Raw genomic sequence first — 48,003 nt, 5'->3', positions numbered from 1 at the left:
TTCAGAAGATTTTGCGCCTTGGACAGCAGTTAGTGCAGGAATGAATGTAAATACAGATAATGATCTATTAACCTTGAATTATTCAAGCGGATTTGCGTTCCCAATGGCAGCAATTACAGGGTTAAATATTAATTCTGATTTATATGATAATTTACAGTTAGTTGTTAAAAATAGCACAGAAGATATGTTTCTTCAAATGGCAGCAAATATTCCAGGTACAGAATTTGCAACAGGAAGGAAAAAAATTACCATCCCTAATGATAATCAATGGCATACCATAGATGTAGATTTAACAAACTGGTCGCATTGGGAAGGTATTATTAATGAATTTAAGGTATACGAAAGTGTAAATACAGGTAGTATTGTGTTTGATAGAATAGAGTTTATGCCTATTAATAATGAGATTTTTGATGTAACAATCGCTAAAGAGGGTAATGGTTTATTAAATTATCAAAGCGGAACGTCTTTAGGCGGGCAGCAATTTGATTTAAATGCTATTGCAGATCAAGGTTGGGAGTTTCAAGGCTGGTCTGGTGATATTGTGAGTACTGAAAATCCGTTAACAATAACCGTAACATCAGATTTAAATATCACAGCCACATTTGTGCAAGAGGGATTGTCTATAGATGAAAATAATTTAGACAATGCTTTTACTGTCTTTCCAAACCCAAGTTATAATGGTGTGTTTACATTAAAAAGTAATACAACAGAGCATTGGGAAGTGTATAGCCTAACAGGAGTTAAAGTTCTGTCTGGAAAAGGAAAGACAATCGATATCTCTAATGTTTCACATGGAATGTATATTGTAAAAATCAATAATGCCTACAAAAAAATAGTGTTTCACTAAGAGCGTTTCACAACTAGAATATTGGTTAATATGAAGATGTTTTCAAAGATTTCAATAGTTGTTTTTTTAGCAATTCATTTCATAAGTTGCAATACATCATCTTCACAAAAACAAAAGAATGATGATCAAAAACCAAATATCATCTTCTATCTGGCAGACGACCAAGACGTGTACGATTATGGTTGCTACGGTAACGAAAAAGTAAATACAGCAGCAGTAGATCGATTGGCAAAAGAAGGCATACTGTTTACCAATGCGTTTACAGCACAGGCGATATGTGCGCCCAGTAGATCACAACTTTTTACAGGGCAATATCCGCTTAAAAATGGCTGTTTTGCAAATCATACGGCTACTAAACCAGACATTAAAAGTGTGACTGCACACATGAAAAAATTAGGCTATGAAGTCGTTTTAGCTGGAAAAAGCCACGTAAAACCAAACAGTGTTTATCAATGGGACAAGGAATGGGAACCTGTGCCAAAAGAAAACGTGCCAAGAGACTATATTCCGTTGGATAGTATAGAAGATTATTTCAAAACAGCTAAAAAACCGTTTTGCATGTTCATTACGTCAAAATATCCGCACGGTAAATATTTTGACGTCAAAAACCCAAATGCTGAAGACCTTAAATTTTATCCTTTTAATGCACATAAAAAAAGCGATAAAGCTTATGTTAAAAGTAGGGCAGGCTATTATAGAAGCATCGAGGAAGACAACACGCAATTGGAAAGCGTCTTAAATTTTGTCGACACCCATTTAGACAAAAACACTCTGTTTATATACAGCGCAGACCATGGTGTTTCAGGTAAGTTTACCGTAAAGGATATTGGTTTAAGAGTACCCTTTGTGGCGCGTTGGCCAGAAGTTATAAAAGCAGGTTCAACATCAAATCAATTAATTCATTATACAGATGTTTTACCAACTTTTTTGGATGTTGCAGGCGGTGAGTCAACTGAAGATATGGATGGTAAAAGCTTCTTGTCATTGCTAAAAGGAGAAGATAATGACATCAACACGTATGTTTATGGCGTAAGAACCAATCAAAACATTTTAAATTCTGAAATTTTCCCTTCTCGAATGATTCGAGATAAGCGATATAAATACATTAGGAATTTCAATGCATTGGAAGTCGTAGAACAAAATTTAACAGGAAAACCTAATTTGGATTACTTTATCAAAAGAGGTGCTAATGCATTTAAGAACGAACCATTCGAGGAATTATATGATTTAGAAAATGACCCTTTTGAGCAACAGAATTTGGCTAATAATTCAGAATTAAAAACCGTAAAAGATAGATTGGTCAAAGATTTGTTTGTTTGGATGAAAGCCCAAGGCGATATTTTAGACGATTCCGTTGGAAATATGCCAATTATTACACCTAAAGGAAAAAAAGGATTTAAACTAGACCAAGACACACCAAGACGAAAAATAGCAGATTCCATAAAAAATACACTCACAAAAGACGATTATATTGTTATTGAACACTGGTAAAACATAGTTTAAGATGAATAGATATCTCACATATACTTTAGGTTTAGCATTACTTCTTATGTCATGTAAAAATGAAAAAGAGACCACCATAGCCACTAAAGAACAACAACCAATGAACATTTTGTTTATTGCTGTTGATGACTTACGCCCCGAACTTAATTTTTATGGCGCTAATCATATTCAATCCCCAAATCTCGATAAGTTAGCTGATGAAAGTTTAGTCTTTGAGCGCGCCTATTGTAACATTCCTGTTTGCGGTGCTTCAAGAGCGAGTTTGCTTACAGGTTTGCGTCCAACACGGCAACGCTTTATAAATTACAGTACAAGGGCAGATACAGATGCACCTCAGGCAGTTTCATTGCCTAATTTTTTCAAGAAAAATGGATACACTACAATTTCTAACGGAAAGATATATCACAAAATAAATGATGATAGTTTGGCTTGGGATAATCTATGGTTTCCCAAAGGAAATATTCGCGACTATCAATTAGAAAAAAACAGAATTGAAAATGGAGATGCAAACCTAGCTGTTGCAGGTGCTGCTGCTTTTGAAATGGCAGAAGTTGATGATACTGCCTATTTTGATGGTGAAATAGCCCAAAAAGGAATAGCAGATTTAAAAATGTTGAAAAACAAGAACGCGCCTTTCTTTTTAGCTTTAGGTTTTATGAAACCGCACTTACCATTTAATGCGCCAAAGAAATATTGGGATATGTACGACAGGTCAAAAATTGAATTACCCGAAAGTTATGTACAGCCCAAAAGTACACCTAAACAAGCCTTTCACAATTTTGGTGAGTTACGCAATTATGGTAATATTCCTAAGAAAGGAGACCTTTCAGAAGATTTATCTAAAGAATTGATTCATGGTTATTATGCTTGTGTCAGTTATGTAGATGCACAAATTGGGTTGGTGTTGGACGAATTAAAACGTTTAGAGTTAGACGATGATACCATAGTTGTTTTATGGGGAGACCATGGTTGGAATTTAGGAGACCATAAACTATGGTCTAAACATTCTACATTCGAGACCGCTTTAAAAACACCTTTAATCATCAAAGTGCCAGGTAAAACAAGTGGCCAGAAAACCGATGCCATAACTGAATACGTTGATATCTATCCAAGTTTAGCTGAACTTGCTGGTTTGAATGTACCAAATAACCTTGAAGGGCAAAGCTTTGTACCAATTTTAAATGGGGAAACACCAGAAAAAGACTGGGCAGTCAGTAAATTCAAGGATGCTGTAATCTTGATTAAAGGTGATTTATTTTATACTGAATGGACTAAGGACGATGGCATAGCCTATGCGCGCATGTTGTTTGACCACAACACCGACCCATTAGAACTCGACAATTTGGCCGAAAAACCAGAGTATAAAGACACGGTTAATCAATTGGCTAAATCGTTGCGAGAAAAATGGGGTAAGGATTTTTTAAAATAGAAAGTTGAATCATGAAAAGCGTATCAAATTATATAGGTATTCTATTCCTTTTCTTAGGAATAATGAGTTGTAAAAACGAAGAAAAGAAGACAACAACTAAAAAAGAAGCACGACCGAATATCATATATGTATATGTAGACCAAATGAGCGCTAATATGATGAGTAATGCAGGTAATACCTATTTAAAAACACCAGCATTAGATTATATTGCCGATAACGGTATCCGTTTTACAAGAGCCTATACGACCAATCCTGTGTGTTCACCAGCAAGAGTGAGTTTAATGACAGGTCACTTTCCAAGTTATTTTGAAGATGATAAAGGGAATGAGGTTAGAGAAAATAGAGGGTCCATGAAGATTCCGACGGTTACTGATGAAGTGAAACATACAACCATTGCGTCGTACCTTAAAAAGGCGAATTATGACTTGTATTTTGGAGGAAAAGAACATTTGCCTGAGTCCTTAACGCCAGCAGCACTTGGTTTTAATAAATTTAGTGATGATGAAAGGGGTGAGTTGGTTAACAAAGCAGCAGATATTATTGAAGAAAAACATAAAAATCCATATTTCATGGTGGTGTCTTTAATAAACCCACATGACATTTGCTACATGGCTCTACGAGAAAAGGCGACCAGTAAAAATGATGCCATACTCTTAAAACGTGCTAAAGTTGAATTGGCTACTTTAGATGAAGCCATGAAAATTCCAGAAAGCGTCAGCAAAGAAGAATTTTATGCCAGTTATTGTCCACCCTTACCAAAAAATTACGAGCCTCAAATCGATGAACCTAGGGCGGTTAAGCGTTTAATTAATAACAGGCCGTTTCGTAAAAATGCCAGAGAACATTTTACAGAAAACGATTGGAAACATCACAGGTATGCTTACCATCGCCTAACAGAGGTTGTGGATAAAGAAGTACAAGTACTTTTAGAGGCTATAAAAAATAGCGGACAAGAGGAGAATACACTTATCATTTTTTCAAGTGACCATGGTGATATGAGCGCGAGCCATCGTATGGAACACAAATCTACATTATATGAGGAATCTGCAAACATTCCATTTATGGCGATGTGGAAAGGTCATATCCCTAAAGGTCAGATTAACGATATGGATTTAGTTTCAAATGGATTAGATTTACTTCCAACATTATGCGATTATGCCAATATAGAAGGAGTTTCTGATACTAGAGGTAAAAGCCTAAGGCCTCTTTTTGAAGGTGAAGAAATTGCATGGCGTGAAACGCTTGGTGTAGAAAGCGAAATAGGTAAAATGGTAGTTGATAAAAACGGTTTAAAGTATATACGCTATGATGTTGATGGCATTGAAGAACAGTTATTAAACTTAAAGAAAGACCCTTTTGAAACCACACACTTTACCAATGACGGAAACTTTAAAGAGGATTTAGAACGATTAAGGAAGATATACCATACGGAATGGTTTCAGTAGCTAGACGTGTTACCCCAAGCTTATGCAACGAAATGAAATATTGAAATGCTTATCGCTAATCTTAGTCGCGTTAGTGCTTTTTGGTTGTCAGTCAAAAAAGGAAACCACCTTACTTTTCGTAGGTAGCTTTACGGATAAAAAACTGGGAGAAGGCATCCATGTATACGAGTTTAATACTGAGACAGGTGAAGCTACTTTGAAATTTGCGCTAGATAGTGTTACCAATACATCCTTTTTAAAATTATCTAACAATGGGAAGTATCTGTATTCGGTGATGGACAGCCAAATGCCGTATCACGGGAAAATAGGAGCGTTTGCTATAGATTCCATTCACGGCAAAATAGACCTCATAAATACACAAGATTGTGGTGGCTTAAATCCTGCGCACATAGAAATAGATAAAACAGGAGAATTTCTAACAAGCTCACAATATTCTGATGGCAGTTTGAGTCTATTCAAAATTAATAAAGAAGGCAGTCTAAATTCATACAGCCAAGTTTTAAGATTTAGGGATAGTAGTGTCATTAAAGGTCGACAGGAAGCATCGCATATACATTCTTCAAATTTTTCACCTGATAATAATTTTTTATTTGCGCAAGACCTTGGTGCCGATAAAATAAGAGGCTTTAGTTTTAATAGTAATGCAAAGGATTCCATGCTTCAAAATGAAATTCAAATTAAGTTGAAATCAGGAAGTGGGCCACGGCATTTCACCTTTCATCCTAATGGAAAATTTGGCTATAGTATTGCTGAGTTGAGTGGGAAAATAACAGCTTTTAAATACAAAGAAAGGCAACTAGATTTCATTGAAGATTATAATTCTTATCAGGGAACTCAAGATATCTACCGAGCTGCGGATATACATATTTCACCCGATGGTCAATTTTTATACGCCTCTAATCGTGGGCCAGCGGAAGATAGCATTTCAATATTTTCAATTGATACGGCAACAGGGAAACTAACCTTAGTAGGTCATGAACCTACTTATGGTGAACGCCCAAGAAATTTTGCCATATCGCCCAGTGGTAATTTTTTATTGGTAGCTAATCTGGTTTCAGGTAATATCATTGTGTTTAGACGGAATGCTAAAACAGGAAAACTTACCAAACTGCCTCATGCGATAGAGGTTAAAAATCCGTCGAGTCTGCAGATGCGAGCCTATGATTTAGATTTACAATAGCAAATGGAATTTTAAGATTAAAGCGAATCTCTTTCAATGAGGTTAAAAGGTACTTTAACACTGCCTTTTTTATGATTTAAAATCATGTCTGCGGTAGTTTCGCCCATAATTTTAAAATCCGTAGAAAGAACCGTAATACCCAATAAATCTTTTAATGGTGTGTCGTTATACGATATGATGCCGATATCTTTACCTAATTCGAATTCATCTTCCTTAGCCTGTTTCACTAAATTTACCAAATCCGATTCCTCTATGGTTATAAATAAATCTCCACGTTTTATAATCATATCATCAATAACCTCCTCAAGAATTTCAAAATCTAATTTAAATTCTACACAAAATTTTCTAAACCCATGTAAAATTCGTCTCGGATAAGGATAAACCGCTTTTTCTGGATAAAATAAGATTAATTTTTCGTAAGTCTTAATTTTATCAATGCCAGATTTTAATGCACTATATATATCATTTTCAAAATCTTGATAAACTTCAGCATGATTACCTTTCATTACAGCTTTTATATTATCTAAAATAACGAGCTTTTCTTGTGGTAATTTTTTAAGTGCTTTAATGGCCTTATCGGTAAAACTGGTATGCTTTAAATCTTCCGTTTTAAAGTGAGGCATTATAACATAATAGTCGTAGGACGACTTGTGTTTGTCTAGTAGATTGATAAACAGGGATTCGTCACAATGATAAATCATAAGGTCGGTATGCGAATTTGGACCTATACTATTAATAAATGAATTATAAATTCTTAGTTTATAAGAACTCAATTTATTCACCAAAAATAAAATATTAGTTTTTGAGATTAATTTGGTTCTGTTAATATAATAACCTTTACCACGTATGGCATTAATAATATTGCGCTCTTTTAAAATACTGTATGCTTTTTCTACAGTATCTCTAGATAAATAAAACTCTTCGCTAAATCGGTTTATTGAAGGAATTTTTTGACCCATTGTCAAATTCTCTTCAGAAATATTATGAATAATAGAATCTATAATCTGTTGGTATTTAGGTACCCTAGATTCTTCATCGATATTTATAAATTTAATCAGATCCAATTCTTATTGATTTTTAAAGCCAAACATTTAATCAATTATAAACAAATATATTAAGTTAATTGAGTTTTACGTCGTAAAAATTCTTTGAGGCTTACGGATTAATAGATAGTGTGTAACTGTATTACTCAGGTCTTATAAGTAATTTTCCACAAAAAAACTTCATGTAATATTCAATAAACTAGGTGTCATTAGATGATGAGATTAGTGTAAGCTTAAAACGAATTATTTAATGAAAAGCGGTTCTTAATTTAGTGAAAAATGAATCTGTATTAAAAATTACATCATTTTAAAATTAATCGTTTACAATACGGTACAGTACAGGATACAAAAGTTTTTAATCACATCTATATTTGATTAAGAATTTATTTTAACACTATTTATGAAGACAATAACAAAGGAATTTAAATACGTAGATTATTTGTGGGATGATGAAAAAGCAGCTGCACTTGGCGATAACCAAGTTGAGTTATTTTTATACCGCTCTAATATATTAGGTGCAGATCTAAGAATAACAAACTACGGCGGAGGAAATACAAGCTGCAGGACTATAGAAAAAGATCCTTTAACTAACGAGGATGTCGAAGTAATGTGGATAAAAGGTTCTGGTGGAGATATAGGAACTTTAAACCGAAGTGGAATAGCAGGAATCTATACTAAACGACTACGTGATTTAAAAAAGGTTTATGGAGGTTTAGAGGATGAAGATCGTATGGTTGGTTTATTTAACCACTGTATATTTGATTTAAATAGTAAAGCACCATCAATTGATACACCGTTACATGGCTTATTGCCATTTGCACACATAGATCATTTACATCCAGATGCTTTAATTGCAGTTGCAGCGGCTAAGGATAGTGAACAAGTAACCAAAGAAATTTGGGGAGACACAATGGGTTGGGTGCCATGGCAACGTCCTGGTTTTGATTTAGGTCTTCAGATTGAAAAATGTTTAGCAGATAATCCAGGTATTAGAGGTATCGTTTTAGGATCTCATGGTTTATTTACTTGGGGAGATACTTCTTATGAGTGCTATATGAATAGTTTAGAAGTTATTGAAATGGCTTCTGAATTTATTGAGAAAAAGATAAAAGAAAAAGGTAGTGTATTTGGTGGGCAAAAAATCGAAAGTTTACCAAAGGCTGAACGTCGAGAAAAAGCAGCACAAATTATGCCTTTATTAAGAGGACTCTGTTCTTCTGAAAATAGAATGATTGGTCACTTCTCTGATACAGATGTGGTCATGGAATATATTAATAGCAATGATCTGGAAAGATTAGCACCTATGGGTACGTCTTGCCCAGATCATTTTTTAAGAACTAAAATTCAACCTTTAGTATTAACATTAGATAAAAATGAAGATCTGTCAGATGCAGATGCTATTTTTAAGAAGCTAGAGCCAGCTTTCGAGGCTTACAGGCAAGAATATGCAGATTACTATAATACCTGTAAAAAGGATAATAGTCCTGCGATGCGTGATGCAAACCCAGTTATTATAATTTATCCAGGTGTTGGGATGTTTAGTTTTGCTAAAAACAAACAAACAACGCGAGTAGCAAACGAGTTTTATATCAATGCTATTAATGTAATGCGAGGCGCAGAAGCTATAACCGAATATACATCATTACCAAGACAAGAAGCTTTTGATATTGAATATTGGTTATTAGAAGAAGCAAAATTACAACGTATGCCAAAAGAGCAACCACTATCTAGAAAGGTAGCGTTTGTTACTGGTGCTGGTGGTGGTATCGGAAAAGCAATTGCAGATAAATTAGCTGCCGAAGGTGCCAATGTTGTTTTAACAGATATTAATGAAGAAAGTCTTATCACAGCAAATGCAACCTATAAAAGAGATGTATCGACCTATGCCGTTTGCGATGTCACTAGCACAGAGTCCATAGCCAATGCTTATAAAAAAGCGTGTGTAGAATTTGGAGGTGTAGATATTGTGGTACATAGTGCAGGACTAGCAATATCAAAACCATTATTAGAAACAACAGATAAGGATTGGAACATCTTACAAAGTATACTCGTTAAAGGGCAGTTTGACTTAGCTAAACAATTCTCTGCCATTACACGCAAGCAAGGTCTTGGAGGAGATTACATTGCTATTGCAAGTAAAAATGGCTTAGTTGCTGGTCCTAATAACGTTGCTTATGGCACTGCAAAAGCAGCACAGCAACACATGGTACGTTTATTGGCAGCAGAGGTAGCAAAAGATAAAGTTAGAGTAAATACAGTAAACCCGGATGGTGTTATTGTTGGAAGTAAAATATGGGAAGGCGCTTGGGCCGAAGGACGTGCTAAGGCTAATGGAATTACAGTTGATGAGTTACCAGCATTTTATGCAAAGCGTAATTTATTAAATGAGATTATTACGCCAAACGATATAGCTAACGGAGTATTCTCATTCGTAGGATTACTCGATAAATCTACAGGAAACATTTTGAATGTTGATGGCGGAATGGCCAATGCCTTTGTAAGATAAATAAATATTTTTTTTAGTTTAGTTAGAGAAAGCCTACTCCCATAAACGCTTTAAAAGTTTATGGGAGTAACTTTCTAATTTAGTAAAAATACACACATGACAATAAATAAAGACCACATTCAAGATTCAAATAAAAGTAAGAATCAAGAACATTCAGAAAACTTTGATTTTTTAGCAAATAAATTAACAAAACAGGGTAAAGATGTATCCGATATTGTTTCAAAGTTATCTCAATTTCAGGTTGCTATCCCAAGTTGGGCATTAGGAGCAGGTGGTACACGTTTTGGTCGTTTTTCGTTTTACGGAGAACCATCAAACCTTGAGCAAAAGATAGAAGATGTGGGTATATTACATAGTCTAACGCAAACAGCAGGAGCCGTTTCACTGCATATTCCTTGGGATATCCCTTCAGATTATAAAGCCATCAAAGAAAAAGCAGATGCTTTACATATAAAATTCGATGCTGTAAATTCGAATACATTTCAAGATCAAAAGGACGCTACCGAAAGTTATAAGTACGGCTCATTAAGTAATACGAGTAAAGCCGTAAGAGATCAAGCGATACAGCATAATCTCGATGTTATTAAAATTGGAGATAAATTAGGGTCTAAAGCCTTAACCGTTTGGTTGGCAGATGGCTCGAGTTTTCCAGGACAGAATAACTTTCAAACCGCGTTTCAAAATACACAAGACAGTTTAATAGATATTTATAAAGGCTTACCAGAAGATTGGAAACTCTTAGTAGAGTACAAACCTTACGAGCCTAATTTTTACAGTACTGTAATCCAAGATTGGGGAGCATCCTTAATGTTAGCTAATGGTTGTGGTGATAAAGCATATACGCTAGTAGATTTAGGACATCATTTACCCAATAGTAACATAGAGCAAATTGTTTCTATTTTACAGTTAAAAGGTAAATTAGGAGGATTCCATTTTAATGACAGTAAATATGGAGACGACGATTTAACTGTTGGTAGCATAAAACCATATGCCTTATTCTTAATTTTTAATGAACTGGTTTATGGGATGCAAAACAATCCTCAAAATCCAGACTTAGCTTGGATGATTGATGCGAGTCATAACATAAAAGATCCATTAGAAGATTTAATACAGTCCTTAGAAGCCATACAAGAAGCCTATGCTAAGGCCTTATTAATAGACCAAACCGCCTTAAGAACTGCTCAATTAGAAAATGATGTAGTAAAGTGCCAAGAAATTCTTCAAGGAGCTTACAGAACAGATGTAAGATCATTATTAGAGAAAGCACGTTTAAAAACAGGTGGAGCCATAAGTCCTATAGATGCTTACAGAAGCCTAGGATTAAGAGCGCAACTTATTAAAGAAAGAGGTAAAAATACGGTAGCTACAGGACTATAAACTATTTAAATGATGCAAAAAGTTACTGCCGTTTTTGATATTGGTAAAACCAATAAAAAGTTTTTTCTGTTTGATAAAGACTTTAAAGAAGTTCATAAAGAATACATCACATTTAACGAAATTGTTGATGAAGACGGTCATCCTACGGAGAATCTTCCAGCATTGCAAAAGTGGTTAAAAAGTGTTTTTGATCGTATTTTAAAGGCTAAAGAGTTTCATGTAAAAGCAATTAATTTTTCAACTTACGGAGCAAGTTTAGTGCACTTAGATGAAAATGGGGAACCATTAACACCACTTTATAACTACACAAAGCCCTTACCAGGTGAGATAGTAACATCTTTTTTTGAAACTTATGGTCCAAAAGAAGAATTTCTAAAAACAACAGGTTGTGGAGACTTAAGTATGTTAAATTCTGGCTTGCAACTCTATTGGTTAAAAAAAGATAAGCCAGAACTATTTAAAAAAATTAAATATGCCTTGCACCTACCGCAATACCTAAGTTATGTTTTTACAGGTATTCCTTTAAGCGAATATACAAGTATAGGGTGCCACACCGCACTATGGGATTATAGCAAAAAAGATTATCACTCTTGGGTGTATAAAGAAGGTTTTGATCGTATTTTGCCACCAATAGTATCAACAGAAACAAGTATTAATATGAATTACAACGGTAATCGTATTAAAATTGGTGTTGGTATACACGATAGTTCTGCGGCATTATTACCTTATGTAAGAAGTATTAAAAAGAAATTCGTTTTAGTATCTACTGGGACGTGGAGTATTGTATTTAATCCTTTTACAGACCAGGCTACAGCGACTACAGATACAGGAGATAGCTTAAATTATATGCGTATTAATGGTAAACCTGTTAAAGCCACACGCATGTTTTTGGGTAACGAATATAAACTGCAAGTGGCTAAATTAGATGCGCTTTTTGGTGTTGAAGACGATTATCACCGAAAGGTTAAATTTGATTATGATACTTATTTCGAAATTATGCAAGACTTTCAGCACTGTTTTAAGTGGGAAAGTATAGTCGATAAGGATATGCCAAGTAAAACACGCATGTCTTACGATAAGTACGAGCATGCTTACCATCATTTAATGATAGAGCTTGTATTGCTTCAAATAAAAACAATAAGAGACGCTCTAGGTACAGACGATATTGCTAAAATATATGTAGATGGTGGTTTTAGTAACAACGATATTTATATTAAGTTGCTATCACATCATTTTAGAGATAAAAAGTTAAGTACTACAGATGCCTCATTAGGTTCTGCTTTGGGTGCTGCAATATCAATTTCAGATAATAAGCTTAACTCCAAGTTTTTAAAGAAGAATTATGCCTTAAAAAAGCATGTGCCTTTTATAGTAAGTTAGTGATTTAAAAATAATAATTTGCAAACACTCAATAGCGAAGTTTAAGAAAATAAAATTAAAAGCATTATGGCTTTAAAGTTTGATACAAGATACCCATCAATAGATGATTTACGTAAGAGAGCACAACAGAAGATACCGAAATTTGCTTTTGAATATCTAGATGGAGGCTGTAATGAAGACGTAAATTTAATTAGAAATACGGCCGAAATCAGAGATGTACAACTTAAGCCTAATTACCTAAGAAAACATCACGGGTCGTCATTAAAAACTAAACTTTTTGGTATTGAATATGATGCGCCTTTTGGTATATCGCCAGTTGGACTTCAAGGTCTTATGTGGCCAAATTCGCCAGAAATTTTGGCTAAGGCCGCTTTTAAACACAACATTCCGTTTATACTCAGTACAGTAACAACAACAAGTATTGAACGTGCCAGTGAGTTAACTGAGGGTAAAGCTTGGTTTCAACTCTATCATCCAACAGAAAATAGCTTGCGAGATGATATAATAAAACGTGCCGAAGCTGCGGAATGTCCTGTTTTGGTTATTTTATGCGATGTACCAACATTCGGGTTTAGACCAAGAGATATAAGAAACGGTTTGGCAATGCCACCAAAAATGAATATATCTAATATTTTACAAGCGTTCGGAAGACCACATTGGAGTTTACAAACCTTAAAACACGGTATTCCAAACTTTGAAGTTTTAAAACCTTACATGCCAAAGGATTTAGATTTAAAGCAGTTAGGTAAATTTATGGACCAAACGTTTAGCGGACGTTTAGACGAAGAAAAAATTAAGCCTATCCGCGATATTTGGAAAGGCAAATTGGTATTAAAAGGTGTAGCTTCAGAGTATGATACCGAAGAAGCTATTAGATTAGGATTAGATGGTATTATCGTATCTAATCATGGTGGTCGTCAATTAGATGCAGGGCAATCTACAATTAAGCCATTGTCTACCATTGCAGAAAAATACGGAGACCAAATAGAGGTGATGATGGATAGTGGTATACGCTCTGGTCCAGATATAGCTAGGACTATGGCTAGTGGCGCTAAATTTACATTTATGGGACGTTCATTTATGTACGGAGTATCTGCTTTAGGTAATAAAGGTGGAGACCATACCATTTCATTACTAAAAACAGAATTACAGCAGGTGATGGAGCAATTATGTTGTGAGAAAACAACAGATTTTCCTGATCATTTAATTAAGTAATCTATATTTAACAAAAACTAACTAAACTAACTAAATATGAGTGATACATCAGTAGAAATAGAAGACGTTGGAAGTGGTGAATTTGAAAGAACACCAGTACCACATTCCAAACTTAAAGGATGGAAAAGCTTTTTAGGAATGTATGCTGGAGAGCATGCTGCTGGAACTGAATTTATGATTGGCCCACTCTTTTTAACCGCTGGTGTGAGTGCTTTTGATCTCATAATAGGTCTATTGTTAGGAAATTTATTAGCTGTTTTAAGTTGGAGATTTCTCACTGCTGAAATCGCTGTAAAAAATAGATTGACACTTTATTTTCAATTAGAAAAAATTTGTGGAAAGAAATTAGTAACTGGTTATAACCTTGCTAATGGTATCTTATTTTGCTTTTTAGCAGGTTCTATGATTACCGTTTCTGCTACAGCTGTTGGTATACCGTTTGATATGCCAATGCCAAAATTAACAGATACCATGCCCAATGGTTTAACTTGGGTTATAATTGTTATTTTAATTGGTGCGGTAATATCTATAATTGCAGCAAGAGGATACGATACAGTAACCAAAGCTGCCAACTGGATGTCACCAATTATAGTTATAGCTTTCCTAGCTTGTGGTATTGTGGCACTTAATCAATTAGGTGTTTCTAGTTTTTCTGATTTTTGGAATATTTGGGGTGAAGGTTCAGAGCCATTTCCTGGACAAATAAAATTTACTTTTTGGCATGTTGTTATATGGTCTTGGTTTGCTAATGGTGCTATGCATATTGGTATGTCAGACTTATCAGTATTTAGATTTGCTAAAAAAGCAAAAGCTGGTTGGACAACTGCTGCAGGTATGTATGTTGGCCATTATATGGCATGGATAGCTGCAGCATTATTATATGCAGTCTATTTAAAATCACCAGAAGCACAAGCCTTTTTAAGTAATGGAGATGCACCACCTGTAGCACCAGGTCCTTTAGCGAATAATGCTATAGGTATTTTTGGAATCATAGCAGTAGTCCTTGCAGGTTGGACAACAGCAAACCCAACAATATATAGAGCAGGATTAGCATTTCAAGCCATTTTACCAAAATTATCTACAGCAAAGGTTACTATTTTAGCTGGAGCAATTGCTACCATAGCAGGATTGTTTCCTGCCTTTGCAATGAAATTATTAGGTTTTGTTGCACTTTACGGTTTTATTTTAGCACCATTTGGAGCCGTAATCGTATTTGAACACTTTTTTCATAAAAAGGCAGGTCTTATAAAAAACTATGCAGATAGTGCCAATATCTCTTTTAACAAGGCTGTGTTCTTTGCTTGGGCTATTAGCTTTGGGCTGTTTTATTTTATTTCTGTTCAGTTTGATGTGTTTTTATCTTTTGTAACGCTCCCTGCATGGTTGTTATGTGGTATATTATTTTTGGTCTTCAGTAAATTTATACAGAAGAAGAATTCTTAAGGTTTTACCTTATAAGGCACAAATATTTTATACGATTTTCATAATTAAAAGTTGAAATATACTAGTTTTGATTGCTAATTAAGACTCTAGTTGAGATTACCAAGGATGAAAACTATTAAACACCTAATTGTAATTACTATTTGTGTACTTACCGCTTTTAGCTGTAAAGATGCAACTAAAAAGAATTCTAAAGGCCATATAGAGGAAGTAGGGCCTACAAATAATAAAACGGTAATACCAAAAAACGTACTCGATAGTCTCATTAATAATCCGCCTAAGGGTTTGGTGTGGATTCCTCAGGGAACATTTTTACAAGGTGCAGTGCCACAGGATAAAATGGCAATGCAGCACGAAAAACCTCAGCATAAGGTAACTGTTGATGGCTTTTTTATGGATATAACTGAAATCACCAATGCACAATTTTCAGAATTTGTAAACGAAACAGGCTATGTAACTGTTGCCGAACACAAAATAGATTGGGAAGAGATGAAAGTTCAATTACCAGAAGGTACTCCCAAACCTCACGATTCCATTATGCAACCTGGCTCACTTGTTTTTAAGAAATCAAAAACTTCGATTTCTAATCTTTATGATGTTTCACAATGGTGGAAATGGCAGATTGGAGCCAATTGGAAACATCCAAATGGACCAGAGTCTAGCATAGAAGGTAAAGATAATTACCCTGTAGTTCATATAACATATAAAGATGCTCAAGCCTATTGCAAATGGGCAAAAAAACGTTTACCAACTGAAGCGGAATGGGAGTATGCTGCTAGAGGCGGAAAGGCTAATACTATCTTTTATTGGGGAGATGCACCAGCTGTTTTATCTCAAAAAGCCAATAGTTGGGAAGGGGAATTTCCTGTAAAAAATACCTTAGAAGATGGGTTTGAAAGTACAGCACCTGTAAAATCGTATCCGCCAAACGGATTTGGTTTATTTGATATGGCAGGTAATGTTTGGGAATTAACAGCAGACCTGTACAATATAAATTATTACAATCACTTGGCAACTAAGGATAAGATCTCAATGAATCCTAAAGGCGCAAATAAAGCTTACAATCCCAACAATCCGTACATTAAAGAACGTGTAATAAAAGGCGGTTCTTTTTTATGTAGCGATTCCTATTGCGCCAGTTATAGAGCCTCAGCAAGGATGGGTAATACGACTGACTCCTCTGCCGAACATATTGGTTTTAGAACTGTAGTTACACCTAAAATGTTGTTGGGAGATTAATACTTATTTAATACGCTCGTCGTAAACCTTTGGTGTTATATGTTACCAACGTATAAATGCAAGGCCATGTTATGAATCATTGCTTTATATTTTTCTATTAAAATTTAACTCATTCTTTTCATTGAGATTACCATTAAATAACTGCAACTGTTAGCTACCTAACATTTTAATCATTGTAGGGTCTCTAAATGTGTTCTTAAAATATTATCTTAAATAATTAAAGATGATAAAAATAATAATTTTAGGGTATGATGGCAGTTAGTTTGTTTGCTGTTTCCTGCAGTAATGATGATGATGGCGTAGAGCTATCTATTGTTCCAAAAGCAGGTGAACTAACAGGTGGTCCGTTTACAATTTGTATTGATGGTACACCAGATATGGTTAGAGGAATCGTATTAAATAATCCGAATGTAATTGGTGCTAATCGTACATATGTAATTACTGATGATTTAGGGAATATTTTAGGTTTGCCACCAACATTAGATACCGATCAAGGAGTTAATTTTAGGGATGCATCATCTGGTGTATGTCTAATATGGTATTTACGGTATGAAAATGGCTTAGAAGGTTTAGAATTTGGATTAAATACTAATGATTTATCAGGAAATTGTGTTTTTTCTAATCCAGTAGCAGTAAATAGAAATCAACCAAAAGCAGGTGAGTTAACAGGAGGAGTATTTAATTTTACTATTGACGAACCCCAGATATGGTAAGCGGAATAGCTTTAAACAATCTTAACGCTTCAGGCACTAATAGAACTTACATTATTACAGATGATCAAGGTGGTATATTAGGCTTACCACCAACATTAGATGCTGTGCAAGGAGTTAATTTTGAAGATGCAAGACCTGGTGTATGTCTAATATGGTACTTACGATATGAAGATAGTTTACAAGGTTTAGAGATGGGTACGACCATGGATAATCTAGATGATTGTTTCGGTTTTTCTAACGCTATAAAAGTGACTAAAACTAAAAATAATTATTAAAGCAAATTTACCGCTATAAATGCGATAGATTAAATTGAGTTTTTAAGGCTACCGAATAGGTAGCCTTTTTTAATTTTTTAATGCAAAGCGAGCGTGGCTCTTTAATTATTTACCTGAAGAAATAAAATTAATTTAGAGTCTTATAAAACAGATATTGTTTTTAAAATAACAGAACCCTCTTTAACACTTTTTTCAGAAGATTGTCCGCCTCCAATAGATATTTTATAGTCGCCTGGTAGGATTACTTTTTTACCATTTTTATTTACAACGCTTAGTTGCTCGCTGTTAATTTCGAATTTTAAAGATTTCTTTTCTCCTTTTTTAAATGGTACACGGTCAAATGCAACAAGGGATTTGTGAGGGTTAAATTCATCAACATTGTCATTGTAAACATAAACCTGTACCACATCATCTCCATTATAGTCTCCTGTATTTTCTACATCTACTTCAATCAAAAATGTTTTATCTTTTACCGAAATATTTTTTGGTACTTTAAAGTTGGAATATTTAAATGAAGTAAAACTTAATCCGTATCCAAATTCGTATAATGGGTCTCCTTTAAAATAACGATAGGTTTTACCTTTCATACTGTAATCCTTAAACGGAGGTATATCATTAATATTTTTATAGAACGTAACAGGAAGTCTTCCTGCAGGATTATAATCACCAAAAATAACATCTGCAATAGCAGTGCCACCAGCTTGCCCAGGATACCAAGCCTCTAAAACAGCAGGTACGTTTTCGTTTTCCCAGTTAATGGATAATGCACTACCATTTAATAACACTAAAACAGTTGGTTTGCCTAATGCAGTAATTTTTTTAATTAAATCTGATTGTATTTTTGGTAACTTAGTATTTAAACGATCACCACCAGCAAAACCATCAACTTTAACCTTCATTTCTTCACCTTCAAGAAGCGGGCTAATACCCATACACATAATAACAACATCAGATTTTTTTGCAATAGCTAGTGCTTCTGCTTCTAGATTATTTGTTGGTCGTCCCCATAAAAGGCGCATGATTGAATGCTCTGTATTATCTTGGGTACATTCAAAACGGATTTTATATGTTTTTCCTGCAATTAGTTTTACGTCTTCATAGGTTTTATTAGGATGATGATCATCGGTTCTATCAATCAACAATTTGTCATTTAAATATAACTTTACAGAAGAGAAAGCTTCAGCTCCAAGTGCATAACTTCTGGTTTCATCAACAACGAGTGTTCCCGTCCAACGTACGGCATATTTATCATACGCTAAATCATCAAAAGGTGGATCGGTTCTCCACGTAAAATCTACAGTTTTATCAATTCTTGTATGCTTTGGTTGGCCTTTAAATTCTGTATTATCAAAATACTCCGCATTAAGCCCATTTACTGTTTTGCTATCATCTGTAAATAAGACTGAATTAGGTATTGCAGTAAAAATAGGTAATCGTTCTGCTAGACTGCTACCTATGGCATACTTTACCTCTTTATTTGGTAATTTTTGCCTAATCCCATCTAAGGGTGATACGGGTTCTGATGGATAACCATTATAATTACCTAAAAGCACTTCTAAATCATCAGCGTTAGAACCAATAACAGCAACTTTTTGTATGTTATCTTTATTTAATGGTAATGTGTTGTTGCTATTTTTTAATAACACCATTGATTTTCGAGCAGTTTCTAATGCTGCTAATTTGTGTTTTTCTGAATCAACAACATCGTATGGGATGTTTTCAAATTTAACATCACCTTCTGGTGCAAATAGACCTAATTTTAATCTCGCAACAATAAGTCGTTCTAAGGAAACATCTAGTTCTTTTTCAGTAATTAAACCATCGTTGACTGCTGCAACAAGAGCAGGGTAAGAGTCTCCACAGTTTAAATCTGTACCAGCCTTTACAGCCATTGCAGAGGCTTCTTTTGCATCTGCGCTAATCTCATGGGCACCTTCATCATAAAAATCTCTTATTGCCCAGCAATCGGAAACAATATACCCTTTAAAACCCCAATCATCTCTTAGTAAATTAGAGAGTTCAGAATTACCACAACATGGCTCACCATTATAACTGTTGTAAGCACACATTATAGAATATACATCTGCTTTTTTAACTACTTTTTCAAAATGAGGACTGTAGGTGTTTAAAAAGTCTTGCGTACTTGGCACGGCATTAAAACTATGGCGATCAATTTCTGGGCCACTATGTACAGCAAAATGCTTTGCTGTTGCTACTAATTTTAAATAATTAGGATCATCACCTTGTAAACCTTTAATAAATGGTACAGCTAACTCACCTGTGAGGAAAGGATCTTCTCCATAAGTTTCCATACCGCGTCCCCATCTAGGGTCTCTAAAAATATTAATATTTGGAGTCCAATAGGTTAGTCCCTGATAAATACCTCTTTTACCTCTTGATGCAAATTCGTGATGTTTTGCACGGGCTTCGTCAGATATGATGTTAGCAATCTTACCCATTTGCCCTTTGTCAAAAGTAGCAGCAAGACCAATGGCTTGAGGGAAAACAGTAGCTTTACCTGCTCTACCAACACCATGAAGACATTCATTCCACCAATTATATTCCGGAATATTTAATCGCTCTATAGCAGGCGATTCATAATTCATTTGAGACACTTTTTCTTCGAGTGTCATTTGTGCAACAAGAGCTTTTGCACTTGCTTCAAAATTAGGTGAAGCTTTTGCATTATCAGTAGTTGCTCTATCTGAAGATTTGTTGTTACAAGCCGTTAAAAGGCACAACAAAGCTATTGGCAAAAGCCAAGTACGTTTAAATAAAACCATTATTTATAGAGATTTAATAAAAATTATGGACAAACACCAACGTCATCTAAATAGAAAGTACCAGCCACATCGTCACCTGGGCTAATAAACATTTGGAATCTAATGTATTGTCCTGTCGGAACAAATGATGTGCCATCAGGAATACCTAATGCTGAGCTTCCCGTAAAACCTGCTATTGCGTTAGCAAAATCAAAACGCATTTCTTCCCAACCTGTGCCACCATGTTCAAGCGTTACTTCTGCTTCACGTTCAGTTTCGTTGTTTGGGTCTTGTTGTACAGTTAATCTTATTGGAAGTGGAACGTCAGACCAAAATTTAAGACGTACTACTTTATCTTCGGCTGCAAAATCTATAGGTGCAGTACATTGTACTCCAAAACCATCAAAATTACCGCCACCGTCTTGTGTAATTTCAAAAACGTTAGATACTTCAGGGTTTGCACCAGAGGGATCAGGATTTGCAACGACTTGAACGTCAACTCCATTAAAACCAAATGAAAATGCTGGATTATTTCCATTATCCCACGATACAGGTGCATTAAAAATAGGTTCGCAAGGGTCCGCTGGAGGAATAACTTCAAATTGTTCTTCGGTAACTTTACCGTTTGCAGCAATAGCTCTTATAGTGGCAAAAAAGTTTTCATCTGCCTCTGGATAAGTAAAATTTACTTCTTGTTGAATGCCCACTAAAATTGGGAGATCTCCTGGTATTCCAGAAAGCACTTCAAAGGCTGTGGCGCCAATTGCCGTGGGATTAAAATTTACTAAAAAAGGAGGTTCCATGTTATCGAACGTAATATTAGCCTGAACGTCCGTTGGTGCTGGGCCTTCTATTAACACAGCATCAAATTGTGATTCTCGATTACATGAAACAATAAAAATGAGCATTAGAGCTACTAAATAAGATCGCATATCAATATGATTTTTTTAAATTTACACAGCAATATAACTTTTTACTTGCTTCAATGCGATTAAGAGAGGATTTTATCTTGTTTTTTGCAACATTTGAGGTTTAAAATGCGACAAAATTTATTTTATTTACCCTAAAATGTTCTTTATTTAACCTCTATGCAACATTATATAACATCTTTTTTTCGCTTCAAGAAATTCACAGGCACCTTACTGCTTCTATACGCGCTTAGTTTGGGTAAATTGAGTGCTCAGACGCAGGTAGATTATACATCTTTAGAATTTAATTCTGTAGAGAATAATATTTTTCAGCGCCCAATTACCGCCTTAGTTTTAGATAAATACGGATTTATTTGGATTGGTACGGAGGGAGCAGGATTATACAGGTTTAATGGAAAGTCGTATTCTTACTACAGGCACGATCTTGAAAATTTAAATAGTATCAATAGTAATTCAATAAGTGCTTTGTTTTTAGATAAATCTGGGAAGCTTTGGGTGGGTACGGATGCAGGGTTGTGTTTTTATGACGAAAATCAAAATTCATTTAAAAGATTTGAAGCATATAATGGTGAAAATTTAAATAATAACTATGAAGGTGTATTATGTTTTTCCCAATATGAAGATGAGATACTTGTAGGGACTTATGATGGTATAAAAAAGTTGGATCTTGAGAATTGTAAGTTATTGGATTATGGATTTTCTGGTCAAACCATTTCTGATTTAAAATTTACAACCAAAGGTAATCTTTATGTAGCTACAACAGATGGTCTTAAATTAGAGCGCTATTATGAAAAAGGTCAAATTGAGCATATATCACTACAAAACAGTAACTCAGTTGAGCAAATAACACGTTTAGAATTAGATAAGCAAGAAAATTTATGGGTTGGTACGCTAAAGAGCGGAACATTTAAAGGTGATTTAAAAAATGCACGTACAAAATTTTCTAAATTAAATATTGGTGAAAGTGCTACAATGGCTATTATAAGCAACGTTAATAGCGTTTTTGTAGCTCTAGAAAATGAAGGTCTTTTTATTTTTAATGCGGCTGGTGAGCTTATACAGTATTATAGATATAATGCTAAAAACACCAAGGGTATAGGATCAGATTCTATATGGTCTATGTTGCTAGATGAAGAGGATCGGCTTTGGTTAGGTTATTATGAGAATGGATTGGGGTTTTTTGATCAAAATCATAGTAAATTTAAATCCATACAAAGAGAAGATTTTAAAAACAGTATTCTAACAAATGATATAAAAGCTTTTGCTAAAACTAATGACGAATTATGGATTGCCCAGATAAATGCTATTGACATTTTAGATACGAATACTCATAAGGTTACAAACGTATTTGGAGCATTAAATTCTAAATATAAAGGGCTTAATAAAGACTTATATATAGAAAACATATTTATTGACAGTAAAGGCAACACGTGGGTAGCAACCTGGGGACAGGGTATATTTTTGTTAAAAAAAGGAACAAAGACATTTTTAAATTTTAATAAAAATAATACCCAAGGCGTTCTTAAAACTAATAAAGTACAATGCTTTACAGAAGATCTTAACGGAAACGTATGGATAGGCTCTTTTTTAGAAGGTGTTTATTATTATGATAGCGCTGATGGTAAAATAAAAATACCAACGGATATACGTTATACAAATTCAGAAATTATAAATAAAGATGTTAAAGTTATTTATTATGACAGCTCTGGTTATTTGTGGGTTGGGACATCTTCTGGGCTATATCATATAGATAATCCTAAAGTTAATCAATTTAATGTTATAGCGCATAGTGAGGGGCTTTTATCTAAATTCTCCGATCATCCAAGTTCTAGTAGAATATTAGAAATATACGAAACTCAAGACGGAACCATTTGGTGTGGTACTAATGGTGGTGGTTTGTTTACTTACAAAAGAGGTGAAGAAAGCTTTGAGCGGTTTGAGTTAGCAGACTATGACTTATCTTTCGTTAATGCCATATTTGAACCTGTAAAGGATCAACTTTGGTTAAGTAGTAAGCAAGGTATTTTAAAAATTGATCGTAATTTAAAACAGGTAATTCAGTTTACTAAATACGACGGATTGTTAGAAAATTTCTTAATTGATCGTGCCATGATCAAAGACAATAATAACGTCCTTTACCTTGGTACTAAGAGTGGTGTAAATACAATTGAACCTCAAAATATTAAGTCTAATCCTTACTTAGCTAAGCCCTATCTTAAAGATGTAAGAATATTTAATAAAAAGTTAAATCATAAGGATAAAGACAGCCTTTTTAGTTATGACAGAGATTTGGGTGTTATTACACTGCAACACGATCAAACAGTGCTCACCATAGATTATGAAGCTATAAGCTACACACGACCAGAAAAGAATCAATACGCCTATTTTTTAGACGGATTTGATGAAAACTGGAACTATGTAGGCTCAAAAACAAGCGCTACATATACAAATTTAGAATCTGGTAATTACAGATTTAAGCTAAAAGTATCTAATAACGATAATTTATGGAATGAAGCCTCTACAATTTTGAAGATTAATGTTTTACCACCATGGTGGAAGACTATATGGGCCTATTTATTATATATGCTCTTATTAGTTTTAGCCATTTATGCCGTTATGTTCTATTATAAAAAGCGTATTAGTGAGAGAAACACTTACCGTTTAGAACGAGAACGGAGAAAACAAAAAGTCGAACTCCAGCAGCAAAAGCTTCAATTTTTTACAAATATTTCGCATGAGTTTCGGACTCCGCTGACGCTGATCATTAATCCCATAAAAGATTTAATAGAATTAGATGACGGTCGTTTTTCTAAATCAGTAAGCCAGAAATATCAAATTATTCATAAAAATGCAGAGCGTCTATCTCGATTGATTAACGAACTTATGGATTTTAGAAAATTACAATCTAATAAACTGCAACTTAAATTAAGTGAATTTAATGTAGTTAACAATGTTAAGAACATACTTAGTTTTTTTAATGAAGAATCAAATCGAAGATCTATACAATTAGACTTAAAATACGAAGATGTTAATCTAGAAATTTGGGCAGATAACGGTTTGTTAGGTAAAATTTTATTTAATCTCTTATCTAATGCTTTTAAAGTAACACCTAATAAAGGGCGTATACTTGTTAAAATTTATGCTAATAAAAGTAGAATACTGCCTCTAGTAGATAAGAACAATGCGGTACCTGTAATAGAAATAAGTGTAAAGGATAATGGTCCAGGTATAGATCAAAAAGATTATAAAAAAATATTTGAGCGGTTTTATCAAATCAGTGAACTAAATAAATCCTACTACGGGAGCACAGGTGTTGGTTTAGAGATGGTGCAAAGTTTTGTTAAACTCCATAAAGGTATAGTAGAGGTAGATAGTGAACTTGGTAAAGGGTCGGTATTTAAAATCTTTTTACCACGCGATAAAAAATATTTAGAGGATTTAGATTCTTCATTTAGTAAAAATAATGAAGAATTATTAAGTAAGTCGCAATTAGAAAATCAAATCAACCCATATAAAATAGAAGATTTACTATCAAAAAAGCAAATTAAAAAGAAGTTGCTTATAGTAGAGGATAATGTGGATCTTCAAGATTACCTCATTTCTATACTAGAGCAAGATTATGATTTAGTCATTGCCAATGATGGACAAGAAGGCTGGTTTAAAGCCATAGAACATCGTCCAGATATTATTATAACAGATGTAATAATGCCTGTTATGGACGGTTTAGACTTCAGTAAAAAAGTGAAATCAGATCCAAATCTAAGTCAAATACCAATCGTTATGCTTACGGCTAAAGATCTAACCAAAGACAGAATAAAAGGATTAGAGTCAGGTGCAGAAGCATACCTTGTAAAGCCTTTTGACACTAAGGAGCTTAAAGTTATTTTAGAGCAACTACTCCTAAAAAAGACGCGCATGTTTAAGCATACCAATACCAATGTAATACAAGAGGAAAAGGATAATGCGGATGGCGTAAACTTGGATAATGATTTTATTCAACGTGTAATGAGTTATATACAAGATAATATAGAAAACACAGCGTTAAATGTTGAAACACTATCCTCTCATCTTTGTCTGAGCCGTAGCCAAGTTTACAGAAAAATAAAAAACCTAACAGGATTATCGCCTGTTGCATTTATTAGAAGAATAAGGTTAGAGCGATCTAAAACAATGTTTGAAAACAACAAAAATTTAAATGTTAGCGAGGTGGCTCATAAAGTAGGGTTTTTATCGGCGTCTTACTTTACAGTATGTTACAAAAAGCAATTTGGTGAATTACCAAAACGGAAAAAGTAAATTAAATAGCTTTAAAGCATTTGATAAAAAAAGAATCCTTTTGCAAAATGTTAAAACTCTAAGTAAACATTAAGCTTTTTATTAAATGCAACATATGACACAATTATTGCATCAAATATATTATGCTTAAATTGTATTGAAATTTAACTTGCACGTCAATTAATAGTTAAGTGGAGACATTATGGTCATCCAATTTTTAAAGCTAACAAATTCTAAAACTAATTTTAAGAAATGAATTTAAAAAAATTAATCATTGTTTTTCTATTGATCTTTGCAAACAAGGCAATAGGGCAATCAGTTACTGGTATGGTAACTACGGATGACGGACCATTACCGGGAGCATCGGTAATTATTAAGGGTACTAGTAAAGGAAGTGTTACAGATTTTCAAGGAAAGTATACTATTGAAAAAGTGACCAATGGAGACGTTATCGTATTTTCTTATGTAGGATTTAAAACAAGGGAAGTTGTTTACTCAGGCCAAAGCGAAATTAATGTCTCGCTTCTTGAGGATACCTTGGGTTTAGATGAAGTAGTCATTGTAACGTACGGTAAGCCAAAAAACACATCTGTAGCTGTTGTAAGTGCTGAAGATTTAAGCGAATTCCCTACAGCAGATCTTGGGCAGGCACTGCAAGGAAGAGCAGCTGGTGTTAATATTACCAATGGCGGAACACCAGGATCACAAACATTAATACAAATACGTGGTGTTAATACCTTTGGAGATGGTACTCCACTTTACGTTGTAGATGGTGTATTTACAAATAGTATTAATAGTTTAGACTTAGGAAGTGTTGAAAAAGTAGATATATTAAAAGATGCTGCATCTTTGGCCGTATACGGATCTAGAGGTACTAATGGTGTAGTATTAATTACGACAAAAAAAGGTAGAGCAGGTAAAGTTTCGTTTAATTTACAAGCCACTACAGGGATTCAAGAATTTAATAGAAGATACGATCTGTTAAACACAGAGCAATATATTCAGTTTCTTAGAGAGGTCAATGCATTAGCAGGTCAAAATGGTGGGCCAGATTTCCCTATAGAGCGTGTTAATGACAATCCACTTTTTGATGGCAATGGTATAGATACAGATTGGCAAGATGCTTATTTTAGACAAGCACCAATGTACAATATTAGCTTTAACGTTAATGGTGGTACTGAAAAAGCAAAATACAACCTTGGCTTATCTAGATTAGTACAAGATGGTGTATTTATAGAAACTGGTTTTGAACGAACCACGGTGAATTTAAGTACAGATGCTAAAGTAACAGATTGGTTAGCTATAGGACAAACAATGTCTTTAGGTTTTAGTGAAACTGTATTCCCGGAATTTGAAGGGGGTAGAGATCCTTTTCAGAATATTATAGGACAAGCTCCTTATGTGCCAATAAGAGAAAATGGACTTTTCGGAGGAACAGGCTCTGGTGATCTTAATGATTCTCGTAATCAAATAAGAATTCAAGATAATCAAGATAATCTTACACGTTTTACATCTTTAATTGGTAGTGTATTTGCTAAATTTAAAATAACTGATGGATTAACCTTTAGATCTCAATTAGGTTTAGATACAAATTTAACACTTCGAGATATTCAAATTAGGTCTTTTGAAGAATCTGGAGGCCGTTTTGAGAATCCTATAAATTTTATTAGAAAAGATAGACAAACGTTTGGGCAAACTATATTTACCAATACGCTTGCTTTTGATAAAACGTATGGCAAACATGCCATTAATGCTTCGGCATCTTTAGAACAAACAAAAATAAAATTAGAATCAGCTTCAATTTCAGATAACAATGAAGTGTCTTCGGCAATACCTGAAGCATTTTCACCTAATGCTAGAGCAACATCGTTTTCTGTGCCAGAAAACTTAAATTCTATTGTTTTTATTGGAGGTTACGAATACGATGATCGTTATTCATTTGGTGCCTCTGGTAGACGCGATACTTCTTCAAGGTTTTCACCAGAAAATGCAACAGATTGGTTTTTATCGGCATCTGCAGGATGGAATGTGTCTAACGAGTCCTTTTTTGATATAGAAGCCATTAACACACTCAAATTAAGAGCGAGTTATGGTGAAACAGGTAATAATAGAACAGGTAATCAGGTAAATTTATTTTTACCAACATTAGGGGTTAATACTCCAGTATCAATAGGCGATGAAACCGTACCAGGAATTACACCTAACAGGGCAGCGAATCCAAACATAAGGTGGGAAACCCAAATTAAGCAAAATTATGGGCTTAGTTTAGGATTGTTTTATGATAAAGTACAGTTTAGCGTAGATTATTATAGAAATGAAAGTAACGATTTGATTTTTGGTGAAGAAATTCAACCTTCTGCAGGTATACTTGGTAACAATTTAGGTGGAGTTGCAGTAATACGTAACGTAGGTGATGTATTGGTAGATGGTTTTGAATTTACTTTAGGTTACAATGATTATGAAGGTGATTTTAAATGGAACTTTTGGTCAAATTTAAGTACAGCAAGAAATGAAGTACAAGGATTAGGAAGTACAGGCGAGCCTATTGAATTAGCAAGGTTAAATCCACCTTTTGCTAATCCAATAAACAGATTGGCTGTTGGAGAGGCACCTTACCATTTCTTTGGTTTAGTAGCTGATGGTGTTTATTCTACGCAAGCACAGATAGATGCAGAATTACCTAACAACTCTCAAGCTGCGGTGCCAGTGCAACCTGGTGATGTAAGATATAGAGACCTTAATGAAGATGGTACTATAACTTTAGAGGATAGAGCTGTTATCGGAGATCCTAATCCAGATTTTACGTATGCTGTAAATCTTAGAGCAGAGTACAAAGGATGGGATTTTAATGTTCTATTTAATGGTGTGCAAGGAGTAGATGCCTTAAATAGTAATATCTATTATTTAGAAGGCTTAGATAACGGCCTTAATTATGGTACAAGAGTGTTACGCAGATGGCAAAACCCTGGGGATATTACAGATATTCCTAGATTTAGATTTGGTAATAATATAAATAATGAAATTTCTACTCGTTTTGTAGAAGATGCGTCGTATCTTAGATTAAGAAATGCAACTGTGGGTTACACGTTTCCTCAAAACATGATTAATAAATCTGGTAATGGATTTGTAAAGAAATTCAGAATCTACATACAGGGGCAAAATTTATTAACATTAACTAATTATACTGGTTTAGATCCTGAAATTGCGCCATTTTATAATGCGTCAGGATTGGTGGCAGGTTTAGGTATTGATAGAAGTGCACAACCTAGGCCAATAACCGTATTAAGTGGTATTCAAATAGAATTTTAATTGACATAAAATTATCGATATGAAAAAAAGTAGTAATAACGTTTTAAGGTACTTAGCATTGGTATGTATGATGTTAGTCGTAACATGTGATGAAGATGTACCTGTAGAAAACACGAATGAATTAAATCCAGAGATTTTCTTTGAATCTTTAGATCAGGTGGAAGCAGCGGTAAATGCGAGTTATAATCAATTTCAGACCTTATATCAACGTATCGGCTATGTGTTTCCAGATGCTATGTCAGACGAGGTAGTGTCTAGTGGAGATCCAAATTATGCTCCTTATAATCGCTTTGAATTTAATGCGACTTTAGATAACATAGCACAATATTGGACAGCTTGCTTTAATGGTATTGGTGCTTGTAACTTTGTAATTGGTAATGAGGAACGTATGAGAACTAATGCAGCCGCATCAAACTTTAATGAAGAGGATGTTGATAATGCACTGGGTCAAGCCTATTATTTAAGAGCCTTATATTTTTATCATTTGGTTAAACGTTTTGGAGGTGTTCCTTTAAACGTGGATTTAGCAACACAATTAGAGCCAAAGCCAAGAGCAACTGAAGATCAAGTATACGAGCAAATTATTGCGGATTTAGAATTATCAACACAATTAACTTGGGCTAAAGGAATAACAGATGTTGGTCGTGTAACACAAGAGGCTGCTTATGCTATGTTAGGAAAAGTATATTTACATAGAGAACTATATCCACAGGCTAAAACAGCTTTTGATAATGTTGTAAATCATAGTTTGTTGCCATTAGATCAATATAACGATAATTTTAGTGAGTCTGGTGAGCATAACGACGAGTCCATGTTCGAAATCGGGTATAACGGTGAAGTAGGGACAGAATCAGAACGATGGGCACAAACAGGTGTTGGTACTTCTGAAGTGACTTTTCATTCACAAGATTATACAGGTTGGGCCAATGCAAGACCGTCCACAAAAATTATTGAAGAGTTTGAGCAAGATGATCCTAGGTTAGATTCAGCCATACTTATTGATAGTGAAAATAGTTATGGACCAGGTAACGCATTTCAGTTTCCATGCCCAGGATGTGTAGGTGGACCTGTATGGTATAAATTTTCGCAATTATATGATGATGTAAATGTGTCAGAGAATAGTGGTGTTAATGTAAGGATTATGAGATATGCTGACGTTCTATTAATGAGAGCTGAAGTAGAGTTAAATTTAAATCCTAGTAATTTACAACCAGCTATAGATTTGTTAAATATGGTAAGAGATCGTGCTGAGATGCCAAATTACGGTACTGCAACCATGGATGCCCGAGGGTTTCCTGTGAATACGCCAGATCAGGTATTTAATGCCATAGTGCACGAGCGCTTGGTGGAACTCTGTGGAGAGCAACAACGTTTTGATGACCTTGTGCGCTGGAATTTAGACGATCAAGAGCTATCAGTTTTTCCAGATCAAAACTTTGATAATCCCGATTTACAGCTTACAAGAAATTTTGATCCGTCAGTACATCGTGTGATGCCTATACCGCAAATTGCGATTGATGCCAATCCTATGATAAGTGGTAGCGACCAAAATCCTGGATATTAAAATTAATAACAGTTGAGTTATCTTTAAATGAGCGAAAATTAGTTTTCGCTCATTTATTTTTAACATACGTCTTAATCGATATTTTTTATCTTTATAATAAAAACTTACAATGCAATGATTAGAAATATTTTAGGTATAACTGCTGTTTTAATGCTTTTTGGTTGTAGTAATGAAGTCCAACAAACAGAAGTTGTTAAGACGCATGAAGAAAAAATATTCTTTCAGTTAAAACCAGAAGATACTAATATAAATTTTGAAAATACCTTAGTAGAAAACGATACCTTAAATTACTTTACCTACCCATACATCTATATGGGCGGAGGTGTTTCAGCAGGCGATATTAACAACGATGGTTTAACGGATCTCTTTTTTACTGGTAATAGGGTAGAGAATAAACTGTACCTCAATAACGGAAATTTACAGTTTAAAGATATTACGATAGATTCTGGTATTAAAGGCGATAAGCGTTGGTATACTGGTACAGTCATGGCAGATGTTAATGGCGATGGGTTAATGGATATTTATTGTCTTGTTGCTGGCCAATCTGGCAATAAGAAAAATCAACTGTTTATTAATAAAGGCGATAATACATTTGAAGAACAAGCTGCCAGTTTTGGTTTAGACGATGAAGGTAACAGTGTAGATGCTACTTTTTTTGATTTTGATAATGATGGCGATTTAGATGTTTATGTCGCTAATTACCCAATTACACCATTTGAATATAATAGTTATAATTATAAGATGCGAATGGATAGAGTAACCGCTTTAGAAACCGATAATCTTTACCGAAACGATGGCAGTCGATTTACCAAAATAACTGAAGCTTCTGGAGTAAAATTATATAGTCTATCCTTAAGTGTAACCGCTTCAGATTTAAATGAAGATGGTTGGCCAGATCTTTATATTTCTAATGATTTTGGTACACCAGATTGTTTATATATCAATCAAAAAGACGGAACTTTTGAGAACGAAATTAAAAATGCGACCGCACATACCTCATTTTATGGTATGGGTGTAGATATAGCAGATTTTAATAACGATGGCCATTTTGATATTGTTCAAATGGATATGGATGCAGCATCCAACCGAAGGTCTAAGGCCAATATGGCTAGTATGAATCCTGAATTATTTAGTAATTTGGAGCGTGTAGGCTTTCATTACCAATTTATGCAAAATGCTTTGCAGCTTAATTCAGGGTATAACCATAAAGGTATCCCAAAATTTAAAGATATTTCGCGTCTTGCAGGTGTTTCTTCAACAGATTGGAGTTGGGCACCGTTATTAGCAGACTTTAATAATGATGGCTTTAAAGATTTATTTGTCTCAAACGGCACACGAAGAGAAATAAACAATAAAGACTATTTTAATAGCCTTAAGGGTGAAAAAAAACATAAAGATAGTCTGCTAAAAAAGAGTCTGAGAATACCTAGTGAAGCCATAGAAAATTATGTATTTAAAAATAATGGCGATTTAACCTTTACAAAAAGCAACAGTATATGGGGAGTTGAAGATAAAGGCTTTTCAAATGGTGCGGTTTATGTAGACTTAGATAACGACGGAGACTTAGAATTAGTGACTAATAATATTGATAGTAAAGTTTCAGTATTTAAAAATACCAGCTCAGAAACTAATAATTATATTACTGTAGATTTAAAAGGTACTGATAAAAACACGCATGGCTTAGGTTCTAAAGTACATATATACCATGGTAATATGCACCAATTACAAGAGTTAACGCTTAGTCGTGGTTTTCAGTCTTCTGTGGCGCCTCGTATTCATTTTGGTCTTGGTAAAGCTAATATTATAGATAGTTTGGTTGTTAAGTGGCCAAATGGTAATGTGCAAACATTAACCCAATTAAGCGTTAATACCAATTTGGTTTTAGAAGAGAAATTAGCTAAAGCCAAAGTGGTTAATAACAATGTAGCTGAGACTTTGTTTAGAAGTCTTAAAGATACCTTAGCCCTTTACAAGCATAAAGAAAATATTTACGATGATTTTAAAAACGAAATTCTTTTACCACATAAGACCTCACAGTTTGGTCCAGGACTCTCAGTGGGTGATTTAAATGGAGACGGGTTAGATGACTTTTATATTGGTGCTGCATCAAAATACCCTGGTGGTTTGTTTTATCAAAATTCTGATGGTTCTTTTGAGCAACAAAAATTCAAGATTTTATTACAAGATAGAAATCACGAAGATATTGGTTCTTTAATTTTTGATGCCGATAATGATGGTGATAATGACCTGTATATTGTTAGTGGCGGAAATGAGTTTAAAACCAATTCCCCATTTTTACAAGACCGATTATATATTAATGATGGTAAGGGTCAGTTAACAAAAAGCAAAAGCGCATTACCAAGGATGTTTGAAAGTGGCGGAAGAGTCTATGCTTGTGATTACGATAAAGATGGAGACCTAGATCTTTTTGTAGGCGGAAGACTCATTCCGGGCAATTACCCTTTCCCAGCTACAAGTTTTATTTTAGAAAACGTAAGTAAACCTGGTTTTCCTAAATTTCAGAATGTAACCAATAAATTGGTATCGGGTTTTAATAAACTTGGTATGGTGACTTCTGCCCAATGGTTAGATTATGATAACGATGGCTGGCAAGATTTAGCCGTTACAGGAGAGTGGATGGACGTTAGAGTATTTAAAAATAAAAATGGATCCTCATTTAAGGAAGTAACAGAAACTCTTGGTTTAAATGATACAACAGGTTGGTGGTTCAGTCTAAGCGCTAATGATATAGACAATGATGGAGATATAGATCTTATAGCAGGTAACTTAGGAGATAATTATAAGTATAAGGCAAACGGAAAAGAAACCTTTGATGTTTTTCTCAACGACTTTGATGGTAATAGAACCAACGATATTGTTTTAAGTTATTATAACGACGGTAAGCAATATCCGGTGAGAGGCAGAGAATGTTCATCGCAACAAATGCCTTCAATTAAGAAAAAATTTAAAAACTATGACGAATTTTCAACAGCAACTTTAATTGATGTTTATGATGAAAATAAACTAAACAGTAGTATTCATTACCAAGTGTCATCTTTTAAAAGTGCTATATTCTATAATGAAAATGGTAAATTTAAAAGATACGATTTACCAGAAATGGCACAAATAGCACCAACCAATCAAATCCTAGTATCTGATTTTGATAAGGATGGTATTAAAGATATTGTGCTTGGTGGTAATTTATTTGCCTCAGAAGTAGAAACACCACGCGCAGATGCTGGCCATGGATTGTTTTTAAAAGGAAACAAGGACACAACGTTTACTGCCTTAGGAGCAAAAGAAACAGGGCTTTTTATGGATGGTGATGTCAAAGATTTTGCGGAAATAACCGTTAAAGGTAAGCCCTACATATTAGTAGCAAATAATAGTGATTTTTTAAATTTTATAGCCTTAAACACAACCATTAAATAATAACGTTATAACAAAAAAATAGTAATAATGAAAAAAGTTATATTCACATTAACAATGCTAGTCTCTGTAGCAAATTGCTTTTGTCAAAACCTAATACAAAACCCAAGCTTTGAAGATGGTCAACAATCTTGGGGAAATTATGCTACAGATGGAGCAAAAGCTATCTTTTCGGTAGAAAATAACACATCAAGTAATCTAAAAATTGAAGTACAGCAATTAGGCACAAACCCATGGGATATCCAAAGTTTACAGAGTTTTGCTTCTCAGCAAGGAAAAGCATACACCTTTAAAATTAAAGCGAAAGCTAAAAATGAAGGCAGTAAAATTAGGGTACAAGTTCAAAATACAACGTACACAAGTATTGATTTAGAGTTAACATCAGCTTTAAAAGAATACACTTGGGATTTTGTTGCTAAAGAAGACAACTTAGAATTAGCATTGCAGTATTTTGAAATAGATACATTTTATATTGATTATATTGAAATCATAGAGAGCGTAAGAGCTACTGGTAAAGTAAAGAATTTAATATCTAATGGTAATCTTGAAAAAGGCACCGAAGGGTGGATAAATTTAGCTGATAATGGAGCTAATGTAGTTTATACCATTAATGAAGATAGTCCATTTGAAGGTGAAAAATCATTAAGAGCTTTAGTACTTCTTCTTGGTGATAACACATGGGATATTCAAAGTATAAATAATTTTCCCTCTGTAAGAGGAACTAGGTATGAGCTAACATTTATGGCTAAAGCAGATAGTAATGGCAAAAAGATAAAAGCCCAAGTGCAGCACAATGATAAAAAAATATATGTTCCAAAGGACTTTGTTTTAACAGATGAGTGGAAAGCATACAGTTGGAGTTTTAGAGCGGCAACAGAAAATATGCAAATAGCACTTCAATATCTTAATTTAGGCTTATATGAAATAGATGAATTATCGATTGTAGAAGTCGTTAAAAAGAAGAAAAAGAAAAAGAAGAAGAAAAAAAGTTAAACTTAAAAAAAGCGTACACTATTAAAAGTTGTACGCTTTTTTGTCATATAAATAACTTGTAGCTAGCTTTATCTAAATCAAACAATCTATTTAAGAATATCAATCGTAAGCTTGTATAATTGCATCTGCAATAGCTTCAAACGGCCAAGAGAAATTTTGTCTGTTAAAAATTGCTAATCCATCATTAGAAACACCGCTATTGCCATTATCCCACCAAATACTAGCAAAACCTCGTTGCGCAGCAGCTTGTGCATAATAAGCAGCATGTGCTAACCTACTTGGTGTATTATTTTGATTGCCAGAACTCCATTCACCTAAAACTACAGCTTTACCATTGTCTGTAAACTTTGTTTTTATTTTTTCCATTTCGCTATCTAAAGCAGCCTTATCCGCATCAGAACCCCAAGTTGTCTGTGTACCACCAAGGGTAAATGGAAAAGGGAAATAAGAATGAAGGGAAACCATTGTTCGCTCATCATTATTCGGAATTTCAAGCGCATTTAAAGCTACAGGTAAGGTGCTAGCTGCGTAAGTAGATATCATAAGGTGTCTTAAACTATTATTACCACCAGTGGCTCTAATAGCATCGACACTGGTTTTATGATACTGATTTACCATATCCCTGCCTTCAGCGGTACCTCCAGTCCATTCTTGTGGTGAGTTTTCGTATCGTGGTTCGTTTAAAGTTTCAAAGATGACATAATCACTATAACCCTTAAACCTATTTGCTATTTGTGTCCAAAGTTTAGACAGTCTGTCCTTAACCATAGCACCATTGTCATACGTAGGTATTAACCAAGTATCTTCGTGGTGTACGTTAATTATAACGTACATGTCATTAGCTCTTACATAATTAACGACTTCTTCTACACGGTCTAACCAAGCTTCTTCAACAGTATAATTAGGCCCTGGGCCTTGGTGAAAACGCCATGTTATAGGTACTCTCACCGTATTAAAACCTTTACTAGCAATCTCGTCAATAAGCGCTTGGGTAGTGGCTGGGTTTCCCCAATAGGTTTCATTAGGGCCTTCAACATCTAGGCTGTTTCCTAAATTCCAGCCTATTCCCATTTCCGTTGCTATGGTTATGGACGATAGATCTCTCATAATACCGTCGTCATTTTCGTTAGAAAAATCAATCGTATCATCTTCTTCATCTATTGGGCTTTCTTCTTGAGTAATCCTTGTAATGCTTCCTGAGTTTTTCTCGCAAGAAAACGATAAAAATAGCATTAATAAAAGGGCAAATATTTTCTTCATAATTTTTTTTTTCAAAAGTACTAAGTTTATTGCTTAATAATAATAGTTAATGATGTAAAAGCTGTAACAAATGTAGCAAACTAATAGCGCAGCTATTAATAATAAATCAAGATGTTAGTTGTTTGGTGATGATAGCATCCATGCTATAATAATTTAATGTAAATGCATCATTTGTGTTATAAGATGCACTTTTTGAATATGTGTTTAATTAAAGCTTTAAACTAAATTTATATTCGTCTTTAAGATATATATTTTAATGATTCAAAAGCCGCTTTTTTAATCCCTTTTTATGGGACTTTTATAATTTCAGCTACGAATTATTTTAATCTTGTTTTTAAAAGACTATGTTAGATGGTAGCTCAGATTGAAGATTGGGAGGAACTATTGCCTTTAAAGCTAATGTTATGTCTTTTGTTACAGGCACTGGGTCTTAAACTTCATAAAAATAATGTTTTTTAATACCCTTATAGATAGGGTATTAATAATTATAAATAAAAATTTGAATAAAGAACCAATGTCAATTTTAGATATTACAAATGAGATTGTTTTAGATAAGATTAATTTTGCTAAGGGTGTTAATGTGTTGAGTTTAACCCAAGGTTTTTGCTTTATTAGAACAAATGACGGCATAACGTCTGAATTTTTAAAAAAAGTAAAACCATTTTAACAAAATACAAATCATTAAGTCCTGATAGAGTCTTTCTGGTTTGTGTTTTTTATTAAGTCATTAAAAGCTTTGCAAATAGAATTGATCTAAAAAGATACTCTATTTTTTGGTATTAAGTAGATTCTTACGAGTTAGAATAAATTAGTGAGAATCAGACATAAACTTAAATTCAATAAAAAAGTACATAAATAAAATAGAGCCGTAAAAAGCGCACTAAAAATTAATAAACGTTTTAAAATACATAAATTAATGTCGAATAAAGAATATTTTAAAGGAATAGACAAAATAAAATACGAAGGCTATCTATCTGATAATCCATTAGCATATAAGTACTACGATGCCGATAAAGTAGTAGCCGGAAAAACCATGCGAGAGCATTTTAAATTTGCAATTGCTTATTGGCATACCTTCTGCGGTCAAGGTAGTGACCCTTTTGGTCCTGGTACTCAAAATTTTGAATGGGATAAATCATCAGACCCATTACAAGCAGCAAAAGACAAGGCCGATGCGGCATTTGAGTTTATAAGTAAAATGGGTTTTGATTATTATTGTTTTCATGATTATGACCTCATTTCAGAAGCTCCAACATTTTTGGAATCAGAAAAACGTTTGTCTTTAATTACGGACTATATAAAGCAAAAACAAGACGAATTTGGGATTAAGCTTCTATGGGGAACAGCCAATTGTTTTTCTAATCCGCGGTATATGAATGGTGCTTCTACCAATCCAGATTTTAATGTTGTAGCAAGAGCGGGCGGACAGGTAAAACTTGCTTTAGATGCTACCATTGCACTAAATGGAGAAAATTATGTGTTCTGGGGAGGAAGAGAAGGCTACATGTCGCTTTTAAATACAGATTTGGGACGCGAGCTAGACCATATGGGACAATTTTTAACTATGGCAAGAGATTATGCCAGAGCGCAAGGGTTTATAGGTACCTTCTTTATAGAACCAAAACCTATGGAACCTATGAAGCATCAATACGATTTTGATTGTGCAACGGCTATAGGCTTTTTAAAAGAATACGGTTTAGAAAAAGATTTTAAGATGAATATAGAAGTCAACCACGCAACTCTAGCACAGCATACCATGCAGCACGAGTTGGCGGTTGCTGCAAATGCAGGTATGCTAGGAAGTATAGATGCCAATCGTGGCGATTACCAAAACGGATGGGATACAGATCAATTTCCAAATAACATTCAAGAGACTACAGAGGCTATGCTAGTGTTTTTAAAGGCAGGTGGTTTGCAAGGAGGTGGTATTAATTTTGATGCTAAAATAAGACGAAACTCAACAGATATGGAAGATGTTTTTCACGCGCATATTGGAGGTGCAGATACATTTGCAAGAGCGTTAATTACCGCTGATAAAATTATAAAATCTTCAGCATACACCAAATTAAGAGAAGACCGTTACAGCTCTTTTGACTCTAGTAAAGGAAAAGATTTTGAAGCAGGTAAATTAAATCTTGAAGATCTCTATAAAATAGCTCAATCTAATGGAGAATTAGAACTACAGAGCGGTAAACAAGAGTTATTTGAAAATATTATTAATCAATATATCTAGATCAGTAATTAGGATGTTGTTAGTAATAATAATGATTTTATAAAAGATTATTTTAGAACCTTAATTAGATGTCTAAAAATCACTTTGCTAGCAAGCCGAAGGATCATTGAAACTTTTTATCATATTTTTTGTTAAGTAACTAAAGTCAGCGAGACAAAATAAAAATAGAATACATGATTAAAGATTTCAATAAAAAATTAAAACAATAAAAATAAAATGAATCAAAAAATAAAAAATAGCGTTAAAGTCATAGCATTAATGATAGTTACATTAAGCTATGGTCAATCCAAAGCACATTTGGATAAAAGTAAGTCTTTAGATGAACGTGTCTCTATTTTATTGGAACAAATGACTTTAGAAGAAAAAGTAGGTCAAATGAATCAATACAATGGGTCATGGGATTTTACTGGGCCACTGCCAGAATCTGGGTCAGAAGAAGTAAAATACAAGCATTTAAAAAATGGTTGGGTAGGCTCAATGCTTAATTTAAGAGGTGCTAAGGCCGTACGAGCTACGCAACAAATAGCTGTAGAAGAGTCGCGCTTAGGTATTCCATTAATTTTTGGTTTTGATGTTGTACATGGTTACAAAACCTTAAGCCCTATACCTCTTGCTGAGGCTGCAAGTTGGGATTTGGAAGCTATAGAAAAATCTGCAAAAATAGCAGCAGATGAAGCTTCTGCCGCAGGATTAAATTGGACATTTGCACCCAATGTAGATATTTCACATGATGCAAGATGGGGAAGAGTTATGGAAGGAGCTGGTGAGGATCCTTACCTAGGAAGTAAGATTGCTACGGCAAGAGTAAATGGTTTTCAGGGTAAAAATTTAGATGCCAATAACACTATTGTTGCCTGTGCAAAGCACTTTGCAGCGTATGGTTTTACAGAAGCTGGTAAAGAATATAACAGAGTCGATATGGGAATGTCAAAATTGTATAATATTGTTCTACCACCTTTTAAGGCATCTTTAGATGCAGGTGCACGTACATTTATGAACTCATTTAGTACATTAAATGGCATCCCAGCAACAGGAGATCGTTTCTTGCAAAGAGATATTTTAAAAGGCGATTGGGGCTTTAAAGGCTTTGTTGTTTCAGATTGGGGATCTATAGGAGAGTTGGTAACACACGGTTTTGCTGCTGATGATGCAGACGCCTCTGCAAAGGCAGTAAAAGCAGGATCTGATATGGATATGGAATCTCACTTTTACGTAAAAGAGCTGGTAAAATTGGTTAAAAATGGAACAGTTGACGAAGCTTTGGTAGACGATGCCGTTAGCCGAATATTAAGTGTAAAGTTTGAGTTAGGTTTATTTGACGATCCTTATAAGTATTGTGATGAGGTAAGAGAAAAACAAGTTACAGGAAGTGCTTCTAACAATGAAGCCGTTTTAGATGTAGCAGAGAAATCTATCGTTTTACTTAAGAATGAAAATAATGTATTACCACTAAAAAAGTCAGGTTTAAAAATAGCACTAATTGGTGCTTTAGCAGCAGATAAAAATAGCCCACTGGGTAGCTGGAGGATTGCTGCTGATGACAATACCGCTGTATCTGTTTTAGAAGGTATGCAAAATTACAAAGGCAACACACTTGTTTATGAAAAAGGAACAGAGGTGTCCACAGGTAAACAATCTTTTATACATGAAGTAGAGGTTAATACAGATGATTTTTCTGGTTTTGATGCTTCAAAAAATGTAGCTAAAAGTGCTGATGTTGTGGTAATTGTATTAGGTGAGATTGGTTTTCAGAGTGGTGAAGCAAGAAGTAGAACCGAAATAGATTTGCCAGGTAATCAACAACAACTGCTTGAAGAAATATATAAAGTAAACAACAATGTCGTTTTAGTTCTTAATAATGGCCGTCCATTGGCACTACCTTGGGCTTCAGAACATATACCAGCAATAGTAGAAGCTTGGCAGCTAGGTACACAATCTGGTAACGCTGTAGCTCGTGTTTTATATGGCGATTATAATCCAAGTGGAAAATTACCAATGTCTTTTCCAAGAAACGTAGGTCAATGTCCTATATATTATAATCATTTTAATACAGGTAGACCTATTAATAAAGACGGTAATGTATTTTGGTCTCACTACATAGATTCAGAAAATACCCCATTATATCCTTTTGGATATGGTTTAAGTTACACGTCATTTGAGTATAGTAATTTAAAATTAAGCCAAGAGCAATACAAGTTAGGGGAGACTGTAAAAGTAAGTGTAGAAATTACAAATACAGGAGATTACGATGGTAAAGAAGTTGTACAACTTTATATCAACGATCCTGTAGCTAGCATAGTAAGACCAATTAAAGAGTTAAAAGGTTTTGAGCTTGTACCTTTAAAAAAGGGTGAAACTAAAACTGTAGAATTTTCGTTAACTAATAAAGAATTAGGATTTTTTAACAACAACGGAGAATATTTAGTTGAAAAAGGAACCTTTAATATTATGGTTGGAGGAAGATCAGATAAAGGTCTAAAGTCTCAATTTGAATTAAAATAAACTAAAATTAATTTGCTATGAAAAATTTAATGAAACACAGTTACAGTTACATCTTATTGATGGCCATTGTTACATTTTTTGCTTGCCAAACAGAAGATGATGGAGGTGGTAATGCTGCAACAACAATTGTACCGTCTTTTGAACTAACTATTTCTGAACAAAATCCGCTTACCATAAACGTTGTAAATACCTCTACAGGTGCAAATGGTTTAACCAGTTTTTGGCAATTTAGACAAGGTGGACCCTTACAACAAGACGTTTCGGGTAGTGCCACGCACACGTACGGTGCTTCTGGTGAATACCAGGTTTCATTAATAATACAAGGGCCTAACGGTAATGTAGAAATTAGCGATACGGTTATTGTAGACGATGGTGTTGTTGTAACTCCGCCAGTTGCTAATCTTAAAGATGCAACAAATTCATTTTCTATTGGTATGGCAGTACAAGCTAGTCGATTAACTGATGAGCACGACGAAATTTTGAAAAGTGACTTTAACAATCTTACGGCTGAGTTTGAAATGAAAATGAATATCATGTATCCTTCGCAAGGCACCTATGATTTTACTGCGGCAGATGCTATTGTTAATTACGGTGTGGCTAATGACATGGATATTCATGGACATACGCTCATATGGCATAATTCCGTGCCAGACTGGGTAGAAAACTTTACTGGTACAGATGAAGAATTTGAGACTATGATTGAGGATTATATTACAACAGTAGTCACAAGATATTCTGGTACAATAAGGTCTTGGGACGTTGTAAATGAGGCGATTGAAGATAATACAGGTGCGTTAAGAAACTCTGTTTTTAGAACGCGTATGGGAGACGATTATATTGCTAAATGTTATCAGTTTGCAAGAAATGCAGATCCTAACATTTTATTGTTTTATAATGACTATAACATCACCTTTGATACAAATAAACAAGCTACGATGTTTAGTATTGTAGATGATTTAATGGCTCAAGGGTTAATTGATGGTGTAGGTGCACAAATGCATATAGATATTTATTTTCCTTCTGCATCTCAAATCCAAAGTGTGGTAAATGGAACAGTGTCTAGAGGTTTAAAGATGCATTTTTCTGAACTCGATGTGAGAGTAAATCCTGGTAACGATATATCACAACTAACAGAGGCTAGAGCCATAGAGCAACGTAATAAAGTGAGAGAGGTTGTAGAGATATATGACGCTATTCCTAATCAAAATAAATTTGCACTTACCGTTTGGGGCTTAAGAGATAGTGAAACGTGGTTAGTGGACTTTTGGGGACAACCAGATTGGCCATTACTATACAACAACGACTTTACTACCAAACCAGCTCATGATGGTTTTATAGAAGCCCTAAGTAATTAAGATTTTAAGAAAGTATTAAATCATAAAGACTATCATTTATTTGGTAGTCTTTTTTTTAGCCCAGTGCGTTTTTAGTAACAAAAGCACGCCAGCCAATTATGGCAAGCTGTATTTTAGTAGCATTGCTTAAGTCTAACTGTTTCTTTGAGTAACAGGGAAAGATAATCTTATTTAACTTGGCTATTGTCTTAAAAAAGGCAGTTTTCATTTTCTTTTAGTCAGCAAATAAACTAGGGTTAGAACTAAGTTTACAATTTGTTATAAAAATAGTAAAACTTTCCTGACGTCTCAGGATTAAACAAAGTTTTACTTTTTTTGGTTTGCACACTTAAGCTTTAAGTACAGGTGTGCAGATTGAATTTAATTTAGAATATTGAAAAAATAATATCAATAATCAATTTAGCTAATGTCATCATAATGTTTTGGTTTAGAGGTTAATAATTTGTTTTAATTTATTGATTGAGTTTTCAATATATATCCACAACAAATAATTTTCCAAACGATTTTTATAAAATCGATGAATTTGAATTTAAAGTTATAAGTAAAAAAATCATAATGATTACTAATTTTTGTGACTTTCCTTAATTTGTATTTATAATTGTAATAATAAAACAAATAAAATATTACACTTATAAAGTTTTGAAGGGCATTTTTAAAAGTATTTTATAATATGTAGAGGCGATTGGTCTTAAGAACGTCATTTTAAGAGCATTTCATCTTTTCTGGGTGTTTATATCGCTGATAAAAGTTATTTTGTTTTAGATGCTATTTTTAGATTTAATTTGGCTTTAAAAACTTTAATTTTAGGGTATAATTTTAAATTTATCTTTGTAAAAACGTTGTATATGAAAAGCTTGTTATTTTTTACGCTTATAGTCTTCACAACTTTAGCTTGGTCACAGGTTTTAGTGATTAATGAATTTGATCCAGATTCTCCAAGTACCGATACAGCAGAGTTTATTGAAATTAAATCAGAGATCCCAAATTTTTCTACAGATGGCTATATTTTAGTTTTCTTTAACGGTTCTTCAAATGGTGCAGATTCTAGTTATTTAGTCATAGATTTAAGTGGTTATATTACCGATAACAATGGGTTATTAGTTATAGGAAGTGAGGGTGTTTCACCTTTTCCTCAAATTTTAATATCAGAAAATGTAATACAGAATGGAGCTGATGCTGTTGGTATATATGAGGCTAGTGTAAATGACTTTCCGGAGGGCACTTTAGCCACGCAAACAAATCTTATAGATGCTTTAGTATATGGTACTAACGATGCCGAGGATACGATGTTGTTAAGTTTAATGGGCGAAACCATTCAGTATAATGATAACGGCACAAATGCAAACCCCAGATCTATTCAACGATTTGTAGATACTATGGATAACGAAACTTTTACAACTGCAACACCCACGCCTCGCAGAGAGAATGATGGTTCTGGTATCGCAATTAATCCTATTTCAATTTCCGTAACAGAGATTCTATATGATGAGGGTAGTAGTTTTAATGTTGTTTTGACTTCAGAATCAATAGTAACATCAGATTTAAACTTTACCATTAGTCTGAATAATTTTGGTTTTAATGCTGCTGACTTTACAGGTAACACTAGTCTTACCATTTCTAATGGAAGCAACACAACGAGTACAACAATAAACTTAGTAGATGATGCTGAGGATGAAGGAGATGAAGTTATTCAACTTCAGTTTACAGATTTGGTTGAACCTTTTGTACCATCCAATAATTTTGTTGAGGTAAGGGTAGTAGATAATGATTTTACGATGGCACCTTGGGGAACACCTATAAACCCAACGGTTGGTATTGTACAAAGTACGCAACCAAACGATTATTATAATAGTCTAAATGGGTTGGCAGCTGCAGATTTAAGACAAGCCTTGCAAGATATTGTGGCAGACCCTGTAACCGTGAGAGCGCAGACCTATGCCGATGTTATAGATATTTTATTAGAGGCAGATCAAAACCCAGAGAATAGTAACCAGGTTTGGTTGGTGTATAAAGAAGAAGGTAGACCAAAGTTAGATTTACAAACCTCAAGCGATAATTCAGGTAAATGGAATCGTGAACATACTTTTCCCAGATCTAGAGGTGGGTTTAATGATATTGAAGAGGATGAGATCGCAGACGGAATAGAGGTTTTTTGGACGACTGAGGCAGATTCGCTCCGCCATGGAAACTCTGATGCACATGCTTTAAGAGCTGCGGATGCCGCCGAAAATAGTTCTAGAGGAAATCAACATTACGGACAGTACGTAGGCCCTAATGGAACCTTAGGAAGCTTTAGAGGAGATGTTGCGCGTAGTGTTTTGTATATGGAAATTAGATACAATGGCTTGGAGGTAGTTAACGGATTTCCAAATACCACAGGGCAATTGGGTGATTTAGAAACACTTTTAGATTGGCATAGAAATGACCCACCAGATGATTTTGAAATGAATCGCAATAATGTCATTTATAATTGGCAGTTTAACAGAAATCCATTTATTGATGAACCATTGTTGGTAGAATACATTTGGGGAAATAACGTTGGTGAAGTATGGGATCAATCACTAAATTTGAATGAAAGTGAATTGCAGCACATATCTATACATCCAAACCCTACGGCAGGTAAGCTTTATTTTAAAACTTCAGATTTAGTTAACATAGAGGTGCTTTCTATTGAAGGTAAAGCGTTAAAGCGTTATTATAATGTCCAAGGTTATATTGATATTGATTTGGCTTCGGGTTTATATTTACTAAAGATTACTCAGAAAAATGCTGCAGTATTTCGAAAAGTCGTTATCAACTAATTACAAGCCATGAAGAAAAGAGCCTGTCTAAAAAGTACTCTTTTCTGTCATTTCGAGCGTAGTAGAGAAATATAAAATATTGATTTTAAGAGCATGTGGACTACACTCAATGTGACAGTTTAGAATTTTATTGACTTTTCAGACAGCATCTTTCAGCTTCTTTTTCGTTTTTAATTATATGAAACTTAGTTTTTATTCATATCACTTGTTCTTGCAATAAGTGATCCTTTCGATTCACCAAATTCTATACCATCAATACCATTATTGTTTTGCCATGTGGTACTACTTTCAGAATTTTTTTCATTTTTAATAGAAATTTTAATTCTAGTAATTTCACCTTTTTTGTTTCTTTTTAGTTTAGAATATTTTACTGTTAATCCAATTTTTTTAAGGTTGGTCTTATGGCTATCTAATATCTCATCAGAAGTGTATTTGCTTATATAAGCGAGTTGGCTATTTTTATTTGGGTTTTTGTCGTCTTCGTAAAATGTACTGGTAACCGCTATTCGTCCTATTTTCCATGGCTCATCTTTTTTTGTCTTGCCTTTTTTAACTTTTATGTAAGTTAGAGGTTTCTTTTTGTTTTTACTAGTAATAATAATGACACCATGTTTTCCATTATCTCCATATAACTTAGTTGCAGTGTCTCCTTTTAATACATCCACTTTTTCTATGCTATCTGCATTAATATCCATGAGTTTACGATTTTTTAGCACCTTTCCGTCTAGGATTATTAAAGGTTCGGTGTTATCAGAGTTTATATAAATAGATTTCTTTTGTTTTAACTGACCTGGGTTTGTAAGTGCATTGGGATTATTGTAAAGCTGACTAGTATTACTATTATCTTCATAATAAATGTTAGATTTTTCCTTAGTTAATCGCATTACTTCCGAAGAGTCAATAGCTTTAAAATAAACAGAATCTTTAGTGATTGTTTTTTTAAAATTTTCAACATTTTCATTATGTTTTTGAATCCATATTTTAGAACGGGTAGAGTCTAAGATTATAGCTTCAGTTTGGTCTTCATTAAAGACAAATACCTTAGTTTTTGTGTTTAAAGTATCATTGTTTTTACCATTTGTTACCAAGGGTTCAGCAATTACAAATTTAGTTTCGTTAATAATGCTAACACCAAAATTACCATTAGCATCAACTTTAAAGTAAAATGATTTAATTCCACTTTTTACTGTAGCCTTATAATTAGCAGAACTTGTATCAGTTTTAAATTCAACATTAATTGCAATAATATACCCTTTGTTATTTCGCTTTAGTTTTTTTATGGTCATGGTTATGCCCTTACGCATTAAGTCTGCTTTAATGTTTTTTAACTCATTATCTGTTGTTTCTTTTGTGAAAACAACTCTTATCGGATTTTTTTCTTTCTGGTTTAAAGCATCAGGATTAAATGATTTATGAGGTGTTTTTGATTGTATATAAATTTCCTTAGTATTCATGCTTAATAATAGAGTAGCCAATAAAGGAAGACTCAGTAAATATCTCCATTTTCTGTTAGTATTCGATTTTGATTTTTGTAACATAACGATTCGTTTTTTGATTTGTGAATTATAAAAATTATTAGATAATGAAAAGGTAGTATTTATAACGCTTGTTTTTAAAAGTAGATGCTGATATGCTTTATTGTCTTTAAATACGGTTTGAGTTTTCTTATCTGCAATATATTCTAGGTTTTGGCGTATTTTGTTTCGGTACAACCATATAAATGGGTTGAACCAAAATAGAACACACGCTAATTGTATAAATAAAACATCTATAGAATGCAATTGGTTACCATGTACTTTTTCGTGAGTTATTATCAGCGCTAGTTCTTCTTTATCAAAGTTATTTGGATTAAAAAAAATCCATTTAAAAAATGAAAAAGGTGATATATTTTGATTTATTTTAATGTAGGTATAAATACCGTCTTTAGTCTTTGGATTCTTTATGAACAACAAAATAAGAGCTACAAACTGAAACAAAAACTGAAGACATAAAACACCAAACCCTATAAAGTATAAAATTGGGATTAAAGACACCCAATTAAAAGGTTGTTCAATGTTCTGAGGCGTATAATTTGCAATACTTTCTGTCGGTTCAACCAAGTATATAGGTAAGGACATAGTTTCAATAGGAATGTAAACAGGAATAACTATAAAAGGAAAAACCAGAGCAACAACCAGTCCCAATAATAAAAACCAGCGGTTATGGTTAAAAAATGTTTCTTCTTTTAATACTAATTGGAAGCACAAATAAAAAATGCAAACTACAGCAGATGCTTTTAGTAAATATTCCATAATTATGTATTGTTTTCGATGAGATGTATGATTTCCTTTAATTCATCTACGCTTATCTTTTCTTCTTTTGCAAAGAAGGAAACTACATTTTTATATGAGTTATTAAAGTAGTTCTCAATAGCAGTAGACATAAAACGTTTTTTATAATCTTCTTTAGAGACAATAGGGTAGTACTGATGTGTTTTGCCGTAAGCATTATAGCTAACATAGCCTTTGTCTTCCAAATTTCTTATTACAGTAGATAAGGTGTTGTAATGTGGTTTGTCGGTTGCAATTACTGCCAACACGTCTTTTACAAATGCTTTTTCGAGCTTCCATAGAATATGCATTATTTGTTCTTCTTTATAGGTTAATTTCTGCATAATTTTCTTTGAATTTATCTGTTTGATTTTAAATATAACTATTTTTATAGTTATATAACTAATTCGTTAGTTATTTAACGAAATTATTAGTTGTTTAGTGCTTTTAAAATGAAGTGTTATCTTAGTCATTTATAAAATTTTAGGACTAAATATTTAATTCATTCATGAGTGTATTTCTTGTAATAGCAGGTCTAACGTTGTTAGTAATTGGTGGTGATTTTTTGGTAAGAGCATCAGTAGGTTTATCTTTTAAACTAAAGATTTCTAAGCTAGTAATTGGTATGACTGTAGTCTCTTTTGCCACCTCTGCACCAGAGCTTTTAGTAAGTCTACAAGCTGCTTTTGA

30 protein-coding genes and 1 pseudogene are annotated in these 48,003 nt (G+C 33.9%); 24 read left to right on the top strand and 7 right to left on the bottom strand.

Going from position 1 to position 48,003, the window contains the following annotated elements; genetic code table 11:
* The 5 genes from Q0800_RS09475 to Q0800_RS09455 all read left to right on the top strand — a co-directional run.
* Nucleotides 1–847: T9SS type A sorting domain-containing protein (locus Q0800_RS09475; protein WP_299129130.1), on the top strand; the 847-nt coding region annotated here is incomplete at its 5' end.
* 30 nt (nt 848–877) lie between these two features.
* Nucleotides 878–2,338 carry a sulfatase gene (locus Q0800_RS09470; protein ID WP_299129129.1) on the top strand — a complete coding sequence of 487 codons (1,461 nt, stop codon included), beginning with the start codon at nt 878–880 and terminating at the stop codon, nt 2,336–2,338.
* 13 nt (nt 2,339–2,351) lie between these two features.
* On the top strand, nt 2,352–3,779 hold the full coding sequence (locus Q0800_RS09465; protein WP_299129127.1) for a sulfatase: 1,428 nt from the start codon (nt 2,352–2,354) through the stop codon (nt 3,777–3,779).
* Nucleotides 3,780–3,790: 11 nt separating this feature from the next.
* Nucleotides 3,791–5,224: a sulfatase-like hydrolase/transferase gene (locus tag Q0800_RS09460; protein WP_299129126.1), complete on the top strand. Its 1,434-nt coding sequence runs from the start codon at nt 3,791–3,793 to the stop codon at nt 5,222–5,224.
* Between the two features lie 22 nt (nt 5,225–5,246).
* Nucleotides 5,247–6,404, top strand: coding sequence for a lactonase family protein (locus tag Q0800_RS09455; protein WP_299129125.1), 1,158 nt, complete (start codon nt 5,247–5,249; stop codon nt 6,402–6,404).
* A 17-nt stretch (nt 6,405–6,421) separates the two neighbouring features.
* Here Q0800_RS09455 and Q0800_RS09450 read toward each other — a convergent pair whose 3' ends face one another.
* A complete protein-coding gene (locus tag Q0800_RS09450; protein WP_299129131.1) occupies nt 6,422–7,462 on the bottom strand; it encodes a GntR family transcriptional regulator in 1,041 nt (346 codons plus the stop codon).
* A 385-nt stretch (nt 7,463–7,847) separates the two neighbouring features.
* Here Q0800_RS09450 and Q0800_RS09445 point away from each other — a divergent pair, with 385 nt between their 5' ends.
* The 8 genes from Q0800_RS09445 to Q0800_RS09410 all read left to right on the top strand — a co-directional run bounded on the left by Q0800_RS09445 (nt 7,848) and on the right by Q0800_RS09410 (nt 17,592).
* Nucleotides 7,848–9,953 (top strand): bifunctional aldolase/short-chain dehydrogenase, encoded by a 2,106-nt coding sequence (locus Q0800_RS09445; protein ID WP_299129124.1) that lies wholly within the window; start codon nt 7,848–7,850, stop codon nt 9,951–9,953.
* A 96-nt stretch (nt 9,954–10,049) separates the two neighbouring features.
* Nucleotides 10,050–11,330 carry a sugar isomerase gene (locus Q0800_RS09440; protein WP_299129123.1) on the top strand — a complete coding sequence of 427 codons (1,281 nt, stop codon included), beginning with the start codon at nt 10,050–10,052 and terminating at the stop codon, nt 11,328–11,330.
* Between the two features lie 9 nt (nt 11,331–11,339).
* On the top strand, nt 11,340–12,710 hold the full coding sequence (locus tag Q0800_RS09435; protein ID WP_299129121.1) for an FGGY family carbohydrate kinase: 1,371 nt from the start codon (nt 11,340–11,342) through the stop codon (nt 12,708–12,710).
* Nucleotides 12,711–12,776: 66 nt separating this feature from the next.
* Complete coding sequence (locus Q0800_RS09430; protein WP_299129120.1) at nt 12,777–13,925, top strand: alpha-hydroxy acid oxidase; 1,149 nt, start codon at nt 12,777–12,779, stop codon at nt 13,923–13,925.
* A gap of 36 nt (nt 13,926–13,961) precedes the next feature.
* The gene (locus Q0800_RS09425) at nt 13,962–15,368 is read left to right on the top strand and encodes a hypothetical protein (protein WP_299129119.1); all 1,407 of its coding nucleotides are present in this window, start codon (nt 13,962–13,964) and stop codon (nt 15,366–15,368) included.
* Between the two features lie 105 nt (nt 15,369–15,473).
* Nucleotides 15,474–16,604 carry a formylglycine-generating enzyme family protein gene (locus Q0800_RS09420; RefSeq protein WP_299129118.1) on the top strand — a complete coding sequence of 377 codons (1,131 nt, stop codon included), beginning with the start codon at nt 15,474–15,476 and terminating at the stop codon, nt 16,602–16,604.
* A 248-nt stretch (nt 16,605–16,852) separates the two neighbouring features.
* Complete coding sequence (locus tag Q0800_RS09415; RefSeq protein ID WP_299129117.1) at nt 16,853–17,317, top strand: hypothetical protein; 465 nt, start codon at nt 16,853–16,855, stop codon at nt 17,315–17,317.
* On the top strand, nt 17,311–17,592 hold the full coding sequence (locus Q0800_RS09410) for a hypothetical protein (RefSeq protein ID WP_299129116.1): 282 nt from the start codon (nt 17,311–17,313) through the stop codon (nt 17,590–17,592). The genes Q0800_RS09415 and Q0800_RS09410 overlap by 7 nt, the downstream gene beginning before the upstream one ends.
* Nucleotides 17,593–17,732: 140 nt before the next feature.
* On the opposite strand, the gene Q0800_RS09405 is transcribed toward Q0800_RS09410, so the two are convergent.
* Together Q0800_RS09405 and Q0800_RS09400 are read right to left on the bottom strand one after the other, a co-directional pair.
* Entirely contained in the window at nt 17,733–20,375 is a 2,643-nt protein-coding gene (locus tag Q0800_RS09405) for a glycoside hydrolase family 3 C-terminal domain-containing protein (protein WP_299129114.1), read from the bottom strand.
* Between the two features lie 23 nt (nt 20,376–20,398).
* Nucleotides 20,399–21,286: a hypothetical protein gene (locus Q0800_RS09400; RefSeq protein WP_299129113.1), complete on the bottom strand. Its 888-nt coding sequence runs from the start codon at nt 21,284–21,286 to the stop codon at nt 20,399–20,401.
* A 240-nt stretch (nt 21,287–21,526) separates the two neighbouring features.
* Between Q0800_RS09400 and Q0800_RS09395 the strand changes: the two genes are divergently transcribed.
* The 5 genes from Q0800_RS09395 to Q0800_RS09375 all read left to right on the top strand — a co-directional run bounded on the left by Q0800_RS09395 (nt 21,527) and on the right by Q0800_RS09375 (nt 34,853).
* Nucleotides 21,527–25,579 carry a hybrid sensor histidine kinase/response regulator transcription factor gene (locus Q0800_RS09395; RefSeq protein ID WP_299129112.1) on the top strand — a complete coding sequence of 1,351 codons (4,053 nt, stop codon included), beginning with the start codon at nt 21,527–21,529 and terminating at the stop codon, nt 25,577–25,579.
* 231 nt (nt 25,580–25,810) lie between these two features.
* Nucleotides 25,811–28,867: a TonB-dependent receptor gene (locus Q0800_RS09390; RefSeq protein WP_299129111.1), complete on the top strand. Its 3,057-nt coding sequence runs from the start codon at nt 25,811–25,813 to the stop codon at nt 28,865–28,867.
* A gap of 19 nt (nt 28,868–28,886) precedes the next feature.
* Nucleotides 28,887–30,431, top strand: a complete 1,545-nt coding sequence (locus Q0800_RS09385; protein ID WP_299129110.1) for a RagB/SusD family nutrient uptake outer membrane protein — start codon at nt 28,887–28,889, stop codon at nt 30,429–30,431.
* Between the two features lie 114 nt (nt 30,432–30,545).
* Nucleotides 30,546–33,863 (top strand): FG-GAP-like repeat-containing protein, encoded by a 3,318-nt coding sequence (locus Q0800_RS09380; RefSeq protein ID WP_299129108.1) that lies wholly within the window; start codon nt 30,546–30,548, stop codon nt 33,861–33,863.
* 27 nt (nt 33,864–33,890) lie between these two features.
* On the top strand, nt 33,891–34,853 hold the full coding sequence (locus Q0800_RS09375) for a carbohydrate binding domain-containing protein (protein WP_299129107.1): 963 nt from the start codon (nt 33,891–33,893) through the stop codon (nt 34,851–34,853).
* A gap of 99 nt (nt 34,854–34,952) precedes the next feature.
* Here the strand turns inward: Q0800_RS09375 and Q0800_RS09370 are convergent, their stop codons facing one another.
* Nucleotides 34,953–36,113 (bottom strand): glycoside hydrolase family 5 protein, encoded by a 1,161-nt coding sequence (locus Q0800_RS09370; protein ID WP_299129106.1) that lies wholly within the window; start codon nt 36,111–36,113, stop codon nt 34,953–34,955.
* Between the two features lie 499 nt (nt 36,114–36,612).
* Between Q0800_RS09370 and Q0800_RS09365 the strand changes: the two genes are divergently transcribed.
* The 4 genes from Q0800_RS09365 to Q0800_RS09350 all read left to right on the top strand — a co-directional run bounded on the left by Q0800_RS09365 (nt 36,613) and on the right by Q0800_RS09350 (nt 42,203).
* On the top strand, nt 36,613–36,780 hold the full coding sequence (locus Q0800_RS09365) for a hypothetical protein (RefSeq protein ID WP_299129104.1): 168 nt from the start codon (nt 36,613–36,615) through the stop codon (nt 36,778–36,780).
* Nucleotides 36,781–37,029: 249 nt separating this feature from the next.
* Nucleotides 37,030–38,346, top strand: coding sequence for a xylose isomerase (gene xylA, locus Q0800_RS09360; RefSeq protein ID WP_299129102.1), 1,317 nt, complete (start codon nt 37,030–37,032; stop codon nt 38,344–38,346).
* A gap of 216 nt (nt 38,347–38,562) precedes the next feature.
* Entirely contained in the window at nt 38,563–40,848 is a 2,286-nt protein-coding gene (bglX, locus tag Q0800_RS09355) for a beta-glucosidase BglX (protein ID WP_299129100.1), read from the top strand.
* 17 nt (nt 40,849–40,865) lie between these two features.
* Nucleotides 40,866–42,203, top strand: coding sequence for an endo-1,4-beta-xylanase (locus tag Q0800_RS09350; RefSeq protein ID WP_299129099.1), 1,338 nt, complete (start codon nt 40,866–40,868; stop codon nt 42,201–42,203).
* Between the two features lie 55 nt (nt 42,204–42,258).
* Here Q0800_RS09350 and Q0800_RS09345 read toward each other — a convergent pair whose 3' ends face one another.
* Nucleotides 42,259–42,411 (bottom strand): SsrA-binding protein, encoded by a 153-nt coding sequence (locus Q0800_RS09345; protein WP_299129098.1) that lies wholly within the window; start codon nt 42,409–42,411, stop codon nt 42,259–42,261.
* A 637-nt stretch (nt 42,412–43,048) separates the two neighbouring features.
* Here Q0800_RS09345 and Q0800_RS09340 point away from each other — a divergent pair.
* On the top strand, nt 43,049–45,004 hold the full coding sequence (locus tag Q0800_RS09340; RefSeq protein ID WP_299129097.1) for an endonuclease: 1,956 nt from the start codon (nt 43,049–43,051) through the stop codon (nt 45,002–45,004).
* A gap of 185 nt (nt 45,005–45,189) precedes the next feature.
* Here the strand turns inward: Q0800_RS09340 and Q0800_RS09335 are convergent, their stop codons facing one another.
* Together Q0800_RS09335 and Q0800_RS09330 are read right to left on the bottom strand one after the other, a co-directional pair.
* The gene (locus Q0800_RS09335; RefSeq protein WP_299129096.1) at nt 45,190–47,295 is read right to left on the bottom strand and encodes a M56 family metallopeptidase; all 2,106 of its coding nucleotides are present in this window, start codon (nt 47,293–47,295) and stop codon (nt 45,190–45,192) included.
* A 2-nt stretch (nt 47,296–47,297) separates the two neighbouring features.
* Complete coding sequence (locus Q0800_RS09330) at nt 47,298–47,657, bottom strand: BlaI/MecI/CopY family transcriptional regulator (RefSeq protein WP_299129095.1); 360 nt, start codon at nt 47,655–47,657, stop codon at nt 47,298–47,300.
* Between the two features lie 164 nt (nt 47,658–47,821).
* Between Q0800_RS09330 and Q0800_RS09325 the strand changes: the two are divergent.
* Nucleotides 47,822–48,003: pseudogene (locus Q0800_RS09325) on the top strand (sodium:calcium antiporter); the annotation flags it as partial.

The organism is uncultured Winogradskyella sp. (genome assembly GCF_937958655.1).
In the GTDB taxonomy this organism is placed as follows: domain Bacteria; phylum Bacteroidota; class Bacteroidia; order Flavobacteriales; family Flavobacteriaceae; genus Winogradskyella.
Note: the sequence above shows the minus strand (reverse complement) of the source record. Positions and strands in the feature narration are given on the sequence as shown.

Coding starts and splice junctions, on each gene's coding strand:
- Q0800_RS09415 (WP_299129117.1), top strand. CDS start 16,853: ATGATGGCAGTTAGTTTGTTTGCTGTTTCCTGCAGTAATGATGATGAT.
- Q0800_RS09460 (WP_299129126.1), top strand. CDS start 3,791: ATGAAAAGCGTATCAAATTATATAGGTATTCTATTCCTTTTCTTAGGA.
- Q0800_RS09385 (WP_299129110.1), top strand. CDS start 28,887: ATGAAAAAAAGTAGTAATAACGTTTTAAGGTACTTAGCATTGGTATGT.
- Q0800_RS09375 (WP_299129107.1), top strand. CDS start 33,891: ATGAAAAAAGTTATATTCACATTAACAATGCTAGTCTCTGTAGCAAAT.
- Q0800_RS09405 (WP_299129114.1), bottom strand. CDS start 20,375: ATGGTTTTATTTAAACGTACTTGGCTTTTGCCAATAGCTTTGTTGTGC.
- Q0800_RS09435 (WP_299129121.1), top strand. CDS start 11,340: ATGATGCAAAAAGTTACTGCCGTTTTTGATATTGGTAAAACCAATAAA.
- Q0800_RS09370 (WP_299129106.1), bottom strand. CDS start 36,113: ATGAAGAAAATATTTGCCCTTTTATTAATGCTATTTTTATCGTTTTCT.
- Q0800_RS09470 (WP_299129129.1), top strand. CDS start 878: ATGAAGATGTTTTCAAAGATTTCAATAGTTGTTTTTTTAGCAATTCAT.
- Q0800_RS09390 (WP_299129111.1), top strand. CDS start 25,811: ATGAATTTAAAAAAATTAATCATTGTTTTTCTATTGATCTTTGCAAAC.
- Q0800_RS09465 (WP_299129127.1), top strand. CDS start 2,352: ATGAATAGATATCTCACATATACTTTAGGTTTAGCATTACTTCTTATG.
- Q0800_RS09340 (WP_299129097.1), top strand. CDS start 43,049: ATGAAAAGCTTGTTATTTTTTACGCTTATAGTCTTCACAACTTTAGCT.
- bglX (WP_299129100.1), top strand. CDS start 38,563: ATGAATCAAAAAATAAAAAATAGCGTTAAAGTCATAGCATTAATGATA.
- Q0800_RS09440 (WP_299129123.1), top strand. CDS start 10,050: ATGACAATAAATAAAGACCACATTCAAGATTCAAATAAAAGTAAGAAT.
- Q0800_RS09345 (WP_299129098.1), bottom strand. CDS start 42,411: ATGAAAACTGCCTTTTTTAAGACAATAGCCAAGTTAAATAAGATTATC.
- Q0800_RS09445 (WP_299129124.1), top strand. CDS start 7,848: ATGAAGACAATAACAAAGGAATTTAAATACGTAGATTATTTGTGGGAT.
- Q0800_RS09410 (WP_299129116.1), top strand. CDS start 17,311: ATGGTAAGCGGAATAGCTTTAAACAATCTTAACGCTTCAGGCACTAAT.
- Q0800_RS09430 (WP_299129120.1), top strand. CDS start 12,777: ATGGCTTTAAAGTTTGATACAAGATACCCATCAATAGATGATTTACGT.
- Q0800_RS09330 (WP_299129095.1), bottom strand. CDS start 47,657: ATGCAGAAATTAACCTATAAAGAAGAACAAATAATGCATATTCTATGG.
- Q0800_RS09400 (WP_299129113.1), bottom strand. CDS start 21,286: ATGCGATCTTATTTAGTAGCTCTAATGCTCATTTTTATTGTTTCATGT.
- Q0800_RS09380 (WP_299129108.1), top strand. CDS start 30,546: ATGATTAGAAATATTTTAGGTATAACTGCTGTTTTAATGCTTTTTGGT.
- Q0800_RS09335 (WP_299129096.1), bottom strand. CDS start 47,295: ATGGAATATTTACTAAAAGCATCTGCTGTAGTTTGCATTTTTTATTTG.
- Q0800_RS09350 (WP_299129099.1), top strand. CDS start 40,866: ATGAAAAATTTAATGAAACACAGTTACAGTTACATCTTATTGATGGCC.
- Q0800_RS09420 (WP_299129118.1), top strand. CDS start 15,474: ATGAAAACTATTAAACACCTAATTGTAATTACTATTTGTGTACTTACC.
- xylA (WP_299129102.1), top strand. CDS start 37,030: ATGTCGAATAAAGAATATTTTAAAGGAATAGACAAAATAAAATACGAA.
- Q0800_RS09425 (WP_299129119.1), top strand. CDS start 13,962: ATGAGTGATACATCAGTAGAAATAGAAGACGTTGGAAGTGGTGAATTT.
- Q0800_RS09455 (WP_299129125.1), top strand. CDS start 5,247: ATGCAACGAAATGAAATATTGAAATGCTTATCGCTAATCTTAGTCGCG.